The organism is Actinocrispum sp. NPDC049592, from assembly GCF_040675465.1.
Classification (GTDB): Bacteria; Actinomycetota; Actinomycetes; order Mycobacteriales; family Pseudonocardiaceae; genus Kibdelosporangium.
Map to the genome: position 1 here is coordinate 343,748 of NZ_JBFAPA010000009.1, position 57,671 is coordinate 401,418.

At 68.0% G+C, this 57,671-nt stretch carries 47 protein-coding genes and 1 riboswitch (2 of these 48 running past the window's edge); of the genes, 15 read left to right on the plus strand and 32 right to left on the minus strand.

Annotated features, from left to right (window positions below):
• From AB0J95_RS24550 to AB0J95_RS24560, 3 genes are all read left to right on the plus strand, one after another.
• A protein-coding gene (locus AB0J95_RS24550) for an FAD-binding protein (protein ID WP_364761980.1) crosses the window boundary here: on the plus strand, positions 1-965 show its 3' portion. The gene continues 529 nt to the left of window position 1, outside the view; only the last 965 of its 1,494 coding nucleotides appear in the window; the start codon falls outside the window, past its left edge; it ends in the stop codon at positions 963-965.
• A gap of 101 nt (positions 966-1,066) precedes the next feature.
• Entirely contained in the window at positions 1,067-1,558 is a 492-nt protein-coding gene (locus AB0J95_RS24555) for an SRPBCC family protein (protein ID WP_364761983.1), read from the plus strand.
• Complete coding sequence (locus AB0J95_RS24560; protein ID WP_364761986.1) at positions 1,555-2,361, plus strand: alpha/beta hydrolase; 807 nt, start codon at positions 1,555-1,557, stop codon at positions 2,359-2,361. The genes AB0J95_RS24555 and AB0J95_RS24560 overlap by 4 nt, the downstream gene beginning before the upstream one ends.
• A gap of 45 nt (positions 2,362-2,406) precedes the next feature.
• On the opposite strand, the gene AB0J95_RS24565 is transcribed toward AB0J95_RS24560, so the two are convergent.
• The 4 genes from AB0J95_RS24565 to AB0J95_RS24580 all read right to left on the minus strand — a co-directional run bounded on the left by AB0J95_RS24565 (position 2,407) and on the right by AB0J95_RS24580 (position 7,530).
• Positions 2,407-4,092, minus strand: a complete 1,686-nt coding sequence (locus AB0J95_RS24565) for a hypothetical protein (RefSeq protein WP_364761989.1) — start codon at positions 4,090-4,092, stop codon at positions 2,407-2,409.
• 56 nt (positions 4,093-4,148) lie between these two features.
• On the minus strand, positions 4,149-5,594 hold the full coding sequence (ahcY, locus tag AB0J95_RS24570) for an adenosylhomocysteinase (protein ID WP_364761992.1): 1,446 nt from the start codon (positions 5,592-5,594) through the stop codon (positions 4,149-4,151).
• Between the two features lie 13 nt (positions 5,595-5,607).
• Positions 5,608-5,691, minus strand: a riboswitch (S-adenosyl-L-homocysteine riboswitch).
• A gap of 31 nt (positions 5,692-5,722) precedes the next feature.
• Positions 5,723-7,168: a multicopper oxidase domain-containing protein gene (locus AB0J95_RS24575; RefSeq protein ID WP_364761995.1), complete on the minus strand. Its 1,446-nt coding sequence runs from the start codon at positions 7,166-7,168 to the stop codon at positions 5,723-5,725.
• A complete protein-coding gene (locus tag AB0J95_RS24580) occupies positions 7,165-7,530 on the minus strand; it encodes a hypothetical protein (RefSeq protein ID WP_364761998.1) in 366 nt (121 codons plus the stop codon). Before AB0J95_RS24580 ends, AB0J95_RS24575 begins: the two co-directional genes overlap by 4 nt.
• A gap of 179 nt (positions 7,531-7,709) precedes the next feature.
• On the opposite strand from AB0J95_RS24580, the gene AB0J95_RS24585 reads away from it, so the two are divergent.
• Positions 7,710-8,807, plus strand: a complete 1,098-nt coding sequence (locus AB0J95_RS24585; protein WP_364762001.1) for a sensor histidine kinase — start codon at positions 7,710-7,712, stop codon at positions 8,805-8,807.
• Positions 8,804-9,460 carry a response regulator transcription factor gene (locus AB0J95_RS24590; protein WP_364762004.1) on the plus strand — a complete coding sequence of 219 codons (657 nt, stop codon included), beginning with the start codon at positions 8,804-8,806 and terminating at the stop codon, positions 9,458-9,460. The genes AB0J95_RS24585 and AB0J95_RS24590 overlap by 4 nt, the downstream gene beginning before the upstream one ends.
• Here the strand turns inward: AB0J95_RS24590 and AB0J95_RS24595 are convergent.
• From AB0J95_RS24595 to AB0J95_RS24615, 5 genes are all read right to left on the minus strand, one after another.
• A complete protein-coding gene (locus tag AB0J95_RS24595) occupies positions 9,455-10,012 on the minus strand; it encodes a hypothetical protein (RefSeq protein ID WP_364762007.1) in 558 nt (185 codons plus the stop codon). The genes AB0J95_RS24590 and AB0J95_RS24595 overlap by 6 nt on opposite strands.
• Positions 10,009-11,142 carry a hypothetical protein gene (locus tag AB0J95_RS24600; protein WP_364762010.1) on the minus strand — a complete coding sequence of 378 codons (1,134 nt, stop codon included), beginning with the start codon at positions 11,140-11,142 and terminating at the stop codon, positions 10,009-10,011. Before AB0J95_RS24600 ends, AB0J95_RS24595 begins: the two co-directional genes overlap by 4 nt.
• 89 nt (positions 11,143-11,231) lie before the next feature.
• On the minus strand, positions 11,232-12,449 hold the full coding sequence (locus tag AB0J95_RS24605) for an 8-amino-7-oxononanoate synthase (protein ID WP_364762013.1): 1,218 nt from the start codon (positions 12,447-12,449) through the stop codon (positions 11,232-11,234).
• Positions 12,450-12,544: 95 nt separating this feature from the next.
• Positions 12,545-13,729: a methionine adenosyltransferase gene (gene metK / locus AB0J95_RS24610; RefSeq protein WP_364762016.1), complete on the minus strand. Its 1,185-nt coding sequence runs from the start codon at positions 13,727-13,729 to the stop codon at positions 12,545-12,547.
• Between the two features lie 26 nt (positions 13,730-13,755).
• Positions 13,756-14,298 carry a thiamine pyrophosphate-dependent enzyme gene (locus tag AB0J95_RS24615; protein WP_364762019.1) on the minus strand — a complete coding sequence of 181 codons (543 nt, stop codon included), beginning with the start codon at positions 14,296-14,298 and terminating at the stop codon, positions 13,756-13,758.
• Between the two features lie 103 nt (positions 14,299-14,401).
• Here AB0J95_RS24615 and recQ point away from each other — a divergent pair, with 103 nt between their 5' ends.
• The 5 genes from recQ to AB0J95_RS24640 all read left to right on the plus strand — a co-directional run bounded on the left by recQ (position 14,402) and on the right by AB0J95_RS24640 (position 22,001).
• Complete coding sequence (recQ, locus tag AB0J95_RS24620; protein ID WP_364762022.1) at positions 14,402-16,222, plus strand: DNA helicase RecQ; 1,821 nt, start codon at positions 14,402-14,404, stop codon at positions 16,220-16,222.
• 54 nt (positions 16,223-16,276) lie between these two features.
• On the plus strand, positions 16,277-16,537 hold the full coding sequence (locus AB0J95_RS24625; protein WP_364762024.1) for a DUF3040 domain-containing protein: 261 nt from the start codon (positions 16,277-16,279) through the stop codon (positions 16,535-16,537).
• A gap of 15 nt (positions 16,538-16,552) precedes the next feature.
• The gene (locus tag AB0J95_RS24630) at positions 16,553-16,945 is read left to right on the plus strand and encodes a hypothetical protein (RefSeq protein ID WP_364762027.1); all 393 of its coding nucleotides are present in this window, start codon (positions 16,553-16,555) and stop codon (positions 16,943-16,945) included.
• Positions 16,946-16,954: 9 nt separating this feature from the next.
• Positions 16,955-19,837 (plus strand): BTAD domain-containing putative transcriptional regulator, encoded by a 2,883-nt coding sequence (locus AB0J95_RS24635; protein WP_364762030.1) that lies wholly within the window; start codon positions 16,955-16,957, stop codon positions 19,835-19,837.
• Positions 19,838-19,973: 136 nt separating this feature from the next.
• Positions 19,974-22,001, plus strand: coding sequence for a PQQ-dependent sugar dehydrogenase (locus AB0J95_RS24640; protein WP_364762033.1), 2,028 nt, complete (start codon positions 19,974-19,976; stop codon positions 21,999-22,001).
• A gap of 240 nt (positions 22,002-22,241) precedes the next feature.
• Here AB0J95_RS24640 and AB0J95_RS24645 read toward each other — a convergent pair whose 3' ends face one another.
• Both AB0J95_RS24645 and AB0J95_RS24650 read right to left on the minus strand, forming a co-directional pair.
• On the minus strand, positions 22,242-24,545 hold the full coding sequence (locus AB0J95_RS24645; RefSeq protein ID WP_364762036.1) for an alpha-L-fucosidase: 2,304 nt from the start codon (positions 24,543-24,545) through the stop codon (positions 22,242-22,244).
• Positions 24,546-24,690: 145 nt separating this feature from the next.
• On the minus strand, positions 24,691-25,278 hold the full coding sequence (locus AB0J95_RS24650; protein ID WP_364762039.1) for a TetR/AcrR family transcriptional regulator: 588 nt from the start codon (positions 25,276-25,278) through the stop codon (positions 24,691-24,693).
• A gap of 97 nt (positions 25,279-25,375) precedes the next feature.
• Between AB0J95_RS24650 and AB0J95_RS24655 the strand changes: the two genes are divergently transcribed.
• Positions 25,376-26,263 carry a diiron oxygenase gene (locus AB0J95_RS24655; RefSeq protein WP_364762042.1) on the plus strand — a complete coding sequence of 296 codons (888 nt, stop codon included), beginning with the start codon at positions 25,376-25,378 and terminating at the stop codon, positions 26,261-26,263.
• Entirely contained in the window at positions 26,260-27,990 is a 1,731-nt protein-coding gene (locus AB0J95_RS24660) for a DUF4873 domain-containing protein (RefSeq protein WP_364762045.1), read from the plus strand. Before AB0J95_RS24655 ends, AB0J95_RS24660 begins: the two co-directional genes overlap by 4 nt.
• Here the strand turns inward: AB0J95_RS24660 and add are convergent.
• The 13 genes from add to AB0J95_RS24725 all read right to left on the minus strand — a co-directional run bounded on the left by add (position 27,953) and on the right by AB0J95_RS24725 (position 43,285).
• Positions 27,953-28,912, minus strand: coding sequence for an adenosine deaminase (gene add / locus AB0J95_RS24665; RefSeq protein WP_364762048.1), 960 nt, complete (start codon positions 28,910-28,912; stop codon positions 27,953-27,955). The two genes, AB0J95_RS24660 and add, sit on opposite strands and share 38 nt — an antisense overlap.
• 74 nt (positions 28,913-28,986) lie before the next feature.
• A complete protein-coding gene (locus AB0J95_RS24670) occupies positions 28,987-29,667 on the minus strand; it encodes a YcnI family protein (protein WP_364762051.1) in 681 nt (226 codons plus the stop codon).
• Between the two features lie 16 nt (positions 29,668-29,683).
• Entirely contained in the window at positions 29,684-34,624 is a 4,941-nt protein-coding gene (locus AB0J95_RS24675; RefSeq protein WP_364762053.1) for a hypothetical protein, read from the minus strand.
• Positions 34,625-34,638: 14 nt separating this feature from the next.
• Positions 34,639-35,169 carry a hypothetical protein gene (locus AB0J95_RS24680; RefSeq protein WP_364762056.1) on the minus strand — a complete coding sequence of 177 codons (531 nt, stop codon included), beginning with the start codon at positions 35,167-35,169 and terminating at the stop codon, positions 34,639-34,641.
• 266 nt (positions 35,170-35,435) lie between these two features.
• Positions 35,436-36,194, minus strand: coding sequence for a class I SAM-dependent methyltransferase (locus AB0J95_RS24685; RefSeq protein ID WP_364762059.1), 759 nt, complete (start codon positions 36,192-36,194; stop codon positions 35,436-35,438).
• A gap of 1 nt (position 36,195) precedes the next feature.
• Complete coding sequence (locus AB0J95_RS24690; protein ID WP_364762062.1) at positions 36,196-36,930, minus strand: class I SAM-dependent methyltransferase; 735 nt, start codon at positions 36,928-36,930, stop codon at positions 36,196-36,198.
• Positions 36,927-38,159, minus strand: coding sequence for a nucleotide disphospho-sugar-binding domain-containing protein (locus AB0J95_RS24695; RefSeq protein ID WP_364762065.1), 1,233 nt, complete (start codon positions 38,157-38,159; stop codon positions 36,927-36,929). Before AB0J95_RS24695 ends, AB0J95_RS24690 begins: the two co-directional genes overlap by 4 nt.
• A 2-nt stretch (positions 38,160-38,161) precedes the next feature.
• Positions 38,162-39,238: an LLM class flavin-dependent oxidoreductase gene (locus AB0J95_RS24700; RefSeq protein WP_364762159.1), complete on the minus strand. Its 1,077-nt coding sequence runs from the start codon at positions 39,236-39,238 to the stop codon at positions 38,162-38,164.
• A gap of 5 nt (positions 39,239-39,243) precedes the next feature.
• On the minus strand, positions 39,244-40,383 hold the full coding sequence (locus AB0J95_RS24705) for a DegT/DnrJ/EryC1/StrS family aminotransferase (protein WP_364762067.1): 1,140 nt from the start codon (positions 40,381-40,383) through the stop codon (positions 39,244-39,246).
• Positions 40,380-41,600, minus strand: a complete 1,221-nt coding sequence (locus tag AB0J95_RS24710) for a nucleotide disphospho-sugar-binding domain-containing protein (protein WP_364762070.1) — start codon at positions 41,598-41,600, stop codon at positions 40,380-40,382. Before AB0J95_RS24710 ends, AB0J95_RS24705 begins: the two co-directional genes overlap by 4 nt.
• Before the next feature lie 18 nt (positions 41,601-41,618).
• Complete coding sequence (locus AB0J95_RS24715) at positions 41,619-41,981, minus strand: hypothetical protein (RefSeq protein ID WP_364762073.1); 363 nt, start codon at positions 41,979-41,981, stop codon at positions 41,619-41,621.
• Entirely contained in the window at positions 41,981-42,334 is a 354-nt protein-coding gene (locus AB0J95_RS24720; RefSeq protein ID WP_364762076.1) for a hypothetical protein, read from the minus strand. The genes AB0J95_RS24715 and AB0J95_RS24720 overlap by 1 nt, the downstream gene beginning before the upstream one ends.
• A gap of 267 nt (positions 42,335-42,601) precedes the next feature.
• Positions 42,602-43,285, minus strand: coding sequence for a nitroreductase (locus AB0J95_RS24725; protein ID WP_364762078.1), 684 nt, complete (start codon positions 43,283-43,285; stop codon positions 42,602-42,604).
• A gap of 29 nt (positions 43,286-43,314) precedes the next feature.
• Between AB0J95_RS24725 and AB0J95_RS24730 the strand changes: the two genes are divergently transcribed.
• Together AB0J95_RS24730 and AB0J95_RS24735 are read left to right on the plus strand one after the other, a co-directional pair.
• Entirely contained in the window at positions 43,315-44,772 is a 1,458-nt protein-coding gene (locus AB0J95_RS24730; protein WP_364762081.1) for a type I 3-dehydroquinate dehydratase, read from the plus strand.
• Positions 44,769-45,947 (plus strand): acyl-CoA dehydrogenase family protein, encoded by a 1,179-nt coding sequence (locus tag AB0J95_RS24735; RefSeq protein WP_364762084.1) that lies wholly within the window; start codon positions 44,769-44,771, stop codon positions 45,945-45,947. Before AB0J95_RS24730 ends, AB0J95_RS24735 begins: the two co-directional genes overlap by 4 nt.
• Before the next feature lie 272 nt (positions 45,948-46,219).
• On the opposite strand, the gene AB0J95_RS24740 is transcribed toward AB0J95_RS24735, so the two are convergent.
• Complete coding sequence (locus AB0J95_RS24740) at positions 46,220-47,887, minus strand: copper resistance protein CopC (RefSeq protein ID WP_364762087.1); 1,668 nt, start codon at positions 47,885-47,887, stop codon at positions 46,220-46,222.
• A 6-nt stretch (positions 47,888-47,893) separates the two neighbouring features.
• Positions 47,894-48,952, minus strand: a complete 1,059-nt coding sequence (locus AB0J95_RS24745) for a LuxR C-terminal-related transcriptional regulator (protein WP_364762090.1) — start codon at positions 48,950-48,952, stop codon at positions 47,894-47,896.
• Between the two features lie 424 nt (positions 48,953-49,376).
• Between AB0J95_RS24745 and AB0J95_RS24750 the strand changes: the two genes are divergently transcribed.
• The gene (locus AB0J95_RS24750) at positions 49,377-50,390 is read left to right on the plus strand and encodes a phosphatidylinositol-specific phospholipase C domain-containing protein (protein WP_364762093.1); all 1,014 of its coding nucleotides are present in this window, start codon (positions 49,377-49,379) and stop codon (positions 50,388-50,390) included.
• Positions 50,391-51,373: 983 nt separating this feature from the next.
• On the opposite strand, the gene AB0J95_RS24755 is transcribed toward AB0J95_RS24750, so the two are convergent.
• The 6 genes in view from AB0J95_RS24755 to AB0J95_RS24780 are tightly spaced (at most 25 nt apart) and all read right to left on the minus strand, a layout consistent with a single transcriptional unit that may run on beyond the window.
• Positions 51,374-52,795, minus strand: a complete 1,422-nt coding sequence (locus tag AB0J95_RS24755; RefSeq protein ID WP_364762096.1) for a GH1 family beta-glucosidase — start codon at positions 52,793-52,795, stop codon at positions 51,374-51,376.
• Positions 52,796-52,820: 25 nt separating this feature from the next.
• Positions 52,821-53,852: an ABC transporter ATP-binding protein gene (locus tag AB0J95_RS24760; protein WP_364762099.1), complete on the minus strand. Its 1,032-nt coding sequence runs from the start codon at positions 53,850-53,852 to the stop codon at positions 52,821-52,823.
• Positions 53,849-54,838, minus strand: a complete 990-nt coding sequence (locus AB0J95_RS24765; protein ID WP_364762101.1) for an ABC transporter permease — start codon at positions 54,836-54,838, stop codon at positions 53,849-53,851. Before AB0J95_RS24765 ends, AB0J95_RS24760 begins: the two co-directional genes overlap by 4 nt.
• Positions 54,839-54,841: 3 nt before the next feature.
• Positions 54,842-55,822 (minus strand): ABC transporter permease, encoded by a 981-nt coding sequence (locus AB0J95_RS24770; RefSeq protein WP_364762103.1) that lies wholly within the window; start codon positions 55,820-55,822, stop codon positions 54,842-54,844.
• Positions 55,819-56,922, minus strand: coding sequence for an ABC transporter ATP-binding protein (locus tag AB0J95_RS24775; protein ID WP_364762105.1), 1,104 nt, complete (start codon positions 56,920-56,922; stop codon positions 55,819-55,821). The genes AB0J95_RS24770 and AB0J95_RS24775 overlap by 4 nt, the downstream gene beginning before the upstream one ends.
• Positions 56,919-57,671, minus strand: partial view of an ABC transporter substrate-binding protein gene (locus AB0J95_RS24780; protein ID WP_364762107.1) — the 3' end only. It continues 927 nt past the right edge of the window; the window shows 753 of its 1,680 coding nt (coding positions 928-1,680); its start codon lies beyond the right edge, outside the window — the gene reads right to left on this strand; the stop codon is at positions 56,919-56,921. The genes AB0J95_RS24775 and AB0J95_RS24780 overlap by 4 nt, the downstream gene beginning before the upstream one ends.

Genomic DNA, 57,671 nt, shown 5'->3' on the forward strand with positions numbered 1-57,671 from the left:
TGTCGGTCGGCGGTGTCGCCAGCGTCGGCGGTTTCGGTGGCACGGTGCACAAGTTCGGGCTGTTCTCCGACACCATCGACGAGATCGAGGTGGTCACCGGGGACGGCCGGGTGCTGACCGCGTCCGGCACCAACCGCCCGGACCTGTTCAACGCCGTGCTCAACGGCTGCGGCCAGGTCGCGGTGATCACCAAGGCCAAGGTGCGGCTGATGCCCGCGCCCGCCACGATCCGCGTGTACACGTTGAACTACAACAGTTTGGCGGTGTGGCAGGCGGATCAGGAGTTCCTGATGCGCGACGGCCGGTTCGTCCACCAGAGCGGGGGTTTCACGCCCAAGCCGGACGGATCCGGGTACTGGTACCAGATCGAGGCCGGGTTCCACTACTCCGCCCCGACCGTGCCCAACGACGCCGCGCTGCTGTCCGGGCTGCACGACGAGCGGGCCACGCTGGCCCAGTTCGACTCGCCGTTCCGGGACTTCGTCAACCGGGTGGACCCGTACGAGCAGGCCTGGAAGGAACAGGGCCTGTGGTCGACGCCGCACCCGTGGCTCAACATGGTCGTACCGGCGTCGAAGATCCAAAGCTTCGTCTCGTCGGTCTTGGCAGAGCTGCCTTTCGACGGGCTCGGCGGCGGCTTCTCCATCATGGCGCCGTTCCCGACCGCGCGGGTCAAGCACCCGCTGTTCGCGCGGCCGAACGAACCGGTCGCCTACCTGGTCGACCTGCTGCGCATGCCGCTGCCGGGCGACACCACCGTGCCCGCCCAGCTCGCGCAGAACCGCCGGTTCTACGACCGGCTGGTCGCGGCGGGCGGCAAGCGTTACGTGATCGGCGCGATCCCGGGGATGACGCCGGCCGACTGGAAGCGCCACTTCGGTCCCGCGTGGGACTTCCTGGTGGCCGCCAAGCGGCGCTACGACCCGGATCGCATCCTCAGTCCCGGTTGGGGTTTCTTCGCCTGACCCGTCTGGTCCTGCTCGCCGTGGGACAAAGGGTGGGGGTTGGGGCCCCTCGGGAGGCCCCTTCCCTCACTCCAATCTGACCGAACTAGGAGGGCTCCGCAGTGAGCGGCTACGACATCATCGACGAGGCTTACATCGACTCCTCACCGGACCTGGTCTGGAACGCGCTCATCGCGGAGCTGAGCGGCGCGGCGGGTTTCTGGGTGCCGTTCAACACCTTCGAGGCCACCGGGTCGCCGGATGAGCTGGGCAGCAAGGTGAACTGGACGGTGCACCCGAAGGGCAAGGACAAGGGCGGCCCCAAGCTGCGGTTCACCTCCCGCACGGTCGCGGTCGACCCCGGCCGCCGGCTGACCGCCGAGTACTTCGAGGGCGTGTTCCGCGGCACCGCGGACTTCACTGTGACGCCGGTGAACGGCGGTCTCGCGACCCGCATTGCCTTGCACTTCAAGACCCAGCCGCAGGGCCTGGCCAAGGTCCTGGGCAAGGTGGCCGACATCGGCCAGAAGCACTCCGAGGCCACCCAGCTCGCGTTCAGCAACCTCGGCACTCTGGTCGGCGGCCGCCACACCACCAACGGAGTCCACAAATGAGCGCCCCCACAGCTCCCCGGTCCCTGACGGTCAAGACGGACGACGGCGCCTCGCTGGCGGTGACCGTCCACGGATCCGGTGGCACGACCGTGGTTCTCTCCCACGGCTGGGCCGCTGCCCGCGCTGTGTGGGATGACGTCGTGTCCACTGTGGTCGCTGCTGGCCACACAGTCGTGACGTACGACCAGCGCGGTCACGGACAGTCCACAATGGGTTCTTCACCGATCGCCATCGATCGCCTGTCCCAGGATCTGGAGTCTGTTCTGGCTTCCGTGGACGCGACTTCAGCGGTGGTCGTCGGTCACTCCGGCGGCGGGTTCGCCGCGATGTCCCTCGTGGTGCGGGACTCTTCCCGGGTCCGTGGTCTGGTGCTGCTCTCGACGGCGGCCAACGACCAGGACACCCCGGACAGCGAAGTGAAGCTGATGGGCAACCCGGTGTTCTCGTGGGCGATCCGCCGGGGGCCGTTGGGACGCAAGATGATCAGCAGCACTGTGGGCCCGCGGATCTCCAAGAACGCCCTCGAGGCCCACCGTTCGCTGTTCGCCGGGACGTCCAGGCACGTTCGCGCGGCGTGCTTCCGGAGCTCGCAGGGCATGGACCTGCGGTCCGCCTTGGCTTCCGTCACGCTGCCCGCGATCGTGTTGCACGGGACCGTCGACAAGGTCATCGACGCCTCCCTGGGCAAGGTCGTGGCGGGCACGTTGCCGAACGCCGAGTACGAGGAGATCTCCGGCGCCGGGCACATGCTCCCCCTGGAAGCCCCCGACGAGGTCTCGGCCGCCATCCTCAAGCTGGCCTGAGCCCTTTCAAAGCCTCTCATCCACGTTGGTCATGGATGAGAGGCTTTACCTTATTTTCCTGACCAGCCCGGTGTACCCGGCGAGCGCCAGAGTCGCCAATGCCCACACAGCCGCCTGCAGCAACCAGATCACGGCCGTGAACCACTGCCCCGCCGTGCTTGAGGTGTCGAGATCGCACTTGGTTCTGATGCCGGTGCTGGCCAACGGAAGACCGCGGTCGATACCCAAGCCGATGAGTTCCACAGTCGAGCACTGCCCGGTCGCTGTCGGCCGCTCGGCGGCGAACCGGTTGGGCCCGGTGGATGTGTGCCCGGCCCACAACCCCAACACACCCGCGAACATCAACACCAGCAGCAAGGTCAACGCCGTCCTCCGGGTCCGATACCCATATCCGGCAAGCAAACCCCATGCCGCATGCGTGAACTTGCTCAGCGGGCCACCGAGTTCGCCGCGAGCACGATGGTCCCGCTGTTGGTCCATCAGGATCGTGCGCGCGTCACCGTCATGGCCCGCCGCGGTGCGTGTCGCAGCAAGCTGCTGGAATGGCTGGGGTAGATAGCTCTCGGTGTTGAAGCGCAACCACTGCAGCCACCGTTTCCAGTCCACACCACTGATGTCGGTGTACGTGAAGCCGTCAACGAAGAACTGCTTGCCCGGTTCGATCAGGTCCGGCGGGCAGATCACATAGGCGCAGCGGGCGCTGTCCAGGTTGAGCACCAGCGAATCGGTGCTGTCTATTCGCAACCCATGGAAGTCGAACGCCCCAGTCACCTGAGCGCCTTTGAAGACCACAGTGCCCCTGTCTCCACCGCCCGTGGCTGTGCATCCGCGATGGAAGACGACCTGGTCGCCCACCCGGAGCCGCTCCGCTCGCACGGCTGGGACACCGGCACCGACCATTTCCGCCCCCGTGAAGGACAGCGAGCCACCGATCTGGGCGCCCGCCAGATCCAGCGCACCAGGCCAGTTCCCGCCGGTCAGCACCACGCCGCCGAGGATGTTCAGCGAGCCGTCCACGCGCAGTTGTCCCGCGCGGAGGGCCGGTCCTGAGGTGTTGGTGATCCGGGCATCGTCGATCAGCACAAATCCTTTGATGTGGGCGATGGTCAGGTTCACCGCCCCGGCCCGTCCTGCCCCCGTCGCGGAGAACCCCTTGCGCATCCGCAGTGCCCCCTCCACAGTGAGCCGCTCAGCGTTCAACGCGGGCCCCACTGTGTTGCTCAATGTCGCATCGCTGAAGGACAGCGAACCGCCGATGCGCGCGCCCATCAGGTTCACCGCGCCTCGCTCGCCGTCGCCGTGCACGGTGAACTTGTAGCGAAGATGAAGCGCGCCATCCACTTGCAGCCCGCTCGCATAAAGGCCCGGCAGGTGCGTGCCGGTCAGGTCGATCCGTGGGAAATGGGCGTTGTGAAACAGGGCGACGTCATCGAAGACGCTGTGCCGCAGGTACAGCCCTACCGGAGCGTGGATGTGGGCGACATCAAGCTTGCCGGTGATCCGGGCGTGTGAGATGCGGATCCCGTGCGGGTCGATCTCCCCGTGCCTGCCCAGCAGCAGCTCGCGGATCACCTCACCGCGGATGTGGTACCTCGGGTCGTCGGTGTCCTTCAGGTCGTCCGGGCCAAGGGTGCCGCAGGTGAGCCAGACGCCGAGGCGGGCGGCGTCGATCAGTTTCCGCTCGGTGTCGGTGAGATCCGTGAGCATGCCGGGGTGGTCCACATCTGACATGTGGACATCCAGGCACAGCTTGTTACTCGCCGTGCCTGGATTCGCCCGAATGGAGGTCAGTAGCGGTAGTGGTCCGGCTTGTAGGGGCCTTCGACGTCCACGCCGATGTACTCGGCCTGCTCCTTGGTGAGCTTGGTCAGGCGGGCGCCGACGGCCTCGAGGTGCAGGCGCGCGACCTTCTCGTCGAGGTGCTTCGGCAGGGTGTAGACGTCCCGGGCGTAGGAGCCCGGCTTGGTGAACAGCTCGAGCTGCGCGATCGTCTGGTTGGCGAAGGAGTTCGACATCACGAAGGACGGGTGACCGGTGGCGTTGCCCAGGTTCAGCAGGCGGCCCTCGGACAGCACGATGATCGAGTGCCCGTCGGGGAAGACGAACTCGTCGACCTGCGGCTTGATGGTGATCCGGCGGATGCCCGGGGTGGCGACCAGGCCGGCCATGTCGATCTCGTTGTCGAAGTGGCCGACGTTGCCGACGATGGCGTTGTGCTTCATCTGGGCCATGTGGTCGGCGGTGATGATGCCGAAGTTGCCGGTGGTGGTGATGAACAGGTCGGCCTTGTGCACGACGTCCTCGAGCAACACGACCTCGAGGCCCTCCATCGCCGCCTGCAACGCGCAGATCGGGTCGACCTCGGTCACCACGACGCGAGCGCCCTGACCGCGCAAGGACTCCGCGGCGCCCTTACCGACATCGCCGTAGCCGCAGACGACCGCGAGCTTGCCGCCGAGCATCACGTCGGTGGCACGGTTGATGCCGTCGGCGAGCGAGTGGCGGATACCGTACTTGTTGTCGAACTTGGACTTCGTGACGCTGTCGTTCACGTTGATGGCCGGGAACAACAGCTCCCCGTCCTTGGCGAGCTTGTAGAGCCGCTTGACGCCGTTGGTGGTCTCCTCGGAGACACCGCGGATCCCGGCCGCCAGGCGGGTGAACCGCTGCGGGTCGGCGGCGAGGCTCGCGGTCAGCGTGCGGAGGATGATCTGGTACTCCTCCGGGTCGGTGTCCGCCGGCGCGGGCACGGCGCCCGCCGCTTCGAACTCAACACCCTTGTGCACCAGCAGAGTCGCGTCGCCGCCGTCGTCGACGATCAGGTTCGGCTCGAACTGGAACAGCTGGTCCGTGCACCACCAGTACTCCTCAAGCGTCTCACCCTTCCAGGCGAACACCGAGGTCCCGGACGGCGCATCAACAGTCCCATGTGGACCGACGACGACCGCGGCCGCCGCGTGGTCCTGCGTGGAGAAGATGTTGCAGGACACCCAGCGCACCTCGGCGCCCAGCTCGACCAGGGTCTCGATCAGCACGGCGGTCTGGATCGTCATGTGCAGCGAGCCCGCGATCCGCGCGCCCCGCAACGGCTTCGCGTCGGCGTACTCGCGGCGGATGGCCATCAGGCCCGGCATCTCGTGCTCGGCGAGCTGGATCTCCTTGCGGCCGAACGCGGCCAGCGAAAGGTCCGCCACGGCGAACGACAACCCGTTGACGGTCTGCGAACGAGACAAAGGGCACCTCCCTTGTCAGGAGGCGCCCTTGTCCGAATATCGGATGGAGCCGAGCGTGGCGGACCCCCAAAGATCCGTTGCAGCGCCTCTCGGCCCATATCCAGGGTGGCAGCACTTCGACGAGATTGTCAACCGACGTCGAAGTTGGCCATCATCGCCATGTCCTCGTGCTCCAGGTTGTGGCAGTGCATCATGTAGCGGCCCTTGAACCCGTCGAACCGCGCCAGCACCTCGACCGTTTCGTACGGCCGCACATCCACGGTGTCCTTCCAGCCCGCGTCCGACGGCAGCGGCTTGCCCGCCCCGCGCTTGACCACCTGGAAGTGCGCCAGGTGCAGGTGCACAGGGTGGTGGAAGTCACTCGAGAACCGCCACCGCTCGACCGTCCCCAGCTTCGGCTGCGCGAGGCTGTCGGTCACCGAGAACGGCGACCCGTTGATCGTCCACATCGTCATCCCGTCCCCGGACGAGGACCGGAAGTCGAAGGTCCGGGTGGTGACCGCACCGTCCAAAGCAGACACGTCGGCCAGCCGCTCCGGCAGCGCAGAACGCTTCCCGGGCCGGACCACCTTGAACCGCATGACCTGCCCGGTCCCGCCGGAGTCCAAGGTGTTCAGCAAGGTCACCTCGGTCCCCACCGGGAACACGCCGAAGTCGACGACCACATCGAACCGCTCCCCTGGCGACACCGGAAGCTCCTTGTGCCGGACCGGACGGCCGAGCAGCCCGGAATCGCTCCCGATCTGCACCAACTCCCCCTGCGACAAGGACAACGAGTACCGCCGGGCGTTGGACGCGTTCAACACCCGGAACCGGTACAGCGAAGCGTCCACTTCGAACACCGGCCAAGGCGCCCCGTTCACCAGGATCACGTCACCCAGCACGCCGTTGGCAAAAGCTTCCGTCACCCCAGGACCGTGATGCGCGGCCGGGTACACAAAGGACCCATCGGCGCCGAACGCCCGATCGCAGATCATCAACGGAACATCGTGGTCCCCGCTCGGCAACCCCAGATTCTCCTCCTCCGGCGACGAGACAATGGCCATCCCAGCAAGGCCGCGCCACACCTGAGGAGCGGTGTAGTCCATCCGATGGTCGTGATACCACAGCGTCGCCGCGCGCTGCTGCAACGGATACACGTACTCCTTGGTACCACCGGGAACCACGAGGTCCGTCGGATACCCATCGGACGAAGACGGCGTCACGCCACCGTGCAAGTGCGTGGAAGTGGGAACGTCCAAGGAGTTCCGCAGCTGCACAATGGCCTGACGGCCGGACTGCAACCGGAACAGCGGACCCGGAAAGAGACCGTCATACCCCCAGATCTGAGTCTTCACCCCAGGAAGGATCTCCACATCGGACACTCGCTGCACCACCGAGTAGTAGTCGGCGTCAGCGGTGACCCGTGCCGGCCGCGCAACGGTGGGCAGCGGCAACGGCACGGCGAAAGGCGGCGGCAGGCGCGCGCTGGTCAACAGTCCACTGGCCGAAGGGCGGTTCACCACAACGAAACCGGTGGCCCCCACGACCGCCGCCCCGGCCAGCAGCCCCAGAAACCCCCGGCGCGTGGTCACGACCGCTCCTTGCCGTACCCGAAGGCCGCAGTGAGCAGCCGGAGTCCCATGGTGAACATGCCCACCCCCAGGGGTATGTGCAGCCACAGGACCCGGCTCCCGCCGAACGCCATCTGCGCGATGGTGACCACGATCGCGATTACGCCAAAGAGGATCAACCGGCCGGACGCCTTGTCCGCCACCACCAGCACGACCGACGCGAGCACCCACAGCACCGCCGAGAACAGCACCACGGCCGCGTTCACCTGGTGCATGGAAAGCATGCCGAGATCACCCGTGACGAACAGGCCGGCGAAGACCGCCTGGGCGAACACGGATAGCGCGAACACCACCCCCGCGAGCCGTAACGCCCACAGCGCCACGGGTCCCACCACTCGAGTTCTTGTCATAGTTGCCACAGCGGCGATCCTGGCGCCCGGACACCGGCACGCGCGTCGCACGCGGGAAGACAAAACGCCATACTCCCCGGGTAGTACCCGGCCGGGTGAGCTACATCCGCGGCGGTACTGTGCGCCCGGCATGATCGGGCTACGCTGCGCTGGTGGGGAAGTTTCGCCAGGTCGCCGTGGACTTCGGGCCCGGTCTCGCGGTCGTGGTCCTGCTGGTGGCCAACACGGTGCTGGCGCCGCACGACGCTCCGCCGCTGTTCGTCTACGTTCTGTTGATCGCGGCGTCGATGTCGCTCGCGCTGCGCCGGTTCTTCCCGGTCGCCGTGCTGATCTTCACCGAGGTCAGCACGTTCACGGTGTATGTGATCGACCGTCCGGACGTGGCAGTGGCGTTGCCGGTGCTATGCGCGTTGTACGCGATGATCCGGCTGGGCCCGCGGATGGTCGGCATCGCCAGCGCGGTGGTCTACCTGGCCGGCCTGATCGCCGTGAACGTGGTGGTGATCCCCGGACACCCCAGCCGTGAGGACCTGCAGGCCCGGTTCCTGCTGCTGGGCTGGTTCGTCGCGGCCGTCGTGCTGGCCGAGGCGGCGCGGCTGCGCGAACGCCGGGCGGCCGAGCTGGCCCGCAGCCACGAGGAGACGCTGCGCCGCCGGGCCGGTGAGGAACGCCTGCGGATCGCGCGGGACCTGCACGACTCGTTGACGCACAGCATCTCGGTGATCAAGGTCCAGGCCGGGGTCGCCATCCACCTGGCCCGCAAGCGCGGCGAGGAGGTGCCCGACTCGCTGGTCGCGATCCAGGACGCCAGCCGGGATGCCATGCGGGAACTCCGCGAGACCCTGGAGGCGCTGCGCGGCGAGCCGGAGACCAGCGGCCTGGACCGGCTCGACGACCTGGTGGAACGCGCCCGGTCCACCGGTCTGCCGGTCGAGGTGCACGTCAGCGGCCACAAACGCCGCCTGCCACAGGACATCGACCGGGCCGCGTACCGGATCGTCCAGGAGGCCTTGACGAACGTGACCCGGCACGCGGGCGCCGCCACCGCCGCGGTCCACCTCACGTACGGACGGACCGGGCTGATCGTGCGCGTCGACGACGACGGCCAGGCAACCCCTGATCTGACGCCGATTCCCGGGGTCGGCCTGATCGGGATGCGGGAGCGCATCACGGCTTTGGGCGGCACGTTGTCCGCTTGTCCCCGTCCCACCGGAGGTTTCCGGGTGCACGCGGAGCTTCCGGTCGCATGATCCGCGTACTGCTGGTCGACGACCAGGTGCTGATCCGGGCCGGTATCCGGGCCCTGCTGGCCGCCGAGGACGACATCGAGGTGGTCGCCGAGGGCGCGAACGGGCAGGAAGCCGTTGACCTGGCGGCGAAACACCGGCCGGACGTGGTGCTGCTGGACGTGCAGATGCCGGTCATGGACGGGATCGAGGCCACCCGCCGGATCTCGGCCGCGCCCGGGCTGACCGGCGTGCACGTGGTGATCCTGACCAACTACGGCCTGGATGAGTACGTGTTCAACGCCTTGCGGGCCGGGGCGAGCGGGTTCCTGGTCAAGGACACCGAACCCGACGACATGCTGGCCGCCGTCCGGGTCGCCGCCCGCGGGGACGCGCTGCTTTCCCCCGCGGTCACGCGGAGACTGATCAGCGAGTTCGTGAAACGCACTCCCCCGGCCAGTGTCCGCGGCCTGGAGGAGCTGACCAACCGGGAGCGCGAGGTGATGGCGTTGGTGGCCAAGGGGTTGACCAACGACGAGATCGCCGGCGAGATGGTGATCAGCCCGATGACCGCGAAAACCCATGTCAGCCGCGCGATGACCAAGCTGGGTGCGCGGGACCGGGCCCAGCTGGTGGTGTTCGCCTACGAGTCCGGCCTGGTCAAGGCCGGATCATGAGACCCAGATGCGCAGCGGCCCCACGGTCTGGAAGCCGTGCCGCACCGGCTCGGTGACGTCCTGCTCGTAGCCGACCACCGGCAGGCCCGGCCAGATCTCCGAGATCGCGGCCGGCACCCAGGGCCACACCGATCCCTCCACATTGGACACACCGATGGCGTCCCCGCTGTGGTTGATCACCGCCCGGGAATCGCCGCACGCGAGTACCCGGACGAACGGGTCGTCCGGGTACTCGCCGGGATCGATGACCTGCCAGGGCAGATCGGTGGTCACCGCCGCGGCATCGTGGTAGATCCACTGCGCGTCGAAGAGAACGGAGAAGCCGTCCCCGCTCAGGTCGAGCGTGGCGAAGCTGTCCTTGACCGACGCGCCCGGCGAGCGATCGATCTTGTCCAGCACGTCGGCCTGCGGGGACAAGGTGACCGCGTCCGGGTAGTACATGGGTGTCCGTTGTGGACTCACCCAGGCGTCGTCGAGGAACTCCCCGTCGATCCCCCGCGCACGGCAGACCGTGTCGCACCAGACCGCATTGTTGTACGCGGCAAGCTTCATGAGATGGTCGAGCCAGACACAGCCGGTTTCTCCCCCGTGCCGAGATAGAAGATCCCCTTGATCGTCTCAAACCCGTCGCTGCGGTTGCGCCGCAGGGTTGATCCCTCGATGCTCATCGACCCGGACCGGTCGTTGCTGACGAAGAACACCGCGCCGCCGCCTTCGTTGGCGTGGTTGTCCTCAACAATCGAACCGGCGATGCGGACGGTGAACTTGTCGCCGTCGGTGTAGATCGCCCCGCCGCTGCCGCCACCGGGAGTGCCCGGCCGGGCCGGGTTCGCGCCCCGGCCGATGGCGTTGTTGCGCCGCAGCACACTGTTCAGCACGATGAAGGTCACGTGCAGGCCGCTCAAAGCGCCGCCGTTGGCACAGGAACCGTCCTCGAACGTGCTGCTCACAACGTAGACCGGCGCACTACGAGCCTGGTTCACCCGCAGGCCGGCGCCGCCGAGGTCGGGACCGTTGGCCGCGCACCGGTTCTTGGCGAACCGCGCGTTGACCACCTTGACCTTGCCACCGCGGACATACACGGCGCCGCCACCGTCGTCGGTCGCGGAGTTGCCGTCCGTGAACGAGATGTTCTGCAGCACGAGCTGCGGACCGCTCTGGTTGGGCACATCCATCACCAGGATCTGCCGTTTGCCGCCACCACTCAGTGTCACCCGGCCACCACCGTCGAGCACGATCTTGGGGCCCGCCTTGACCTTCGCGGTGTCGGTCATCGTGATCGTCGTCGCCGCGGGGCCACAGTTGAACGTGATCACCCCACCTGCCGCGACCGCCGAGACAACCGCCTGTGACGTGCAGCTGTCCGGAGTTCCGGTGCCGATCACACGGCTGGGCCTGGACGTGTCCTCCGCCTTGGCCTCAGCGGGAACCGCGGCCTTCCCGGCCGGGTTGCCGAACTGCGCGGGCGGAGCGGCCGGTGGCGGCGGTGCCGCAGGTGGCGAGGCCGACGCGGACGCGGATGCAGCCGCCGAGGAGAGCGTGGAAGCCGATGGCGGCGGCAAAACAGGCGTCGACAGGCCTGCGGACAGCTCCAACCGCTCCGGAACGCTGATACCGGGCGTAGTCGTGCCACAACCGGCTAGCAGCGCTAGCGATAACAGAATGGTCAACGGACGACGCACGGCCGACACCCTAGCCCCAAACGGCGGCCCCCGGGCAAGTTCCCCCAGGAGCCGCCGAGAACACGGTTACGGCTGCGGCTGTTGGTGAATCACACGTCAATGAACTTCAGCTTGCGCGCGGCGTCCAGGAACGCGGCGATCGCGGTGTCGAGGTCCTGGCGGGAGTGCGCGGCGGTGATCGCGATGCGCAGCCGGGACAGGCTCGGCGGGACCGCGGGGGTGATCACCGGGATGCCGATCACGCCGGCCCGGCGCAGCTCGGTCGAGTAGTCGAAGGCGTTCTCCGAGGAGCCCACGATCAACGGCACGACGGCGGTCTCGCTGTCGCCGGTGTCCATCCCGGCCTCCTTGAGGATGTCCCGGAACCGGGTCGACTCCTGCTGCGCGTACTGCACCCGCCACGGCTCCTTGTCCAGGATCCGCAACGACTCCAGGCCGGCGCCGAGCTGGGCCGGGGCCAGCGCCGCGGAGAACAGGAACGGGCGGGCGGCGCGCTTCATGTAGTACATGAAGTCCTCGGGACCGACCAGCCAGCCGCCGTTGGCCGGAATGGCCTTCGACAGCGTGCCGACCTTGATGTCCGCCTTGAACTCGTAGTTGAAGTGCTCCTCGATGCCGCGGCCGGTTGCGCCGATGACGCCCAGCGCGTGCGCCTCGTCCACCATCAGCAGCGCGTTGTGCTTGTCGCACACCTCACGCAGCTCCGGCAGCGGGGCGATGTCACCGTCCATTGAGTACACACTGTCGACGATGACCAGGATCGTGCCGGTCTTGGTGACCTCGGCGAGCCTGCGGTCGAGGTGGCCTGCGTCGTTGTGCCGGAACCGGGTCACGGTCGCGCCGGACAGCTGGGCGCCGTCCACCAGGCTGGCGTGGGCCAGCTTGTCCAGCACGATGGTGTCGCCGGGGCCGGCGACCGCGCCGATCGTGCCGATGTTGCCCGCGTAGCCGGAGGAGAACACCAGGCCCTTGTCCCGGCCGAGGAACTTGGCGACCTCGTCCTCGAGCTCCTCGTGCAGCGGCGTGGTCCCGGCCAGCGCACGCACACCCGGCAGGCCGGTGCCGTACTTCTCGACCGCGGCCTGGGCAGCGCCGACGACCCGCGGGTCGCCGTTGAGTCCAATGTAGCCATAGCCGGACATCATCAGCAGCTTCTCGCCCTCAAGGTCCACGTACGGCGTGTTCCCATACGGGGTGTACGGCATGAAGCTGTTGCGCCTGATGGGTTCCCACTCGAGAGCCTTGACCCGCTTGCTGAGCGCATCGATCTTCGGCTGAACGTACTTCCAGGCTTCAGACTCACTCACGGTCCTTCTCCTCCACCCAAGTCAGGCTGGCTCTAATGGCAAACAGGTCACTGCCTCATCGTCGCGCCCGCACCGCAAGCGGGGCGCAAGAAGCGTCAGGACACCAGCGACCGCAACGCGTCCGCACGGTCTGTGCGCTCCCAGGGCAGGTCGAGGTCGGTCCGGCCGAAGTGACCGTAGGCGGCGGTCGGCGCGTAGATCGGCCGCAGCAGGTCGAGGTCCCGGATCAGCGCGGCCGGCCGCAGGTCGAACACCTCGGCGATGGCCTGCTGGATCTTCGTCGGGTCAACGGTCTCGGTGCCGAAGGTCTCCACGAACAGGCCCACCGGGGCCGCTTTGCCGATGGCGTAGGCGACCTGGACCTCCATCCGGGTGGCGAGCCCTGCGGCGACGGCGTTCTTGGCCACCCACCGCATCGCGTACGCGGCCGAACGGTCCACTTTGGACGGATCCTTGCCGGAGAACGCGCCACCGCCGTGCCGCGCCATCCCGCCGTACGTGTCCACGATGATCTTCCGCCCGGTCAGCCCCGCATCCCCCATCGGGCCACCGATGACGAACCGCCCGGTCGGGTTGACGAACGTCCGGACATCGGCAGTGTCCAGCTCCAGCGCCGAAATCTCGGGCGTGATCACCTGCTGCAGAATGTCCACAGTGAGCAGACGCTCCAGGTCGATCTTGTCCGCGTGCTGGGTGGACAGCACGACCGTGTCCAGCCGAACCGGCCGGTCACCGACGTACTCGATGGTCACCTGGGTCTTGCCGTCCGGCCGCAGATAAGGCAGCACGCCGTCCTTGCGAACCCGGGTCAGCCGCCGGGAAAGCCGGTGCGCCAACGCGATCGGCAACGGCATCAGCTCGGGCGTGTCCGAGCAGGCGTACCCGAACATCAGGCCCTGGTCGCCCGCGCCCTGCTTGTCCAGGTCGTCCTCGGCGCCCACAGCGGAGTCCACGCCCTGCGCGATGTCCGGTGACTGCGAACCGATGGCGACGTTCACCCCGCACGAGTCGCCGTCGAACCCCTTGGCCGACGAGTCGTACCCGATGTCCAGGATCCTCTGCCGCACGATGGTCGGGATGTCGGCGTAGGCCTCGGTGGTCACCTCGCCCGCCACGTGCACCTGACCCGTCGTGATCAGGGTCTCCACGGCGACCCGGCTGGCCGGGTCCGCGGCGAGCAGCGCGTCCAGGATGGAGTCGCTGATCGCGTCGCAGATCTTGTCGGGATGCCCTTCGGTCACCGACTCCGAGGTGAACAGGCGACGGGACGCGTCACTCATCGGACTCTCCTGACTGTATCAATTCTTCAGTGCTGGACTTGCCGCAGAATCCCGGCGGGGCTGACCCGTTGTCCCTTGGGCCGCACCTGGACCAGCGCGGCGCCACGATGCTTTCCTGCCGCGGTCAGCACGTCCACCAGGGTCGGGCGGTCGGCATAGGACACCCGGGCCAGGAACGAGATGCCGCACTGCAGCGACAACGGGTCGGGCTGGTTGTCGTACAACAAGATCTTGAGCTCGGCGTTGCGCTGCATGGCGGTGATCAGCTCGTTGCCGCCGGCCATCATCGTGTGACCGTCGCGGATGACCACCCACACCGACAGGTCCGGCCGCCGCGTGGCGAGGCTCGCCGCCGCGGCGGGCTGCTGGCCGTGGACGACATGCACGCCATCGATGTCCACCGACAGCGAAGTCCTGACCGCGCAACCGATCCCGGTGTACACCACGATCTGGCCGAGGCCGAGCCCCGGAAGCAACGCCTGAACGGTGTCCAGCGCGACGTAGTCGCCGCATCCGGAGCACCAGTGCGTGTCTGTCCGGGTACCGAGCAGGCCGTCGATTGCGGTCAACGCGAGCCTCCCTAGGCCGGGAACACCGCATCCGAAGCAAGCGTCCCGATTCGAGACGCTAGGGCGCGCTACGCAAGACACGCGCAAGACATAGACTCCCCGGGTGACCCAGGCAGAGATCGACAAGTCACTGGACGTGCTGCGCCGGGTGTTCGGCTACGAGTCGTTCCGCGGGGTCCAGGGCGACATCATCGACCAGGTCGTCACCGGCGGCGACGCGCTCGTGCTGATGCCCACCGGCGGCGGGAAGTCGCTCTGCTACCAGATCCCGGCGCTGGTCCGGGACGGGGTCGGGGTGATCATCTCGCCGCTGATCGCGTTGATGCAGGACCAGGTGGACGCGCTGAACACGCTCGGGGTGCGCGCCGGGTTCCTCAACTCGACCCAGGACTTCGAGGACCGCAGGCTGGTCGAGGCCTGCTACCAGGCCGGTGAGCTGGACCTGCTCTACCTCGCGCCGGAGCGGCTGCGCGTGCCGGCGACCCTGGACCTGCTCGACCGCGGCCGGATCTCGCTGTTCGCGATCGACGAGGCGCACTGTGTGTCGCAGTGGGGCCACGACTTCCGCCCGGACTACCTCGCCCTGTCCGAGCTGCACGAACGCTGGCCGAACGTGCCGCGGATCGCGTTGACCGCCACCGCCACCGAGGCGACCCGCCGCGAGATCGCGACCCGGCTCAACCTGACCGAGGCCCGGCACTTCGTCGCCAGCTTCGACCGGCCGAACATCCAGTACCGGATCGTGCCCAAGAACAACCCCACCAAACAGCTGCTGGACCTGCTGCAGACCGAGCACAAGGGCGACGCGGGCATCGTCTACTGCCTGTCGCGCAACTCGGTGGAGAAGACCGCGGAGTTCCTCAACGCCAACGGCATCGCGGCCGTCCCGTACCACGCGGGCCTGGACAACCGGACCCGCGCGGAGAACCAGTCGCGGTTCCTGCGTGAGGACGGCCTGGTCGTGGTCGCGACGATCGCGTTCGGCATGGGTATCGACAAGCCGGACGTGCGGTTCGTCGCGCACCTGGACCTGCCGAAGTCGGTCGAGGGCTACTACCAGGAGACCGGCCGCGCGGGCCGCGACGGGCTGCCGTCGACCGCGTGGCTGGCGTACGGGCTGCAGGACGTGGTCCAGCAGCGCAAGCTGATCGAGAGCAGCGAGGGCGACGACGCCCACCGGCGGCGGCTGAACAGCCACCTGGACGCGATGCTGGCGTTGTGCGAGACGGTCAGCTGCCGTCGCGTCCAGCTGCTGAACTACTTCGGCGAGAAGGCCGACCCGTGCGGCAACTGCGACACCTGCCTGTCGCCGCCGGAGTCGTGGGACGGGACCATCGCGGCGCAGAAGTTCCTCTCCGCGGTGTACCGGCTGCAGCGGGAACGGCGGCAGAAGTTCGGCGCCGGGCAGGTCATCGACATCCTGCTCGGCCGCAAGACCGCCAAGGTGCTCCAGCACGACCACGACACGCTGAAGGTGTTCGGCATCGGCGAGGACCTCACGGAGAGTGCCTGGCGCGGGGTCGTCCGGCAGCTGCTGGCCCAGGGACTGGTCGCGGTCGAGGGCGACTACGGCGTGCTCGTGCTCACCGAGGCCAGCTCCGCGGTGCTCCGCCAGGAACGCCAGGTCCCGATGCGCCGCGAGGCCGAGCCGGTCAGGAACAAGTCGAAAAAGGCGGCTCCAGCAGCGGCCGCGCAACTGCCGGCCGAGGCGGCGCCGGTCTTCGAGCAGCTGCGGGCCTGGCGGGCCGCGGCGGCGAAGGAACAGGGCGTGCCCGCCTACGTCATCTTCCACGACGCCACCCTGCGCGAGATCGCCACGGTTCGTCCGGCGACACTCGCCGAACTCGGCAAGATCAACGGTGTGGGTGAGAACAAACTCGCGAAATACGGACAGCAGGTGCTCGACACCCTCGAACAGGTGTGATCATGCGTTAAACGGGGGATCCAGGCTCCAGCAGCACCACGCAGGGGAGCCCCGATGTTCACACCGTACGAGCGCAAACAGCTTCGCCTGATCGAGGAATGGTTCGAGCAGGACGACCCGGTACTGGCGCGCACTCTGCGGACCGGACCGATCCGCAAGCCCTCACCGGTGCCCCAGGTCCTCGCCACGTCCGTCGCCGTGGCGCTGGCCGTGCTGGGCATCGTCACCTCGACGTTCGTGCTGATCTTCGCCGCCGCGGTGGCCGCGATCGTGGCCGGCTGCCTGGTCACGAGCAGACGCGACAAGACCCGCTGAGCAGTACGATGAGCCATGGCCGCGACGGCCGGGGTTCCTGTTCTCAACATGCTGCTGTATGTCGTGATCGCGTTGATCCCCACGGCAGTGTGTGGGGCCTTCCTGTGGCTGCCCCGCCTGTTCCGGCGGTTCCAGCGCAGGCCCAAACCCGCACCGGCCGGTCCCCCGATCGAGAAACTCGCCGCTGACCTGCGCAGAGTCCGCCGGATCCTGGTCACCTACGAGTCCGGCACACCCGTCGTCCGGCGGCTGGGCACCCTCCAGGCGTACGACCACCTGCTGGTCCAGGCGTGCCGCGCGGTGCGGGTGCCGCAGCGGATCGACCAGCTGTCCCCCGGCATCGACCTGGAGCTGGAGCGGCTGCGCGTGGAGGAGAGTTTGCGGGACGCGGGGGTGGCGATCACGTAATCTCGGCCCGTGCGGTTCGGGATCCTGGGTGAGGTGGAGGCCCGGCGCGCCGACGGTTCGCTCGTCGCACTGGGTGGCCCCAAGGTCCGTGTGTTGCTGACGTTGCTGCTCGCCGACGCGCCCCGAGTCGTGTCCACCGACCGGTTGATCGACGGGTTGTACGGTTCCTCCCCGCCTGAGGGCGGTGCCAACGCGCTGCAGGCTCAGGTGTCGCGGTTGCGGCGGAGCCTGGGTGGCCTGGTCGAGCGCACTGCGTTCGGCTACCGGCTCGACGTGTCCCCTGCGGATATCGACGCGCATGTCTTCGAGTCGCTGCTGTCCGAGGGGCGTCCCGGTGAGGCGCTGGCGTTGTGGCGGGGGTCGCCGCCCGTTGAGCTGGGTGAGGCGTACCTGTCACGGCTGGAGGAGCTGCGGCTGCGCGCGCTGGAGGCGGACATCGAGGGCTCGCTGGGCCCGGCGAGCGTGCCCCGGCTGCAGGAGCTGGTCGCCGCGCATCCGCTGCGGGAACGATTCCGCGGCCAGCTGATGCGGGCTTTGGCGGCCGGTGGGCGTCAGGCGGAGGCGTTGACCGCTTTCGAGCAGGCGCGTCAGACGCTCGCCGAGGAGCTGGGCGCGGACCCGTCGGCGGAGTTGTCCGGGACGCACGTCGCGATCCTGAAGAGCGAGGCCATCACGCTGACCCCGCCTCCTGCTCAGCTGACCAGCTTTGTCGGGCGGGATGATGATCTTGCGCAGGTCACCGCGTTGCTGGAGCGGCACCGGTTGGTGACGTTGACGGGTCCCGGTGGTACCGGCAAGACACGTTTGGCCGTCGAGGTTTCGCGGGACTTCGAGGTGTGTTTCGTCGAGCTGGCCAAGAGTTCGGACGTGGCTCAGGGCGTGCTCACCGCGTTGGGGTTGCGCGAGTCGCGGACCGTGACCGCGCCGCCCGCCGAACGCATCGCGGCGGCACTGGACTCGCGGCCGTTGCTGCTGGTGTTCGACAACTGCGAGCACGTCATCGAGGACGCCGCCCAGCTCGCCGGATACCTGCTGGCCCAACGGCCCGAGCTGCGCATCCTCGCAACCAGCCGGGAACCCCTTGCCATCACCGGGGAAGCGCTGTACCCGGTGCCGCGGTTGACTCCTTCGCTCGCGGTGCGGCTGTTCAACGACCGGGCCACGGCGGTGCGCGGGTCGTTCGCGGAGGACGTGGCGCACATCTGCGAGGCGCTGGACGGGTTGCCGCTGGCCATCGAGCTGGCCGCGGCGCGGGTGCGGTCGTTGAGCGTCAAGGACATCGCAGCACGGCTGGACGACCGGTTCACGTTGCTGTCCAAGGGCAGCCGGACCGCCGAGGAACGGCACCGGACGCTGCGCGGGGTGGTCGAGTGGAGCTGGGACCTGCTCTCGGCTTCGGAACGGACCCTCGCCGCCCGGCTGACCGTGTTCGCCGGCGGCGCCACCCTCGCGGACGCCGAGGCGGTTTCCGGGCTGCCCGGCGAGGTGTTGGAGAGCCTGGTCGACAAGTCGTTGGTGGAGATCGTCGGCGACCGGTACCGGATGCTGGAGACGATTCGGGCTTTCTGCGCCGAACGGCTCGACTCGCCGGAAATCCGGCTCCGCCACGCGCGGCATTTTCTGGAATTCGCCGCGCACGCGACGTCGTTTTTGCTGGGCTCGGAGCAGCTCGAATGGCTCGACCGGCTCGAGGCCGAACACGACAACCTGCACGCCGCGCTTCGGTTCGCTGTGGACAGTGACCCCGACCTGGCGTTGCGGCTGGTGGGCGCGCTGTCTCCGTACTGGTGGATGCGTGGGCGGCGGTTCGAGGGTGCGCGGCTTTGCCTTGAGCTGGCGGAGAAGCTCGGTCCCGCGCTGCCCGAGGGCCGCGGCGAGGAGTACGTGCTCTGCGTGGTGAACGCGTTGGGCGCCAAGGGGGAAGAGCCGCTGCGGGCACACCTCTCGATGATTCACGCCTGGGGCCGCGCTCGTCAGGCTCCGCCGAAGAACCCGTTCACCACGGTCGTCGTCGCACCCGCGGTCGGCCCGCCGTCCACTGAGGACGCGGCGAAGCTGATCGGTTCGGACCAGTGGAGCACGGCGCTGGAGCCACTGGGCCGGTCGTTCTACGAGAGCTTCGCCGGGGACGTGAACGCCGCCTACCACAGCCTGAACGAGGCGCTGGACCGGTTCCGCGCCTTGGGCGAGCGCTGGGGCAGCATGCAGTGCCTGATGGAGCTGTCGGTGATCGTCAGCTGGCGCGGCGACCACGCGCGGGCGATTTCCTTGCTGGACGAGGCGATCCGGCTGGTCGGCGACCTCGGCTCGACCGACGAGCTCGGTGAGCTGATCATCCGGCGAGCGGACTGCCTGATGAGGTCCGGTGATCCGGCCGCCGCCGCACAGGAGTACCACCGCGTCGAGACGCTGGCCGTACGGCTTGCCACGCCTGGTTTACTGGTCGGTGCGCACCTCGGGCAGGCGACGCTCGCGCGCCGCCGCGGCGATCTCGGGGAAGCGCGCCGTTTGTGCCTGCTGGCGCGGGACGAATGCGGGTCCGGCTGGTTCGGACCGGACTGGACCCGCTCGCGGATCCTCGTCGCGCTGGGCTGGGTGGCTTGTGCCGAAAAGAAAGCCGATGAGGCCGCCGAGTGGTTCGGTCAGGCGCTGGCCGACGCGGGCCGGTGGGACAACAGCGCGCTGCGGGCCGCCGTGACCGAGGGACTCGCCGCGGTGGCGTTGCTTGAGGATGATCCCGCGCGGGCCGCTCGGCTGCTGGGCACCGCGACCCGGCTGCGCGGTATGGCCGTCGCGGGGGATACGGATGTGGGAGCGGTTTCATCGGCCGCAACCGTTCGCATCGGCCCTGACCAGTTCAGTCACAACTACCAGGCCGGCCTGGCCGGTTAGTGCACCAACTTTACGATGCCCCGGCAAGCGGGATGGGTGTTGACACGGTAGGCTTTCACATGCCTGAATTTGGGTCTTAAACAAAGTCGTAACACACAAGCCGCCGCTACCTCCCCACCCTGCACAGGAGGCCTCTGTGGCACACCGCCCATTGTGGCGCGCGATTCTGCCGTGCGCCATGCTGTTGTCGGCCGTCGTGGTCAGCACGCCGGCCGCTCATGCCGCCACGGACTACCAAGCCGAGGACGCGACCATCTCCCAGGGCGTGGTCGAGTCCAATCACGCCGGCTTCACCGGCCGCGGTTTTGTCAACTACGACAACCTCGTCGGCAGCTACGTCGAGTGGACCATCACCAACGCCGCCGCCACGTCCGCGGATCTGAGCCTGCGGTGGGCCAACGGCACCACGCAGAACCGGGCGATGGACATCACCGTGAACGGCACGCTGGTCGCGGATGATCGGGCGTTCCCGGGCAACAACGACTGGACCTCGTGGCAGACGACCACGCTGCGCACCACGATCCCGGCCGGCACCGTTAAGATCCGCGCTACCGCCGTCACCGGGGATGGCGGGCCGAACGTGGACCGGCTGACACTGTCGCCTGTGGACAGTGTGCCGCCACAGCCACCCACCAACCTCCGGTCCACCGGAAAGACGTTCAACACCACCTCCCTGGCGTGGGACGCGGCCGTCGACAACGTCGGCGTCACCGGCTATGACGTGTACCAGCACGGCCAGCTGATGAAGAGCGTCGGCAACGTGCTCGCCACCACCGTCGACGGCCTGACCCCGAACACCGACTACGAGTGGGCGGTCTTCGCCAAGGACGCCGCCGGAAACGTCTCCCAGGCCTCGAATGTCGTCGTGGTGCGCACGGATCCCGCGCCGCCGGACAACCAAGCGCCGACCACGCCGGGCAACCTGGCTTCACCGCGCAAGACCGCGACAACCGCCGATCTCACGTGGACGGCGTCGACCGACAACGTGAAGGTCACCTCGTACGACATCTTCCGCGACAACGTCCAAAGTGGATCCGCTGACGGCAATGCGACGTCCACTGTGGTCGCCGGGTTGACGACCGGCCAGACCTACCGGTTCAAGATCCGCGCGCGGGACGCCGCCGGGAACGTTTCCGGGTTCTCGAACGAGATCAGCGTGACACCGTCGGGCGGCCAGGCCGGTGTGCCGAACCCCGGCGCGGTGACCACTTTGGCCAGTGGCGTGGATGTGGCGTGGGGCGAGGTGTTCCTGCCGGACGGCTCGGCTTTGTTCAGCGAGCGCAACACGTTCAACATCTACCGGTTGACCGCGTCCGGCCAGAAGACGTTGGCGGGCAAGATCAACCAGGCGGTCGGGACGAACGGTGAGGGCGGTCTGCTCGGCCTGGAGGTCGCGCCCACTTTCGCCACGGACCACTGGTTGTACGTGTACCACACCGCCAACGAGGGCAACCGCGTCATCCGGATCAAGTACGAGAACGGCGCGCTTACCCAGAGCACGTACCAGATCCTGGTGCAGGGCATCGCCAAGAGCCAGTTCCACAACGGCGGCCGGCTGCGCTTCGGCCCGGACGGCAAGCTGTACGCCAGTGTCGGTGACGCGCAGACCTCCAGCCGCGCGCAGGACAACAACTCCCTCAACGGCAAGATCCTGCGGATCAACCCCGACGGCACCATCCCCGCGGACAACCCGTTCGGCAACGCCGTGTGGAGCAAGGGCCACCGCAACCCCCAGGGTCTGGACTTCGATTCGCAGGGACGCTTGTGGGAAGCCGAGTTCGGCAATACGATCATGGACGAGGTCAACCTCATCCAGCGCGGCGGGAACTACGGCTGGCCCAACTGCGAGGGCACCAGCGGCAGCTGCGGCGGCTTCATCGCGCCGAAGCGCACCTGGCCGACCAGCTCCGGCTGCCCCAGCGGCCTGACCATCATCAACGACTACGTGTTCGTCGCCACCACCGTGGGCCAGAGCGTCTACCGGATGCGCATCGACCAGAACAGCAACCTCGTCGAGTCCCAGCGCTACTTCCAGGGCACCTTCGATCGCCTGCGCACCGTCGAAGTCGACCCCCAGGGCGACATCTGGCTGACCACCACAACAGACAAAGACGGTGTCCCCAACAACGACAGGATCCTCCGCGTCGACATCCAATACAACTAACGGACCTTCAACCTCCCAATCGCTCGGGTGGCCGGGACAACTGGCGGCGCTCCGGCCACCCGAGCACCCACCCAGGTGAGCGGGAACGAACTGGGTCGGTGAAACCCCGCCCACCAAAGGCTTCTCCCTCGCGGCCCAACCCGCGAGGGAGAAGCCTTCCCGGCCCGCTGTTCTGCGCCCCCATTGGCAGCCCTCGTGGGCGGCCATGTCAGGGACACAGCCACCCACGAGCACCAGAACCTACTGCGCGATCTTCAGAACCCACGCATACTGCCCAGAATTCCGAGCAGCCTCAGGAACATCGATCACCAACTTCCCACCCTGCTGAGCCCACTTCAGCGCAGGACCGTTGTACCCCAACAGAGTCACCCGATCCCCAGCCCGAACAGGCACCGGAGCATCCACAACAACCTGACTCCCCAACCGTTCCAGCGAAGTAATGTAGAACGCCGAGTTGGGCTTGATGGAGAACCGCAGGTTCCCCTGCTGAGCCATCCGCGACCAATAAGTAGTCCCGTAAATGGCCTCACCGTTCACCCGCAGCCAAGCCCCGGTCTCCCGCAAGCGGGTCTGCATGATCTCCGGAATGGAGCCATCGGCACGCGGACCGATGTCCAACAGGAAGTTGCCGTTCTTACTATTGGTGTCCACCAACGTGTCCACGACCTCATCGGCAGTCATGTACATGCTGTCCGGCGTAGCCTTGTTGTACCCGTAGGAACGCGGGTCCAGCCCACGACTGGCCTCCCACTTCTTCACCACGGTATCCGGATACGTTGTGTACTCCGGCGTCGTGAAGTCGTGCGTGGGGATACCGCACCGGTCGTCAACCGTCACGTCCTTGGGCGACGGCCGGTTCTTGGCCTTGTTGAAGTAATCCGCGAACACCGACCGGCTGTCATTCGCCCCACCGATGTCACACCAGATCACGTCGGGGTCGTACTGGTTCACGATCTCGCGCATCTGCGGCGCCTGGAGGTCGTGCACGTAGTCACGCCCGGACTGGTAACCCGTGTAAGGCTCCGGCGCGCCGGTGTACGGATTGCGGGGTGGGTGCCCCATCCACGGGCTGTCGGGGTTGTACCACTCCGGCATCGAGAAGTAGAGCCCGTTGCGCAGTTCGGGGGTGTACTTCCGCGAGGCATCGAACAGGTCCTTCACCAAGTCCCGGTGCGGCCCGAGATCCACCGCGTCCCGACCGGACACTTTGGAGTCAAACAAGGCGAAACCCTCATGGTGCTTGGAGGTCAGCACGTAGTACTTCGCACCCGCACCCGCGATCATCTGAACCCAAGCGCGCGGGTCGTACTTAGCAGCGGTGAACTGCGGGATGAAGTCGTCGTACTTGAAATCCTTGCCGTAGGTGTCCGCGTGGTACTTGTAGACGGCGTTGTTCGGGTCCTCCATCCACCGCCAGTACCACTCGGCGTACTGCTCACCGGGCGGCGACCAGGCGGGCACCGAGTACACGCCCCAGTGGATGAAGATGCCGAACTTGGCGTCATCGAACCAATACGGCGACTCGTGCGTCCCCAGAGAAGCGTCGGTCGCCTGGTAGTCGGCAACGCCAAGGGTGAACCGCACATCCTGGGAAGCCCGCAGACGCTTCCCCTGCGCCACAACCTTCCCGTTCACGATCGTGTCGACGGGAGCACCGGCACGAACGATCCCGATCCGGACGCGGGCCTCCTCGCCCGGCCCCAGCCGCGCAACCGAGGCAGGCTGAACAGTCCGCGCCCCAAAGACATCGGCGTACACGTTCACCGAGTCCTGCGGGGTGATCCACTCGTCGCCGAGGTTGCGCACCGTGGCCTCGACCGCCTGCACCCCGGAGGACAACAACTTCGGTGTCGACCGGGCCGCCTGAACCACCAAGGCCTTGCCCTTGGCGGCCGGCTGCGCGCTCAAAGCGAACACGTGCAGGCTCGTCTGCCCCTCCTGCGCGGGTTTCGTCGTCGGCAAGGTCACCGCGACGACCTCACGGGACGCGTCCGCCCACACCTGAGCGGCCGAGATGGACACCGGGTGCTGGTCGGTACCGCCGCCGGGGGTGTACCGGAACGGCGCGGAAATGGCGCCGGACGAGCTGTACCAGTCCGGGCCAGCCAGCGAAGCAGTGGTGGTCCCGCCGTCGGCATAGTGGACGGTCGCGGTCCCGGAGGCCATGCCGTAGCTGCCGGACACCAGGAAGTTCAGCGAGTGGTACTTGCCCTTGGGCACGTCGAGCTTCTGCCCCATGGCGACGATGTTGTTCTTGGCCCCCGCGGCGGCGACTGGGAACGTGTACGGCACTCCGTCGACGACGATCCGCCCGCTGGGCAGGCCCTCGGCCGGGTAGGTGTACCCGGAGCCATCGAAGTTGCCGTCGTGCGCGGACGAGGAGTCGATGCCGTCGTTGTCGTAGTACTGGGTGATGGGGACGACGACCGGGTCGGGAATGGTGGCCGTGATCAACGGCTCGTCCGCCATGGCCGCGGGGACGGTGCCGGTGAGCAGGGTCAGCAGGGCTAGTGGGGTGATCCAGCGTCTCGGTCTGGTTTGCATGCACGCTCCAGTGAGTGCAGGTATCGCACGTCATCCGATGTTTCCTGCTCAACGCAGACAGCAGGACACCCCGGAGTGGCCATGCGCGGCGGATTACGCGTGAGTCATCCGATGACTTGATGCTGCGGGGCCGGACCTACGCCCGTCAAGACCCAACCGTCGTAGAAACGCCGATGTCGAGCAGATCGCCGACGTACCGGCGCAGCAGGGCGGGCGAGTCGACCCGGACCGTCCCCGGGGTCGTGATCAGCGACAACACCAGCCGCCCGCACCACTCGACCACCACCCGGGCGTCCACGTTCGGAAACTCGCCGTTCGCGATGGCTTGTTTGATGTACGGCCGAACAAAGGCCACGCCCTGCTCGAGGATCGGCGCCGAGTAGACCGTCAGCCACGGCAGGATCAGCCCGGGCGCCTCACGGAGTCCCTTCTGCAGCAACGCGTGCTCGCGGGCGAAGCCGACGATGAACACGATCGTGTCGATGAACCGGTCGCGCAGCGGGCCCGGGCCGCCCAGGATCGGCTCGGCCTGGGCGTGCATCCGGGCGATGTCGCGGTGCAGCAGGGCCTGGACGATGGCGTCCTGGTCGCCGACGTACTTGTAGACGGTCGGCCGGGACACCCCGGCGCGTTCGGCGATCCGCGCGTGCAGCCGGGCGCCGATCCCGGCGTCGAGCAGGCATTCCTCGGCCGCTTCGAGGATCCGCTCGAGCATCTCCCGGTCGCCGGCCATGAGCGAGTTTACAACGAGGGTGAAAACGTCAACGTTCGATGTTGACCGGGCCCCTCACCTGGGTTTACGTTTCATGGACTTCCGTAAAGGAGGCGCCATGCGAGACACCGACCAGGAGCTTGCCGCCGCCCGGCTGCTCAACGGCTCGGTCCGCCGGTCCTACGACCAGGCGGTGGACATCGACTGGGACGCGCCGCTCGCAGAGGACCTCTACTTCTTACCGCCGCACATGTCCACGTTGTACGGAACGCCGCTCTGGCAGGAGATGCCCGACGCGCAGCGCCGGGAGCTGTCCCGCCAGGAGCTGGCGAACCTGCTCAGCGTCGGCCACTGGTTCGAGAACATCCTCAACCAGGCGCTGCTGCGGATGATCTTCGACGCCGACCCGGCCGCCCGGCACACGCACTACGCGCTGACCGAGATCGGCGACGAGTGCCGGCACATGCTGATGTTCGGCCGGCTGATCGAGAAGATCGGCGCGCGCCGGTTCCGCCAGCCGCCGGTCCAACGGCTGTTCACCCGCATGGCACCGCTGCGGATGCGCGGCCTCCAACTGTGGGCGTGGGCATTGGTCGGCGAGGAGATCTTCGACGTCTGGCAACGGCAGATCATGGACGACCCGGGCCTGCAACCGGTGGTACGCCGGATGATGCGCATCCACGTCGTCGAGGAGGCGCGGCACATCCAGTGGGCGCGCGAGGGCCTGGCGCGCCGGATGCGGCACGCGCCCAGGCTGGAACGCGAGATCGTCGGGCGCACCATCGGGATCGGCGGGCCGTTCATGCGCGACCAGCTGGTGAACCCGAACGTCTACCGGCGCGCGGGTCTGGACCCGGGCGAGGCACGGCGGCAGGCGCTGGCGAACCCGCATCACCGGCGCACCAAGCAACAAGGCTTCGACCGGCTGCGGAAGTTCCTGGAGGACCAGGACGTCTTCCGCGGCAAGGCGCGGGAACGGTGGCGGGCAGCGGGGTTCATCGCATGAACCACGACGTCGTCATCGTGGGAGCCGGGTTGTCCGGGCTGTGCATGGCGATCGGGTTGAAACGAACGGGCGTCCAGGACTTCGTTGTCCTGGAGAAGGCCGGCCGGGCCGGCGGCACCTGGCGGGACAACACCTATCCCGGCGCGGGCTGCGACATCATGGCCCTGCTGTACTCGTTCTCGTTCGCGCCGAGTCGCATGTGGACCCGGACCTACGCCGGCCAGCGCGAGATCCTGGACTACATCGACCGCGTGATCGCCGACTTCGAACTGGCGCCGTACATCCGGCTGAACACCGAGGCGGTCAGGTACACCTTCGACCAGGCCACCGACCGTTGGCGGATCGACACCGCCGATGGTTACGTGCTGACCGCGCGGATCGTCGTGACGGCGCAAGGTCCGCTGCATCACCCGCACATCCCTGACCTCAGTGGACTGTCCACATTCGCCGGGCCCGTGTTCCACACCGCCCGCTGGGACCACTCCGTCGACCTGACCGGCAAGCGCGTGGCCGTGATCGGAACCGGGGCCAGCTCCGTTCAGCTCGTCCCGCAGATCGCCAAGATCGCCGCGCACGTCTCGGTGTTCCAGCGGACACCGCACTGGATCATCCCCAAGCACGACCGGCCGATCTCGGCGAACCAGCGCACCCTGTTGCGGCTCTTGCCTTTCCTGCAACGAGCCCGCCGGTACGCGCTCTACTGGTTCTACGAGAGTACGATCCCAGGCTTCGTCAACCCCAAGTACCAGAAGTCCCTGCAGGCACTGGCTTCCGGTCACCTCGCCCGCAAGGTGCGCGATCCGGAGCTGCGCAGGAAGCTCACGCCGTCCTATGTGGTGGGCTGTAAGCGGATCCTCGTGTCCAACGACTACTACCCCACGCTCGAATGCCTGGACGTCGACCTCGTCACCGACCCGATCCAGGAGGTCGCCCCGGACGCGGTGGTGACCGGGGACGGCGCCCGGCACAAGGTGGATGTCATTATCCTCGCCACCGGGTTCAAGATCTACGAGTCCACAATGGACGTCACCGGCCGGGCCACGCTGGCTGAAGCCTGGAAAGACGGCGCTGAGGCGTACCTCGGCATGATGGTCGCCGGGTTCCCGAACTTCTTCTGGCTGCTGGGCCCCAACTCCGGCGGCGGCAACCAGTCGCTGATCTTCACCATCGAGGCCCAGGTCCGCTACATCCTGGGCTGCCTCAAGCTGATGGGCCGCACGGACTCACGGGCGATCGAGGTCAGGCCGCACATCCAGGCGAGGTTCAACAAGTGGGCGCAACAGCGGCTTCGGCGCAGCGTGTGGAACACCGGCTGTCACAGCTGGTACCTGGACGCGAACGGCGTCAACCGCGCACTGTGGCCCGGTTCCAGCCTGCTCTACTGGCGCAGGACCAGGCGCCCCAAGGTCGATGACTTCATCCTCACGCCGTTCGAGGGTGACCTGGACGAGACGCACCGCAGCGCGGCGGTGGTGACCGCGAACGGCGCCGAGATCCCGGTCGAGGTCCATCTGACCGGTCATCTGCAGCCCATCGACGGCAGTTACCAGTGGTACGGCCGGATCCAGCGGAACCCGGAAATCACCGCGCTGCACGAATCGGGCCTGCGGGAGGTGACGGTTCGCCTGCCTGGCGGCAAAGCCAGCAACGCCAGGTTGACCGAGATCGATCCGTGGGGCAACGTCCGGGTCACCGGGACTGGACGGCCGCCGTTTCCCACGCACTGATCTCGGCGAGCGTCCGGGTCCTCAGGTCCTCCGGCGCGGCCGACGCCGTGATCGAACCCCGGGCGATCTCCGCGAGCCGACGCACGTCCAACCCCATGTGGGCGCGTGCGATCTCGTACTGGTCGGTGACATCCGCGCCGAACACCAACGGATCGTCCGAAGCCAGCGCGACCCTGATCCCCGCGTCCAGCAACTCGCCCAACGGAAGATCCTCGTACTCGGCCGCGCCCAACGGCGGATACGAAGCCGGGCACACCTCCACCGCGACATTCCGCGAGGCCAGCAACTCCAAGGTCGCCGGGTCGCGCATGGCCGTGAGCGCATGCCCGAGCCGGTTGGCGCCCAGCAGTTCCACGCACTCCCGCACGTGCCACGCGCCCAGATAGAACCCACCATGCGGCACGACCAACAAGTCCTTGGCCGTCTCCGCCGCCGCTACGAAATCCGCGACCTGCCCGCGTCGCTCGTCATTGGACAGTCCAAACCCGACGGCTCCAAACCGCACCGCCAACTCCGCCAGCTCCAACGCATGCCGCCCCGATCGCGCCCAGCTCGAAGCCACGATCAACCCACAAGGCTCCCCCCGCATCGCGTCCAACGCCGCCTCGACCACCGCCTCAAACCCACCCAACAGCGGCGCATAAGACGTCGGATCGACCTGAATCTCCGTCCACACACACCCATCCCCGCGAGCGTCCACAATGGCCTCACGAACGACCCGCCGCAGATCCTCCGGCGTCCGGATCGCTGCCCGCGCGGCGTCATACCTCGACTGAAACGCCTCCCACGGATGCGGCCCAGGAGGCAGCGGCGGCGGCACAGTCAACCCATACCTCGAAGCCAGCTCAGCCAACGTCGACGGCCGCATCGCACCCGTCAGATGCAGATGCAGGTTCGCCTTCGGCAACATCCTGAGATCCACGAACCCAATCTAGCGAAAACGGGACAGCCACACCGCCGTGACGCAGCAGCGGTGTGACCGTCCCGGCTGGAGTGTTACCTCCTTCTACGGAGTGCGAGCACGACAGAACCGATGGCCAGGATCAGCGCGATCCCGGCGACCCCGACCGCCCACCAGGCCTGCATGGTCGGCGCATCGACCACCGGTTGTGGTGAGGAAAAGGCGGCGGGGCCGCGCAAGGTCAGGACGGGGGCTGGATGTTCGGCCTCCCCGCCCCCTGTGGCGGGGAGGTCGATCCACCGGGCGACCTCGCCGTCGCTGTAGGTCTGCACGACGCGGAACGTGAGCTTGTCCGTTGTCGCAGGCAACGGGCCCGCCGCGATCCGGAACTCGTCGTACTCGCCCGGTTTGATTCCCGACCCGGGACCGGCCGTCCACTCGATCTCGCTGACCGTCTGCGACGGCCCGGAGTGCGAGTGGTCGGCGTGCTGGGCCACCTGCTGGACCGGAACCGTGGTGAGCTGGTAGGTCCAGCCGGGGTGCGGCCGGACCGACACGTTCTCCACCAGCTGGTCCGCCGGGAACGCGACCCGCAGCTTGACGGTGCTCGCGGTGGCGCTTTCCGTCGGAACCCGGAACGCGATCTCCGCGAAGGCACCCTGCACTGCCTCGTCGGAGTGCACCGTGACGTGCGCCGCGGCGGGCGGAGCCGTCACCGCGAGCACCGCGACACCGGCCACCGCCACGAGGACGGTGCGGCGCAGCAACCGGGGCATGTCGTCTCACCCTCCCTTACTGGATCGGGGCCAGCGCCGTCGTTCCGGCCGGGAGCACCCGCAGGATGCCCCACAGACCGGCTTCAGTGAAGGGCTGACGCATGTCGCCGTACAGGTAGTCGCCGCGATAACGGCTGTTGCTGCCGACGAGCTCGGCGTCGAGGGTCTCGCCGGACGCCACCGACTTGGCGGCGAGCAGCTGGGACCGCTTGTCCGTCGTGCCGTTCCACATGTTCGGCTCCTGCGGGAACACGTGCCCGCTGACGGAGAACGTGTGGAACTGGTCGGTGGCCCCGATTCCGACCCGGAAGATCACCGGGTCGCCGGTGAACGTCCGGAACACCGGGGTCGCCGGATCACCGAAGCGGGCCGAGCTGAACGCGGACCCGAAGTCGGCCGACGGGTTGGACGGCAGCCCGAGCCGCGTGGTCAGCGGCGCGCTCGAGTAGTTGATCTGGCTGTACCCGAGGTTGGCCACCGGCGGGTTGAGGTCGGTGAACTGGCTGTTCACCCCCGCACCCGCGACCACGTCCTGGTACGGGAAGATGCTGCGCGAGTACTGCTGGTCGGTGGTGCCCATCATCAGCGCGAACTCCCGGAAGTTCCCGGTGGACGAGCGGATGATGGCCTGCGTGGACGTCCTGTTCGGACCGAGTGGCGCGTTGTCCGCGCTGTTGGCCCACGTGGAGCCGTTGGGTTCGACGATCACCAGCCCGTAGGCACCGTGGCGCATGGACGCCGTGCTGCCGAGGTTCTGGAAGACCGCTGTTCCCAACGCCTTGTCCGCGGTGAACCGGTACACGAACGTCTGTCCGATCGCGACAGTGGTGTCCGGGTTGAGCCCGACCGCCGTGCCCGCCTGGATCTGCGGGTTGTACGGGAGCTTCCCGAGGTCGAACCCGGCTCTGCTGCCGCCGTACTTCGACCCGTTCGTGATCTGGTTGCGGACCGTGATGTGCATGCAGTCACCCTGGTTGGCGCGCAGCACAAGGGGTTCCACCTTCTTCGTGCCCGCCTTGATGGCGGCCACATCGGACGTGAGCGCGTAGACGATGCCGTCCTGGTCCGCGTTCGGAGCGGTCGGCAGCGCCTTGTTGAACACGGTCACGTCGTAGTCACGCGCGGGCGCGCCTTGCACGCACGGACTGGCCGAGTTGGACACCACACCGGCCTGTGTGGACGGTGGCGGGTTGCCCGTGTTCGGCCGCAGCAACGGGAAGCCCGCTCCGGACGGCGGCGCTGTCCGGCCTGGCAACGGCTTCAGGTCGCTCTGCAGGTGGTCGTGCACCCGGAAGATGCCCCACGCCCCGGACTCGAGCGCGAAGTTCCTGGTGCTGTAGTAGAGGTAGTCGCCCGCGAAGTGGCCCGGTCCGCCCGCGCCACCGTCGAGCACGTAGTCGAACCGTTCGGAGATGCCCGTCGTCCCCGTGGTGACCAGCTCACCGTCCGCGTTGAACCGCTCCCGCGCGAACCGGTGTCCCTGGATCCGCAACGACTCCACGCGATCGTTGACGCCGATGGTGCGGATGACGACCGGATCGCCCACGTACGCCCGGAACAGCGGCGTGCCGGGGTCACCGTACTTGGTCGACGAGAACACATACGGGTCAACGGATGTCACCGTCGCAGCGACGGTGTTGGCTCCGGTTCCGTCGTTCACCTTCGTGGTCGCGTTGCGGCAGACCGTGCCGTCGAACTCCTGACGCTGGTCCGCCGTCGAACTTCGTTCGCCGAGCGGGGCCGCCCTGAGGTTGATCAGGCCTTCCTCGCACTCCTGGCCGGCCTGCCGGTCGAGCCGCCCCAGAGCCGGGTTGTCCAGCTCGGGCCGGCCTTGCCGCCCGTTGCCCAGGAACACCATGTACTCACGGAAGGACGCCCGCACCCCGGCGCCGACGGTGTCGGTGGTGTGGATGTCGACGATCGTTCCACTTTGGACCTGGTTGCCGGTCTTCGGGTCGTGGTAGGTCGAACCCTTGGGCTCGATGATGTGCGCGGCGAACAGGCCGTGCGCCCAGGACTGGATGCCCTGGACGTGGTCGTGCCAGAACACCGTGCCACTGTCCACATCGGAGTACCAGCGGTACTGGACGAACTCGACCGACACCGGCTCACCACTGCTGTGCGCCTGGCCGAGCGTGCTGTCCAGCGTCAGCGTGTTACCCGAGATGGCGGTGATCTTGCGGATCTCGATGTTCGCCCGGCCCGCGCCGACCGCGACCGAGATCCCCGGCCGCAGCCCGGCGGCACTGGACACGGTGATCCGGTTGCCGCTCACCGACGACAGCGTGCTCGGCGTGATCTGGTTGTGGTAGACGGATGTCTCGAAGTTGAACCCGGTGATCACGCCGTCCGAGCCCTGCGGGTCGAACTGCACGAAGTGCGTGTGCATGTTGACCTTCTGCTGGATCTCCGGATTCAGCTCGCTCGAGAACGTGATCGCCACACAGTCCCCGACGTTCGACCGGATCACCAGCGGCTCGGCCGCCTTCGCGCCGGACAGCACGGCGTTCTTGTCCTGGTTGAGCACATAGATCTCACCGTTCTCGTCGCGCTCCCGGATGGTCTCCTGGATGGGCACGCTGATCGCGGTGATGTTGTAGGTGCGTACCGGTGCGGACGCCGGGCAGAGCCCGTCCGGTCTGGTGGCGGACGCGGTGTTGCCCAGGTACGGCGCTCCCGAGTGCCCGTTCGGCGAGAACGGCGGCCGGGCGCCGAGATGCGGATCCAGCAACGGATACGCCGGTCTGCCGTTGAGCGGGTTGAACATGATCGGGTTGCGCTGGCCCGGGGTCGGCGACTGGTAGTTCACCCACACTTGGGTGTCGTCGGCCTCGTTGAGGTACAAGGGCGCCGCGAGCGTCCCGGCCTTGGTCCAGTCCAGTACGGTCGCGTCGGTCTTGTTGGCCGGCTTGCCCTGCGGCGGGATCTCGCTCTCGACGAGGTCCTCGACCGCGGTCTGCGTGGCCGGGTTGGTCAGTCCGGCCTTGGGCACGATCCGCTTGCCCTCGATGTCCAGGCCGAGCAGACCCTGGGACGTGACAGCGGCCGGCGGAGCGGTACGACCCGGTATGACCGCCAGGTCACCCTGTTTGGTGTCGTACACCCGCCAGACGCCCCACATCCCGGCGATGTAGTGGTGCGCGATGTGACAGTGGTAGAGGAAGTCCCCGGCCGCCTGCTGGCAACCGCCCGCACCACACTCGTGTTGCAGGTTGTAGGTCTCCGACGGGCCGATGGTCTGCGAGTCGAGGTTGATCGACGGCTGGTTGTTCGGCGGGAACTTCTCCAGCCCACCGGCGAAGTTGCTGTTCTCCGCGTTGGGGTTCTGCGGCCACCGGTCACCGCCGCCGTGCAGGTGGTGGACGTGCAGCTGTTCCCAGCCCGCGTGCACGAGCCGGGTCTTGGTGGGTTCGCCCAGGTAGGACCGCGGCATCGGGGTCGCCGGGTCGCCGAAGATGTACGAGCTGTAGTTCAGCGACTCGCTCGCGGGCAGGGTCGAGTCGTCCGCGCCCTGGGTCTGCACCAAGAGTTCCTGACGGCGGAAGAACGGCTCACTGCGGTAGTTCAGCGCCCGGCTGCCCGGCCGGTAGCTCTCGGTGTCGGTCCCGCAGTTGTCGATCCCGCCCTCGTCCCGCATCGGCAGCGGCGCGCCGTTGCCGTCCGGGTCGTCGAAGCAGTTGGTGTCGCCGCCGTTCTCCCTGGCCGGCCGCCGCAGCGCGAACTGCTCGTCGCCGATCTCGTGGTACATGATCACGAACTCGCGGAACGACACCCCGCTGCCCGGCCGGATGATGGCCGAGAAGCTGTTGAACCTGGAGTCGTTCGTGCGGTCCGCGCCGGTGTCCGGGTCCAGCCAGGTCGCCCCGGCGGGTTCGGCCACGAGCGTGCCGAACAGGCCGTGCGCGGTGAGCTGCACCGAGTCGCCGCCGCTGTGGAACACCTTGGCCCCCTCGCCCATCAGCGGGTCGAGGTAGAACTGGTACTGGTGTGAACCACCCGGCGGCACCATCACACCGGCCGGGTTGGTGCCGACGGCCTGGCCGCCCGCACCGGCCGCGGCGTCATACGCCACACCGGCCATGTCCATCGACACCGAAGGCACGCCACCGGGTTGCGTCGACACCGGGACGGTGCCGAACCCGGGGCCGCCATGCGGCGCGTCGGTGAGCTTGTTGGTCAGGTTGACCACGACGCACTCACCGAGCCGTCCCCGCAGCACCAACGGCTGGATCGGGTCCTGCCGCAGGCCGTTGGACACCTTGGCACCGCTGCCATCCGAGCCTTCGGCGGCGTTGGCCTTCAGCGCCGCCTCCTGCGCCCGGATCTCGCCGACCTTGTCCGCCAAGGCGTACATGAAGCCGAACGGGTCGTGGTCGCCGAACCGGTTGACCGTGATGTCGATGTTGATCGCCTGCACGTTGTAGGTCCGCTTGGGCGCGGTGGCACAGCTGCCACCGGCTTCCTCGTCCGCCTGCGCCGGTGCGGCCGCTGCGACCGTCGGCAAGGCGTTGACCTGCAACGAGATTGCCGCTGCTACGACCGCTAGCGTCGCTAGCCGGTATCGCAGGCCGCGGCTCGGCTCGCCGGCCGGCGGCAGGGCGAAGGCGAGCACGACCAGGCCGGTCACGAAGGCGAGCGGCTGCACCGTGAGCAGCGGCTGGTCCGTGGGGAACAGCAACGCGACCGGTGCCAGAGCGGGCAGGAACCACAGGGACACCAGTGCCGCGGTGACCACAGTGGACTGAATCCCGAGCAGCGCCCGGGACTTCGCGGCCAGCCACACGGCCACCGCGGCGGCCGGGACGGTGAAGATGGCATCCCGCATGACGGGGACCAGGTCCGCGGGCGCGCTCGCATGCCGCCACAGGGTGGCCGCGACCGCCAGCAGAATGGCGAGCACGACACCGCGTTCCATTCCCCATGAGACGCTCGACCGGTCATTTTCAGACCAGTGCATGTCGTCCGCTCCTTTCAGTTGTGGTTCGAATGCGGAGGTGCCACGCCGATCGCGAGGCGAGCCGTCGCACCTTCGTGAGTCCATTCGATCCACACCGGGGAATGGGGCGGAAGGTCGAAATACAGCACACCGCTGACCGCACTGCCCGGAGCGAGCCTGGGCAGCTCACCGAACGTGTCGGAATGCGCGGACAGCGGCTCTCCGGCCGGCTCGGTTCGCAACAGGAATTCCTTGCCCGGCCGGATCGGGCGCGTTTCACCGGTGGAGTTGACCACCGTCACGGTCACCGCGAGGCGTTGCTGCCCCTCGGCCGGCATGCCCGGCATCATCGCCGGTGGCATCTGGTAACCCGGTGCCGTGCTTGACATGTCGTGATCCATCATGACCCAGTCCGCCGCGCCGACCGACGCGGTCAGACCGCCAAGGCTCGCCGAGACATCCGTGGCGGCCGGTGGCTGTTCGGCGGCGAAGAGCTCGCGCACACCAAAGAAAGCGACCGCTGCGGCCGCCGTGAGGACAAGGGAGATACCGGCTATTCGCAACATGCAGGGTGGTCTTTCCAGGTATCATTTCCAGGCAGTGAAATGTTTTCATGGTGCTCATGGAGCAGGAATGAGTGGAATCGCCTAGGTGAGTCATCCCACCTAGGTGCTCCCGGTGGACTCCCCGCATGACGACGGCCGAACAGGGGCGGCGCATCGCGTTGCTGGTCGCCGCAGACGATCACAGCGATCCGGCCAGATCGAGGAGACCTTGCCCGCCCACCAGTACTTGGCCGCTTCGGTTGCGCCGCGCATGGGTTGCCGCACCTCTAAGTCCGTCTCGCCCACACGAGTTTGCTCCACTCGCGGGCCGGTCCGGGCTGGCCGCCGGCGATGGGCGCGGAACCGATCAGCTCGAAACCGGCGACCTCGAGGATCAGTTCCAGTTCCCGGGGCAGGAAGAAGCGCAGCGAATGGGTTTCGGTGTCCTGGTCGACGAGGCGGTCACCGTCGATCAGCCAGAGGTGCACGCCCATCTCGTAGACCTGTTCGTCGGGGTGCACGCGGCCGGTGGTGGCGCGCAACAGGGATTGGGTGCCGTCGGTCATGGCCGTGAAGCCGCCGCGGGGGCCGTTGCTCAGCACGGCTCCCCCGTCGAGAACGTCCAGTACCAGCAACCCTCCTGGGCGTAGATGCCGCCGGGCGGTGCCCAGCGCGCCGAGCAGTTCCCCGGTGGTGCCCAGGTAGCCGAACACCGAGAACATCATGATCACGGCCTCGAACGTGCTGCCCAGGCGGACCTCCAGGAGGTCGGCCTGGACCACTGAGGCGCCCGCGTAGGGCTGGAGGCGGCGCCGCGCCTGGGCGACCATGCCCGGGGAACGGTCCACACCGACCACCACGTACCCGGCCTCGGCCAGCTTCTCCAGATGCCGTCCGGTGCCGCACCCCATGTCCATGACCGAGGACACCCGGCCGTGCTCGGTGAACACGGCCACCAGCTGGTCCACTTCGGACTGGTAGTCCTTGCCCGCGTGCCAGCGGTCGTACCACTGGGCGTGCAGCGAACCGAAGATCTCCGCCCGCATGTCAGATCCTCCGTGCCCACACCAGCCGGGACGCGGCCAGCGGCGCGCTGCCGACCAGCTCCAGTCCGGCTACCTGCAGCACCAGCGCCAGCTCGCGCTGGGCGAAGTAGCGAATGGTGTAGGTCTGCTCGACCGGGCCGCCACCGGGCAGTTCCCACGTCCGCAGGCACAGCTCGATCACTTGCGCGGCAACGTTCACCACCGTGGTGTGCGCGATCAGGACCTCCCGGTCGCCGGAGGTGAACGACAGCACCCCGTTGACCGGTGGAGATGCAAGCACCTGAGCCGCGTCGAGCACGTCGAACACCACCAGCCCGCCATGGCCCACCTGACGGCGCAGAGCATCCAAAGTAGACCGCACCCGGTGGTTGGTGACCTGGTGCCCGAGCATCGCGAACATCATGATCACCGCGTCGAACGTGCGGTCCATGGTCAGCTCGAACAGGTCCGCCTCGACCACAGCGGCCCGGGACGGGAACCCGGCCAGCCGCACCCTCGCCCGCGAGGCCAGCTCGGGCGACCGTTCGACGCCGACCACGTCATACCCGGCCGCGGCCAGCAGTTCCAGGTGCCGCCCGGTGCCACAGCCGAGGTTCAGCACCGAGGACACCGACCCCTCTTTGAGGAACACGTCCCGCAGCTGGTCGGCCTCGGCCCGGTAGTCCTTGCCCCGGTGGAACCGCTCGTCCACCGGGCCGGACAGGGCGGCGAGCAACGGTTCGAAGACGGAGTTCATGCGACGGCCTCCAGAGAAGCGACGACGTCGGCCGGGCTCGGCTGCCGCTCGATCTGCCGGCGCAGCCGGTGCGCGGCCTGCCGGTGCCGGCCCGCGGACAGCAGCTTGCCGGCCGCGGAGCGGATCACCTCCTCCCGCAACGGGTCCCGCGACAGCTCCTGGTAACGCAGGTGCAGCCCGGCCCCGATGGCGGCCAGCCGGTCGGAGGTCAGCGCCTGGTCGGGTTTGTTGGTGATGGCCAGTTGCGGGACACCGCAAGCGGCCGCGGTGAGAGCAGTACCGTCCCCGGCTTGATGCACGATCAAGTCGCAGTAGGGCAACAAATATTGTAACGGCACGGAGACCGCTGGGCGCGCGTTCGACGGCAGCTCTCCTAGCAGTGCCAGCTGTGCAGACGTAGTCGCGATGACAAGGTCGACATCGCTGCGCCCCAAGGCCGCGATCGTGTCCCGCAACGGGTCCAGCGCGGCCATCCCGAGCGCCATCATGGTCCGGTCGACGCCATGTCCCCACGTGACACACACGCGCCGGCGCGTCCGCCCCAGCCACTCGGCCAACCAGTCAGGTACCACGCCCGGCCCGTTGTAAGGCACGTACCGCATCTCCTGCCACGGCCCGGGAACCGCGATCCGCAGGCTCGGCGGCGACGGATCGACCGTCATCGTCGGCATCGGCCGCACGTCCACCCCGAACCGCCGGAACAGCGCCGCATACTCAGGCAACGGCAACGACACACCGGGCGCGTAGCGGTTTTCCATGGGCCGCAGGCCATACCCGGTGAGGTGCCGGACGCTCGGGACCCCGATCACCGCCGCCGTCACCGCCCCGGCGAACCCGGCAACGTCGTACACCACGACATCCGGCCGCCACACCCGCGCGAACGCCACCATATCGTCCACGGTGGCGCGAGCGACCCGAGCCGCGTTGCGTCCCAAGTACTCCAACAGGTCACGTTGGTCGTCGCTGAGCAGGTGCACGGCGAGCGGCCAGTCCGGCGGGAACCGTTCGTGCGCGTAGAACCGTTGCGTCAGGCCCTGGAACGTGACCGCGGGCGGGGCGACATCCGACCCCACGACGACCGCGGGCAGCCCCACCGCCCGCATCGCGTTGGCCAGCACGGGTGCGGCGGCGATCCGGACCTCATGCCCGGCGGCCCGGCACGCCCAGGCCAGCGGCACCATCGGGTACAGGTGCTGCCGGGCGTTGTTCGGCGTGAACAACACTCGCACGGCTACACCAGCTCGTGGTCGCGCTCGCGGGCCCGCACGCGCGGCAGGACCTCCTGGCAGAAGTACGGCAGGGTCTCCAGATCCGGGCGGCCGTGGAACAGGAACTGCGTCACGCCGATCCGCCGGTAGGTGAACAGCGCGTCCACGATGTCATCCGGCGACCCGATCAGCGCGAGCGACAACGGCCCCATGTACGGGATCAGCCCGGTCCACAGGAACGGTTCCGGCCAGTCCGACTCCTTGTACCCCAACGCGTACGTCGAGGCGAACCCCACAGACTCCTTGCTCTGCTCACGGAACCGGTCCTGCACATCGCGCCCGGCCTGACCGGCGCGCTCCATCATCGCGTGCCCCCACTCGATGGCCTCGGCCCGCGTCGGCCGCACGATCATCGAGAACAGCAGCCCGGTCGCCTTTCCGGTGTCCAGCACCCGTTGCAGCCCTGGCCGGATCCGGTCCGGCGTGTCCCCCAGGCGCAGCAGGCAGTCGCCGTGCTTGATCGCCATGTCCGAGGCCAGGTCCGAGCTGCCGCCGAAGTACAGTTCCGGACGGGTCCGGCCGTTCTCGCCCAGGAACGGTGTGTTCACTCGCGCGCCTTCCACCTGCAGCAGCGAACCGTGGAAGTCGACCGGTCCCTCGGCCCGCCACAAGGCGTGGCAGATCGACCAGAACTCGTCGCTGCGCTGGAACCGTTCGTCGTGGCTCAGGAAGTCGCCGTAGAACCGCATCTCGGTGGAGTTGTGCCCGGCCACGACGTTGATCGTGATCCGCCCACCGGTCACGGCCGCCACCGTATTCACTTGTGTGACAAGCAAAGTCGGCGAGATCGTGCCCGGCCGGATGGCGACCATGTACTTGACCCGCCTGGTCGCGCCGCCGAAGTACGTGGCCATCGCGATGGGGTCGGCCCGCTGGTAGCCGGTCGGCAGCAGCAGGGAGTCGATCCCGCCCTCGTCGGCCAGCTTGCACAGCTCCAGCTGCCCGTCGATGTCCTCGACGGGATTGACGTGATCGCGGTCGTGCGAACCGCGCAGCGGGTCGCGGACATTGCTTCCGGGGATACTCCAGTGGAAGCGCATCGGGGTCACGGCAGCGCCCTCCTTCTGGCCAGCCCGACGGCGAGCGTCCGCCGGGTGCCGATCCGGTCGATCGCGTCGACCACCCGGAGGACGTCGTTCTCCTTGAGGCCACCCCAGAACGGCAGGCACACGATCCGCGTGCCCAGCTCGTCCGCGACCGGGGTGGGCCCGGCGGTCGCCAGGCCACGCGGCCGGTACCGGCCGGTGAAGTACGCCCGCGCGTGGATGCCGTACCGCATCAGCTCGGCGCACAGCGCCGGCGCGTTCACCGGTCCGTCCGGCGTCAGCCGCACGGCCATCGATGCAACATTGGGCCACGCGCCGGGCCGGAACGGCACCGGCTGAATCCACTCAAGGTGCCGCAACCCCTCCAAGTACCAGTCCCGAACCCGGATCCGGCGGCGGATCTCGTTGTCCGCCTCGCCGAGCACGACCGCGCCCACGGCCGCGTGCAGCTCGCTCATCCGCGCGTTCGTCCCGGCGGTCCAGGCGCCTTCCACGCCCACGCCGAAGTTCCGCAGGCGCCGCACGGCATCCGCGACCTCCCGCACCGTGCTCATCACCGCGCCGCCCTCGACCGAATGGGTCAGCTTCATCGAGTGCAGGCTCAACGTGGACACATCGCCGTACGACAACAACGGCCGGTCCCGGTAGGTGATCCCCCAGCAAGTGGCCGCGTCGAAGATCAGTGGAACACCGGCATTGCGCGCGACCGTCCACAGTGCATCGATGTCAGCCGGGCAGCCGAACGTGTGCACGGCGAGGATCCCGGTGGTCCGTTCGGTGATCGCGGCCTGTGCGGCCTCCGGGCACAGCGTCAGAAAGGACGGATCCACGTCGACCGTGACCGGCGTGCACCGAGCGTGCCAGACCCCTTGGGAGACAGCCGGAAACGCGGCTGCGGGAACGATCACCTCACCGTCCAGCCGCAAAGCGTTGCAGGCGAGCTGGATCGCGGTCGTCCCGCTGCCGCACACCGCCAGCTCGGGAATCCCCAGCCGCGCGGACAGCAACGCCTCGAAGGCCCGCACCCGCGAGCCATCGTTGGTCAACACGCCGCTGCGCAGCACTTCGTCGAGCGCGGCCCGCAACTTCTCCAAGGCCGGCAGGACCGGCCGGACGAGCACGATGGGGTCGGGGCTCACGCGGCACGCTCCAGTTCTTCCAAGGCGGGCACGACCTGGGCGGGGGTCGGCTGGCGTTCGATCTCGGCGCGCAGCGCGGCCGCCGCCTCCCGGTAGGCCTCGTCGGCCAGCAGCTTCTCGGCCGCGGCCCGGACCAGTTCCCAGCGCCGGTTGTTGTGCCGCAGCTCCTGGTACCGGAAGTGGACGCCCGCGCCGTTCGCCGCGATCCGGCTCGCGGGCACCTCGGCGTCCGGTTTGCGCGTTATGGCCAGTTGTGGGATGCCCTGGGAGGCAGCGGTCAACGTCGTCCCGTCGCCGCCCTGGTGCACGATCAGGTCGCAGTGTGGCAGAACCAGGTGCAGCGGCGTGCTTTCGCTGGTCCGCACCGAAGAAGGCAACTCCCCTAGCTGGGTGATCTGCTCGGCGCTGGCCACGACAACGATGTCCACATCCAGACTGGCCAACGTGTCGATCGCCTGTCGATAGGGACCCGCGGCCGCCCCACCAAGGGCACGAGCCATCGTGTGTCCCCATGTGACACAAACCCGTGGCCGGTCCCGGACGCCGGTCAACCACCTAGGCACGTCCCCAGAACCGTTGTACGGCAGGTAACGCATGCCCTGCCACGGCGGATCCGCATCAGCCAGGCGCATACTCGGCGGCGTCGGGTCGACGGTCATGGCGGCCTTGGTGGTCACCGCGACGCCGAACTGTTCGAACAGCCGCGAGTACGCGGGCAGCGGGCGCCCGTCCCGCAACTCCAGCCGGGGCACCGAAGCCGAACCGAACAGCAACCGAACCCCTGGCACGCCAAGCACCGCAGCCGCAACCGCGCCCGCGTACCCAACGGCCTCGTACACGACGATGTCCGGCCGCCACCACTGCGCGAACGCCACCAGGTCACCGGCCATCGCCTGCGCGCCCGCGATCATCGCGTTGCCCAGCCGTTCCAGGTGCTCGCGCTGGCGGTCGTTGAGCAGGTGCATGTTCACCGGCCACTCGTGCGGCCACGGCTCCTGGGAGTAGATCGACGCGACGAACTCCGCCCGGTTGCGTTGGGCGTGCACGGCTTCGCCGCCCGCGAGCACCGCGGGCAGTCCGGTGTGGACGATGTCGTTCGCGATCTTGGCCGCGCTGGCGACCCGGACCTCGTGCCCGGCCGCGCGGCAGGCCCAGGCCAGTGGCACGACGGGGAACAGGTGCGGCCGGGCCGCGGAGGAGGTGAACAGCACACGCATGACTGCTCCGCAAGGAGTTCACGGGAGGTAGAAGTGGTCCCGCTGGAAGAAGTTGGCCCGGCCGTCGCCGTTGGTGTACACGGAGTACGCGTCCACCACGAGCAGCCGTTTGTTCAGGTAGGCGGCGAGCAGCACGGTCGAGGACGCAAGCCGGTAGTGCGCCGAGAAACCAGCCGCCTCACTGGGCCGGGCACGCAAACCGAAAGCCGCACCCACGGTGATGCCCCAGTCGTCGGGGTCTCCCGCGCGAGCGCTTGAGATCTGCACGGTGAGCACCCCACGCCGTTGTGCCACACGCACACCGAGGATCCCGGTGGTCTGTTCGTCGTAGTTGACCCAGTCACCCAGTACCGGGCGCAGGTCGAAGTCGGTGGCGTTCATCAGCGGTGGAAGAACTCGCGGCTGAAGAAGTCCGCTCGCCCGCTGCCATCCTTCACGGTGTTGAACGTGTCGAGCACCAGGATGCCCTGCTTGGCATACGCGGCAAGCAGAGTCGTCATGAAACCGAAGTCGTAGAGGGCGCTGAAGGCCATCGCCTGGGTCGCGGACGCCGAGCTGCCGTACACCGTGGCGCGCACCTCGCCCCAGTCGTACGGCTGGCCGTCCGCGTCACCGAATGCTCGTACTACGACGAAGTCGTCGGACTGGGCAAGCTCCATCCGCACCACGCCGGCCGCTTCCTTGTCCGTCGCGTGCCAGGTCCCGAGCAGCAGCCCAGGTTCGAGTGTCACCATGGGTTTCCTCCGTGCAGGGCAAGCGAAGTGTAAGAGCGGCCGGAAAAAACCGGACATGGGACCTTCCCCCTAGGGCTGGGCGGATCCCCTAGGTACTGCAAAGACGTTCTTGTCTCATTGCGTGAACAAGCGCACACTTTGCGACACTACGAAGGACCCAACTGAACATCGCGAGTACGTGACAGGGTGAGCACGTGCCGCGCGTTACCACTCCCCGTTACCCTGCGACTGGAGGAGCGTACTTTGACGCGCGCATACCCTGCCGGGCTAGCCTTCGTGCCAGCGGACGAAGTCGGCCAGGCCGGCCCGGCCCGGGCGGAAACCGTTGACTGGCGCGGACTCGTCCGGATATCCGACCGCAAGACCACAGACGACGATCCGGCCGGGGGCAAGGCCGAGTACCGTCCTGATCACATCGGGGTAGCCCGCCACGCTGAACTGCGGGCAGCTGCCGAGTCCACATGCGACCAAGCCGAGCATGACGTTCTGCAGGAACAGTCCCATCTCCAGGAACAGTCCCGGCGGTGCGGCCGGCGGCAGATGGAAGATCATCTCCACCGGGGCGCCGTAGAACGCCAGGTTGTCCCGGAGGTGACCGCGCCGAGCCGCCTGATCGGCGCGTGCGATTCCCTTGGCCCGCAACACGCCGATGCCCGCCTCGCGGGCGCGCGCCTCGATCACCGGGTCGGCCTGCGCGGGCCGGTTGACGTAGTCGGGGTGCTGGGCGACGCCACGGTCGAACTCGGCGCACAACGCGTCCGCAAGCGCTTTGCGCGCCGCGCCGGACAACACGGACACCTGCCACGGCTGCCCGTTGCGCGTCGATGGCGCGTCGCACGCGGCCGCCAGGACCTCGTCGAGCACCCGCCTGGGCACTCGTCTGTCCACAAAGGAGCGCTTGCAGTGCCGCCTGCCCATCACCCCGGCCAGCGTGGCCCAAGTGTCGTCCATGCCTGGAGTCTGTGGGGGTGATGGCCGCCATGTCCAGAGCAACCAGGATGACTTGTGCGGTCATGGCCTCGCTGCAGGCGTCGCCATGGCGGGTGATGGACGAGCTGCGGGTGCTCGGCCGCGCCGGCGGCGGTGCGCAGGTGCGCGCCGACATCATCGGTGATGTCGACCCCTCGGTGCTGCGTGACCACATTCCCGGTGACCTGATCTACAGCCTGCGCTCCACGTCCGCCGGCGGGCTGTTCGCCGGCGGCATGGACCAGCGACGGCGGCGGCTGTTCCAGGCCGCCCGGCGCTACGACCTGATCGAGCTGGAGGGCGGCCGGGACACCACCCCCGAGATCCTGGCCGGGATCCCGCCGCACCGGCGGCTGATCTCCTGGCACGGCAACGGTCTGAGCCTGGCCGGCCTGATGGCCCGGTTCACCCGGCTGACCGCGGTGCCCGCCCGCCACTACCTGATGGTCCCGCACGCCTACACGCCCCAGCAGGCGTTGGCGCCCTTGCGGTTGCTGCGGTTGGTCAACCGCGACAACGTGACCGCGTTCAGCACCGGCGAGACCGGCGCATGTGGACGGATCCTCGGGCCCTGGCTGGGTGCGCCGATGGTGTTCGGCCAGATCGGCGGGAAGGCAGAGGAAGTCCCCACCGTCGAACGACTTCTGCGGGACTACCCGTTCCCGTCGTTGCCCGAGGTGCGCCGGCTGTACGGGATCGTGGGCCAGTCGGTGAACGCGTCCCTGTCTCCGCGCATGCACAACGACGCCTACCAGGCGCTCGGTCTGCCCGCACTGTTCCTGCCGATCGCGACCAAGGACTTCCTGCCCGCCTGGGAGGCCCTCACCGCCGGGTTCGAAGGGCTCGGGATGCCGATGGAAGGGGCCACGGTCGTGGCTCCCTACAAGGAATCCGCGCTCCGGCTCGCGGCGGTCACCACCGGGCCCGCCGGTCGCGCGGGCGCGGCGAACGTGCTCGTGCGCACCGAAGCCGGCTGGCGGGCGCACACCACCGATCCCATCGGCGTGGTCGGCGCGCTCGGCCGCGCCGGAGTCCGGCTGACCGGCCGCAAGACGGCGATCGTCGGGTGCGGCGGAGCCGGCCGCGGCGCGGCGGCCGGCTTGCTGCGCTTCGGTGTCACGCCCACGCTGGTCAACCGCGGCGCCGACCGGGGCGTGCGGGCGGCCCGCCTGCTCGGCCTGGACTACGTGCCGCTCAGCCGGTTCGTGCCGGCCGACTACTCGCTGATCGTGCACGCCACACCGGTCCGCGACGACCTGCTGTTCCCGGTCGCGCAGCTGGCCCGTGACGCGATCATCGTCGACCTGACCTACGGACGGCGGCCGACCGCGCTGGTCAGCGCCGCCCGGCGGCGGCACCTGCGCGTCATCGACGGCTGGGAGGTGCTGCGCATCGAGGTGGCGCGGCAGTTCCGGCTGATGACCGGGCACGCCATGCCACAGTCTCTCTCGCTGGAGAACGCGAAATGACAACGGACATCGACCGTGAGCCGCTGCTGCGCGAGCTCACGCCCCTGCTGGAGCAGTTCCGGCGGCGGGCCGACAAGTACGACCGGACCGCGACGTTCCCCGGGGAGAACTTCGACGACCTGTTCGCGGCCGGGCTGCACGCCCCGACCGTCCCGGTGTCGCACGGCGGCCTCGGGCTCGGCCCGGCCCAGGGCGACACCTACCCGTTGTGGCTCATGACAAAGCGCATGGCCGGAGCGGACCTGTCGTTCGCCCGGTGCTGGGAGGGGCACGTCAACTCCCTCGTGCTGATCGACGCGCTGGGCACCGAGGCACAGAAGGAACACTGGTTCGGCCGGGTACTGCGGCACGGCGACCGCTGGGTGGCCTGGAGCGGCGAACCGCAGGCGGCCAAGCCCGGCGAGAAACGCAAGTTCGGCACCACCGTCCGGCACCACGACGACGGCTGGATCGTCAGCGGTACCAAGGCTTTCGCCACCAGTGCCACCGGCGCCGACTGGGCGATCCTGCTGGTCAACATCGACGGGCCGGGCGGCGCCCGGCACGGTTCGCAGTCCGGCGTGCTGATGCTGGCCTGCGAGCTGGCCGACCGGACGATCTCGGTCGACCCGTCCTGGTGGGACCCGATCGGGATGCGCTCCACGGTCAGCCACGTGGTGCGGTTCGACGACACGTTCATCCCGGACAGCCACCGGATCGGTCAGCCGGGCGACTACCTGCGGCACGGCTGGCAGTCGGCGTTCATCCCGCACTACGCGGCCAGTTTCCTCGGCGCGGCGGAGGCCGCGTACAGCTACGCGGTCGACTACGTGCTGCGCCAGGGAAAGGCCACCGACCCGTATGTGCAGCACCGCGTCGGCGAGATGGTGGTCGCGATCGAGACCGGGGATCTGTTGCTGCGCAACGTGGCCGACCTCTGGGACCGGGGCAGGCGCGCCGAGGCGCAGCTGGCCGGGTCGCGGGCGCGGCACATGATGGAGCACATCGCCGTGCAGACCGTGGATCACTGCATCCGGGCCTGCGGCGCGCGCAGCCTGGTGCGCCCCAGCCCGGTCGAACGCATCTTCCGCGACCTGGCCTGCTACATCCGCCACGACAACGACGACCACATCCTGGCCACCATCGGCCGCGCGGCCCTCGACCAGCCCCATGATCTCTCTTTCTACAAGCCCTAGGGGCTTCTCGTCATTTTGGCCGGGTGACCGGCGATGTCATGTTTAGTTCGGGATCACAAGTTTCACCGGCGGCGGGCGGGGTCTTCGGGGCCGGACCGGGGTCTTCTCCGGGTCAGCGTGCTGGCCCGGCTCACCCCAGGGGCCCCGGGCAGAGGGATACCCGGGGGCGTTGTCCCGTCGTGCACCCCGGCGGACCCGCCGCGCCCAGGATGGATGGACGACGCTGGGGAGAGCGGGTTCCGGGCGCCGGCGCCCGGAACCCGCCGCACGGCTCAGCGAACCGGCACGTCAGCGTCCACAGTGGACGCGTCAAGGTCGCTCGTGCGGACCCGGACGGTGAGCCGCCAGACTCCCGGTGACGGCAGCGCGAACCGGTCGGCGACGTACTGACCGGCCGCGGTCTTGTTCAGTGGCACCGGCAACGCGGCGATCCCGGCGCTGGGCAGGCTCAGCTGCGCGGTCACCTCGGGCACGTCCCGGTTGATGCCCCGCTCGTCGCGGACGTTCACCACGACCTGGTTGTCGCCAGGGCGGGCCGGGGAAACCCAGACCTGCACATCGCCATTCCCGGGTATGTCCAGGGCGGACAGAAATGGCCCGGTGGAAACCGCCGCCGCCTGGGCCTGTTTCGGGTCCAGTTCGCCGGGCGGGGTGGCCACCAGGGCCGCGGTCAATCCGAGAACCACGACCGCTATCCCGGCCTCCGCAAGGACCGACCGGCGTAACCGCATTATCGTGCCGGATTTTCCGCCGTGTTCGGCCAGTCGCCGTTGTACCGCTGCCCGGGACATCGCGGCGAGCCACAACACCAGCCCGAATGCGCCGGCTTTGAAAACCACGAGGGTCACATATCGCGAACCGGAAAGCAGCCCGGACAGCCCGACTTCCCGAAGTGCCATCAGCGCGCCGGTTCCGGCCAGTACGGCCACCGAAATCATTGCCACACGCGAGAACCTGCTGAGCACTTCGGACGTTTCACCCGTCCGGTTCTTGCGCCCGGGGATCAGGACACATGCGACCAGGAACACCAAACCGCCCAGCCACAACGACATCGCGAGCAGGTGCAGGACGTCCATGACCAGCGCGAAGGGAACGAGGTCGCCCGCGACCGCGTGACCGCTCGCGCTCCACGTCGCCGCCAGCGCGACGCCGGTGGTGGCGAGCGGAACCACCTTGGTTTCCTTGCGGGTCAGCAGGAATGCGGCCACCGCGAGCACGATGATCCTGATCAGCACCAGGACGCCGAAACTCGTGGTCACCGTGTCCAGCAGCTGGCCCGGGTCGGCCACCGAGGCTATCGACGCGCCGCTGGCGTTGGCGCCCTGCAGCAAGATCACCGCGACCGAGGTGGAAGCCGCGGTCCACCACGCGGTTCGGACGATCCCGCGCAGTCTCCGGTCGGTGGCGCCGCCCGGCCAGCAGGCGAGCGCGAAGAACACGCCGCCGATCAGCAGCGCCACCGAACCGAACCCGAGCCAGCGGACCAGCCAGAACGCCACCGCGACAACGGGGTCCGAACCGGACTCGGCGCCGGCCCCGGCCAGTGGCGCGGCCTGCGCGTTGCCGACGCTGAACACGAAGGCGCCGTGCACGGGGTGCGAGTCGGCCGAGACCACCCGCCAGGTCACCGAATAGACGCCGTCGGTCAGGTCGTCCGGTAGCGGGAGACGGACTTTCGTGCCGTCCCCGGCCGGTTCCGCCTGCGCCGAACCGACCCGCTTGCCCCGCCCGTCGAGCAGCACCGTGCCGTCCCGGACGGGGCTCACCTTCTCGCTGAACCGCAGCACGACCTCGGCGGGCGCGGCGGCCAGGTGTTCCCCGTTCGACGGTGTGGTGCCGAGCAACTCGGCGTGGGCCAAGGCGTTGGGGGCCGCCGCGACCAGCAGCGCGGCCGCGGTCAGCCCCCCGAATACCAGTCTGTGCAACAGCCGGGTGCGCACACGTGCTCACTCCTCCAGCAGGCCGAGCTCGTGGGCGACCACCAGGGCGGCGGCCTTGCGGTGCACCCTGAGCTTGCGGAACAGGTTGCCTTGCAGGTTCTCCACGGTCCGCACGGAGATGCCAAGCAGCCGCGCCGTCTGCTTGGTGGTGTGCCCCTGTGCGATCGCGGCGAGGATCTCCTGCTCGCGCGGGGTGAGCGCGAGCTGCCAGCGGCGCCACTCGCCGCCCGGCGGCCCGAGCACCGACCGCGAGTAGGCCGCGCTGATCAGTACGTATCCCGCGTTCGCCGCCTCGACCGCGGGCGCGAGCAGATCGTCCACAAGGGACGCAGGCAGGACCGTGACGCCGGTGGCGACGGCCTGGGCCATCAGGTGCTGCTTGGGCTCCTCCGAGGTGATCACCACCAGCCTGCCCGCCTGGGTGCGCCAGCCCGCGGGCGGCGGGTCGATCAGCACGGTCACCGGCTGGATGGTGTCCGAATTGTCGTGATGACCATTCTCGGAGTTGTCCCGCGGATGCGGCACTTTTTCCCGGTCGACGATGACAATATGCTGCCGTTCCAAAGCCTTGCGGGCGCGCTCGGCGAGCGGGCCGTCGAATTTACGAAGATCGACCCGTAATCCGGGTCTTCGTTCGGGCGTTACGCCGTCCGGTCGTTGCGGTTGGGCTTGGGAGAGTAATCCGAGGCGGACCGCGCTGGCCGCCGCGTGCGCCTGGTTGTGCACGCCGAGCTTGTTGAAGATCCGCTGCTTGTGGTTCTCCACGGTGTGCGGGCTTATCCCGAGTTCCAAACCTATTTGCCTCGGTGGATAGCCGGCACAAACGAGGTAGAGCACTTCGAGTTCCCGCTGGGTCAGCGCGTCCCCGCCACCGCGCTTGGCCCGCGCGGTCTCGATCGCCGAACTGGGCGCGCGGATGGCCGCGAGCAGCGGTTCCAGCCCGCCCGAGTAGGGCACCAGCGCGCTGACACCCGCCTCATAAGCGCGAATCACGTGCGCTGTGGTGAGCGACTGGTGCAGCCCGATCATGCGCATCAGGCGGCCCGGCGGCAGGAGTAATGACACCAGGCGTTCGTTGCTCCACCTTGGTGCGTCTGCCTCGAACAATGCGACAGTTGGCCTACGTAGATCGCACAGCTGAATCAGCTCCGGCCCGGAGGCCGCGGTGCCCAGCATAGTGATATCGGGCTCGCGAGCCAGGTGAGCCGCGAGCATTTCGCGGAACAACCGGTTGTGATGCTGCAGGACAACACTGAGAACGGTTTCCACCATCGGCCGACCCCCGGTCCGTTCCCCCTTAAACCCATCATCGCACACTGACACGGTTAAGAGACAGTCCGGACAAAAATCCGGGACCGCTCCCACAATTGTGCACAAACAATCCGGACAAGCGTCCGTCAGGGTCTTGACAGAGCGTGGCCTTTCGCCTTGGTTGAAGCTGCAAATCATCCTCGATTCGTCGCACGGAGAACAGGCGAGGAGAAACTCCATGAAGCGATGGGCGGCAACGCTCACCCTGGCGGCCGCGACCCTGCTGGCCTCCGCCGTGACCCCGGCGGTGGCTGCGGACGCCACCATCGCCGGTATCACCGGCGCCGGCGTGCACAACGCCTACGACCAGGCCACCTTCCCCTGGCTGGTGGACGCCCTGGACTCGGGCGCGTCGATGCTGGAGCTGGACGTGTGGCAGAACTTCCTGGGCAACGGCCGCTACCAGGTGAGCCACGAACCCTGGGGCCCGGCCAACAACTGTTCGTCGGCCACGACCTACCCGGCGCTGCGGACCGGTTCACGAAACCAGAGCTTCCAGACGTGCCTGAACAACATCAGGCTGTGGCACGACCAGAACCCGAACCACCGTCCGGTGATCATCAAGCTGGAGGCCAAGAACGGCTACGACGGCCGGGGCGGCTACACCCCCGCCCGCCTCGACCAGATGATCGCCGGCGCATTGGGCGCCACGAACATCCTGAAGCCCGCTGACATCAAGGGAACCTACCCCACCCTCGACGCGGCGGTCCGGGCGAACAACTGGCCCGCCCGCGCCGACCTCAACGGCAAGTTCATGTTCCTGCTCATAACAGGTGCCTTCGAAGCCGGGAACCCCTTCGACCACTACCACACCCACCTGGAATACGCGGACTACCTCACAAGCCTGGGCAGCACCAACCTCAGCTCCGCGATGATGTTCCCCACCCCCAACGGCGCCACCTCAACGGACCCAAGGACGGGCGACATGGGCGGCACCCGCGCCCAGTGGTATGTGACCTTCGACGGAGACGCGAACAGCTGGTACAACGGCGACACAAGCTTCTTCACAGCAAACCACTACCTCCTGGTCTTCGCCGACGCCCAAAACGTCGCCCCCACAATCGACGGCCACAACCCAACGGTCCAACAAGGACAGGACAAGATCCGCCAGGTAGCAACAAAAGGCGCCACAATAGCCTCCAGCGACTGGACAAACCCCCAAATCCTCACCTACACAACCCCTCGCGGTTAACCAAAAACCCAACCCCACACCCATCACAACCAAACCCACCACAACCGCCGTCCCAGCCGCACATCCCCTTCGCGGCTGGGACGGCTGTACACCCGAGCTGTCCACCCCAGACACGCAACTCGTCCCATGTAGACAAGCCAACGCGCCTCAACGCGTGCCCGCACAACAGAGAGCGCCTTCGTGTCCTCTCCCTCCCGTATGGCCTGGGCGAAGCCGACCACATCTGTCAAGTGGGGCCGCCAAAACCAACGCCGGTCCGCCAACCCAAACCAACCCCGCTGGAAGCCATACGGACCGGCACTCCGCTGGAACCCAAGGCGGCCCCACTTGACTGATGTGGTCCCCTTGGGCAGGCCATACGGGAGGGAGAGGACACGCACCCAACCCACACACCCGGCGCAGCCGGGTGCAACCCGGCTCCCCCTCTTGGCGGCCTGCCGTCCGGCGAGGACATCTTTTCTTTAGAAGCCCACCTAGCAGCGAGCGCTTCTTCCACCCACCTGGCCTCCGGCCCCCGAATCCACCCTACAACCACCCACCGACAAAACCGCCCCCAACCCGAAGCCTACCCACAGGAAGCGAGCCGCTCCCAAAGACAGAACGCACCCCCGCAGCAAACCCGCCACCAGCCAGACTCTGCTCACAGCAGCAAACCCCTCACCCAGGCGAAAATCTGCCCCACAGCAGTGAACCCGCCACCGGTCACGCCCTGCCCCCAACAGCGAGCCCCCGCCCGCCCACAGCGGCAAGCCCGCCCAAGGCGCAAACCACCCACAGCCCGGCCGGGGCCGAGCCTGCCCCCACCCAGCCAGAGCCCGAGCCTGCCGACAGCCGAAACCTGCCGAGTCTCGAACCCAGACCAGAACCCGGCCCACAAGCGCGAACGCCAACAAGAATCCCCGCAGAAGCGCCCAAAGACAGAAAAATGGGGGTCTGGCACGGGCCCCCGCCTCGTGCCAGGCCCCCATTCCATCAGGGCGACATCAATGCCCGCGAACCCGCTGGATGGTGTCCCGATACCAGAGGGCGCTCTGCTTGAGGGTCCGTTGCTGGGTCTCGTAGTCAACGCGAACGATCCCGAACCGCTTCTCGTACCCGTAGGACCACTCGAAGTTGTCCATCAGGGACCAGGCGAAGTAACCCCGCACATCCGCGCCGGCTTGGCGGGCCTTGGCGACGGCGCCGATGTGCTGCTGGAAGTACGCTACGCGGTCGAAGTCCTCGACGAAGCCGGTGTCATCGGCCACGTCGTCGAACGCCGCTCCGTTCTCGGTGATCACCATCGGCAGGCCCGGGTAGTCCTGGGACAACCGCACCAGCAGCCTGGTGAACGAGTCCGGCACGATCTCCCACCCCATCGCGGTCACGGGGTTTCCTTGGGGGATCGAGCGTTCGATCGGGTTGCCGTCGGAGTCGCGGTCGTTCCCGTTCTCGTCGAGGCCCGAGAAGACGTGTCCACTGTAGAAGTTCACGCCGAGCACGTCGATCGGGGCCGAGATCACGCCGAGGTCGCCGGGCCGGACGGGGATCCGGATGCCCCGCGCGGCGAGGTCCTCCACGACGTCGGCGGGGTAACGCCCGTGCACCAACGGGTCCAGGTAGATCCGGGTGCCCAGGCCGTCCGCGCGCCTGGCCGCGGCACGGTCCACATCGGAGTCCGTCTCCGGGTCGGATGTGCCCATGTTCAACGTGATGCCGAGTTCGATCGGGCGTGGCGCCGCCGCCCGCATCCGCTGCGTCGCGAGGCCGTGGCCCAGCAACAGGTGGTGCACAGCGGAGATCGCCGCGGGCAGGTCCTGGCGGCCCGGTGCCTGGTTGCCGATGTAGTACCCGAGCATGGCCGAGCACCAGGGCTCGTTCAGCGTGGTCCAGGTCTGCACGCGGTCCTTTAACGCGTCGAACACGAGCATCGCGTAGTCCGCGAACCGGTAGGCCGTGTCCCGCACCGGCCACCCGCCCTCGTCCTCCAGCTCCTGCGGCAGGTCCCAGTGGTACAGGGTCACCCAGGGGTCGATGCCCTTGCCCAGCAGTTCGTCCACCAGCCGGTCGTAGAACGCCATTCCCGCGGTGTTCACCGGGCCACGGCCGCCCGGCTGCACCCGGGGCCACGCGACCGAGAACCGGTAGGTGTCCACCCCCAGCGACCGGATCACGTCCACGTCCTGCGGCATCCGGTGGTAGTGGTCGCAGGCCACATCGCCGTTCTCCATGTTGTGCACCATGCCGGGGGTACGGCAGTAGGTGTCCCAGATGGAGGCTGTCCGGCCGTCCTCGTCGTACGCGCCTTCGATCTGGTAGGCCGAAGTCGCCACACCCCACCGAAAGGACGCCGGCAGGCTGTCGATCGGATCGGCACTCTCACTGGTCTCGGTACCGGTTCCGACAGCAGGTGCGGTGATTTCCATATGTCTCCTCTTGAGAGTCAGAACCTCAGTGGATGGGATGCAGCCAGCACGCCACCGTGCGGTTGACGATGGGGTGGTGGCCGACGTCACCGGTGGCGTCCGGCCGGTCGAGGTCCTTCGGAACTCCCAGCACCGGCAGGTCGGTCGCACACGGTTCGAATGCCCTCGGGCATCGAGGATGGAACGCGCAGCCTGGCGGCATCGCCCGCAGATCCGGCGGCGACCCCGGTATGCCGGTCAGTTCGCGACGCGGCCCACGCAACGCGGGGAACGAGTGCAGCAGGCCATCGCTGTAGGGGTGCAGCGAGTCGCGGTAGAGGTCCGCGGCCGGGGCCTCCTCGACGATCCGGCCGCCGTACATGATCGCGATCCGGTCGGAGAACTCGACCAGCAGCGAGAGGTCGTGCGTGATGAACAGCACCGAGAAGCCCAGGTTCTCGCGCAGCTCGATCAGCTGGCCGAGGATCTGGCGCTGGATCACCACGTCCAGCGCCGTGGTCGGCTCATCCATGATCACGATCCGCGGGTCGAGCGCGAGCGCCATCCCGATCATCACGCGCTGGCGCATGCCGCCGGACAGCTGGTGGGGGTACGCGTCCAGCCGGTCGGCCGAGATCCCGACCAGCGACAGCATCTCCTTGGCACGGTCCAAACGGGACCGCGGGCTGCTGCCGGGGTCGTGCGCCTTGATCACGTCGGTCATCTGGGTGGAGATCTTGTGCACCGGGTTGAGCGAGTTCATCGCGCCCTGGAACACGATGGCCGTCTCGGCCCAGCGGAACCTGCGCAGCTGCGCGTCGGTCATCCGCAGGATGTCCGAGGTCTCACCGTTGTCCCCGTGGTAGATCACCTCACCACCGGCGATCACCCCGGGCGGTGGCAGCAGCCGCGTCAGTCCATATGCGAGGGTCGACTTGCCCGAGCCGCTTTCCCCGGCCAGGCCGAGAACCTCGCCGCGGTGCAGCGTGATGTTCACGTCCTGCACGGCGTGGACAGCGTTGTCACCCAGGCCGTAGTCGACGTCGAGGTTGCGCACCTCCAGCACGGCGTCACTCATAGCGAGTCGTCCTTCCGCCCAAAGCCGAGCACCGGCGTGAAACCGACCCGCATCCGGACCTTGTGACCGTCCACAGTGCGCACGGTGGTCTTGCCACTGCCGCGCAGGCGCGGGCTGACGAACTCGTCGATGCCGAAGTTCAGCAGCGACAAAGCCGTGCCCAGCAAGGCGATCGCCAGACCGGCCGGCACGAACCACCACCAAGCGCCCTGTGCCAGCGCCTGCTGGCCCTGCGCCCAGAACAGGATCGTGCCCCAGTTCCAGCTGTCGCCGCTGGTGTTGACGCCGATGAACGCCAGGGTGATCTCCGAGGTGACCGCGAAGATGACCGTGCCGATGAAGTTCGACGCGATCACCGCGGTCAGGTTCGGCATGATCTCGAACAGGATGATCCGCCAGGTCGACTCACCGGTCGCACGGGCCGCTTCGACATAGTCCCTGCGGCGCAACGACAATGTCTGCGCCCGGAGCACCCGTGCGCCCCATGCCCAGGAAGTCAGGCCGATCACCAGGGCGATCGTGATGTCCCCGGTCTGCGGCAGGATCGACGTGATGATGATGATCAACGGCAGCGCCGGGATCACCAGGAACACATTGGACAGTGCCGACAGGCTTTCCGCGCCGGTACCCGACAGGTATCCCGAGGTGACGCCGATCAGCAGGGACAGGATCGAGGCGACCACACCGGCGAGCAGGCCGACCAGGATCACGCTGCGCGTGCCGGACAGCAGCTGACTCAGGATGTCCTGGCCCAGGTGCGTGGTGCCCAGCCAGTGCGCCGCCGAGGGTGGCCCGACCAGCTCGTTGGACCGGGCGGACGGGTTGTACGGCGAGATCCACGGCCCGATGACGGCCAGCACCACGAAGATGCCCATCATCGTCAGGCCGATGGCGGCCTTGGGGTTGGCCACGAACCGCAGGCGGCGGCGTTTCGGCACCGACTGGACGGTCACCGGCGTCGCGGCGACGGCCGCTGGGGTTGCCATGCCTCAGCCCTCCCTTCGCGTGCGCGGGTCGAGCAGCATGTACGCCAGGTCGGCGACGAAGTTGGCCAGCAGCACCGACAGTGTGATGATCAGGAAGATGCCCTGCATCAGCGGGTAGTCCTTGGTGCCGACCGCCTGGAAGAGCTGGTAGCCCAGGCCCGGGTAGGAGAACACGATCTCCACCAGCAGCGTGCCGCCCACGATGAAGCCGAGCGACAGGGCGAACCCGGACACGTTGGGCAGCAGGGCGTTGCGCGCCGCGTACCCGACCATGACGCGTCTTTCCGGCAGTCCCTTGGCATGCGCCACGGTCACGTAGTCCTCGGAGGCCACGGTGACCATCATGTTGCGCATGCTGAGGATCCAGCCGGCCATCGAGGAGATCAGGATGGTGATCGCGGGCAGGATGCTGTGCTGGATCGCGCTGCCGATGAACTCCCAGGTCCAGCTGGGCACCACGCCGGTGTCGAACCCGCCGCTGGCCGGGAAGAAGCTGTCCGGCCCGGTGAGCAGGGCGATCGCGATCAGGCCTAGCCAGAAGTACGGGATGGACGACAGGAACGTCGTCACCGGGATGACCGCGTCCACCCAGGAGCCGCGCCGCCAGCCGGCCAGCGTGCCCAGCGTGGTGCCGATCAGGAACCCGATCACCGTGGTGATGCCGACCAGCAGCAGTGTCCACGGCAGGCTCTGGCCGATCACCTCGGACACTTCGCTGGGGAAGAAGGTGAACGAGACGCCGAGGTTGCCGTGGAACAGCTGGCCCCAGTACTTGAAGTACTGCGAGATCAGCGACTCGTTCTTGTCCAGTCCGAACAGCACGTACAGCGCGTTGACGGCGTCACTGGTCATCTGGCCGCGCATGCGCGTGATCAGCGCCTGCACCGGGTCGCCCGGGATCAGCCGGGGGATGAAGAAGTTGATCGTGATCGCGGCCCAGGCGGTGAACAGGTAGAAGACGACGCGCTTGACGAGGTAGCTCACAAGACCTCCTCGTCCGGAACGGCCACCGAGGACTCCACAGTGGACGGTTCAACGGATTTGCCGTCATACAGCCAGCACGCGGCGAAGTGCCCGTCGCCGTCGCCGATCTCGAACCGCGGCGGGAGATCGGTGCGGCACCGGTCCATCACGTGCGGGCAGCGCGGGTGGAACCGGCAGCCCTTGGGCGGGTTGATCAGGCTGGGCGGTTCACCGGTGCCCCGGTCCTTGTCGCTCGCCCTGCCCCCCGCGATCTGGTCGGGGTCCGGCGCCGAGTCGATCAGCAGCTGCGTGTACGGGTGCGCCGGGCGCTGGGTCACCGTCTCGCTGTCGCCGCCCTCGACCACCCGGCCGGCGTACATCACCATGGTCTCGTCGGCGAAGTAGCGCGCCGAGGCGATGTCGTGGGTGATGTACAGGATCGCCAGGTGCAGGCGTTCCTTGAGGTCCTTCAACAGGTTCAGCACGCCGAGCCGGATGGAGACGTCCAACATGGACACCGGCTCGTCGGCCAGCAGCGCCTCCGGGTCGGCACCGAGCGCCCTGGCGATGGCCACGCGCTGGCGCTGACCACCGGACAGCTCGTGCGGGAACTTGTCGACATAGCGCTCCGGCGGCGTCAGCTGCACGCGAGTCAGCAGATCCGCCAACGCCTTCTCGAGGTCCTCGCTCGTCTTCCCGGCCCGGCCGTGGATCTTCAGCGCCCGGGTCAGGTGGTAGCGCACGGTGTGCACCGGGTTGAGCGACGCGAACGGGTCCTGGAAGATCATCTGGACCCGGCGCGAGTACTCCCGGAACCGCCGGCCGCCCTTGACCGCGGTCGACTTGCCGTGCAACCGGATGTCGCCACCGGTGCGCGGGTAGAGCTGCGCCAGCAGACGGGCCACAGTGGACTTCCCCGAGCCGGATTCCCCGACCAGCGCGGTGACCCGGCCCCGCCGCAGCGTGAGGCTGACGTCGTCGACGGCCTGCACGCTGCGCGCGACCCTGGACAGCAGCTCCCGGCCGCGCTTGCGGACCGGGAAGTGCTTGGTCAGGCCATCGGCCTCCAAGACCACCTCGGTGGTCTCGGAGGCCGCCTGGCGTGTACTGCTCGCCGTCATGAGGTGGCGGGCTTCAAATGGCTGATGATGTCCAACGCGTTCTCCAGCGTCGGCTGGGCGGGAGCGTACTGGTTGGAGTCGTCCGGCCAGCCGATCCAGTTCTTCGTGGAGTACTCGCCACCCGCGTTGGCCGCCGAGGTGATGATGACCGGCATCTGCTCGACCATGATCTTCTGCAGCGTGTTCATCGCGGCGGTACGAGTGGTCTCGTCGGCGGCGTTGGCGTAGTCGTTGAGCGCCTTGGTCGCGTCCGCGCTCTCGAACCGGCCGTAGTTGCCGTTGATGCCACCGGTGCCGACCGGCTTGTACAGCGCACCGTCCATGATGGACTGGTAGATGTCGTACGGCGTGGCACCGTTGTTGGTCCAGTGCATCGCGCCCTGGAAGTCACCGGTGTCCAGCGCCTTGGTCCACGCGTCGGCGTTGGTGTTGTTGGTGGTCACCGCGATACCGATCTTGGACATGTTGTCCTTGATGATCTCGAGGTCGGTGACGTAGTCGGTCCAGCCGTTGGGCACGCCCAGCGTGATCGCGACCGGCTTGCCGCCGGGGTCGGCCAGCTTGTCGCCGTTGAACTTGAACCCGTTGTCGGTCAGCAGCTTCTTGGCGCCGTCGACGTCGACCGTGACCTTCTTGTCCTTGTACTCCGGGGCGATGAACTTCTCGCCTGCCGGGGTCGGGATGCCCGTGATGTTGTCGACCTTCGGGTAGAAGTAGCCGGCCTCACCCTGGGTGAAGATGTCGTCCCG

Excerpts from the sequence above, each read along its gene's own strand:
- AB0J95_RS24720 (WP_364762076.1), bottom strand. The coding sequence starts at position 42,334 with ATGGTGACACTCGAACCTGGGCTGCTGCTCGGGACCTGGCACGCGACG.
- AB0J95_RS24765 (WP_364762101.1), bottom strand. The coding sequence starts at position 54,838 with ATGGCAACCCCAGCGGCCGTCGCCGCGACGCCGGTGACCGTCCAGTCG.
- AB0J95_RS24560 (WP_364761986.1), top strand. The coding sequence starts at position 1,555 with ATGAGCGCCCCCACAGCTCCCCGGTCCCTGACGGTCAAGACGGACGAC.
- AB0J95_RS24755 (WP_364762096.1), bottom strand. The coding sequence starts at position 52,795 with ATGGAAATCACCGCACCTGCTGTCGGAACCGGTACCGAGACCAGTGAG.
- AB0J95_RS24655 (WP_364762042.1), top strand. The coding sequence starts at position 25,376 with ATGCGAGACACCGACCAGGAGCTTGCCGCCGCCCGGCTGCTCAACGGC.
- AB0J95_RS24645 (WP_364762036.1), bottom strand. The coding sequence starts at position 24,545 with ATGCAAACCAGACCGAGACGCTGGATCACCCCACTAGCCCTGCTGACC.
- AB0J95_RS24775 (WP_364762105.1), bottom strand. The coding sequence starts at position 56,922 with ATGACGGCGAGCAGTACACGCCAGGCGGCCTCCGAGACCACCGAGGTG.
- AB0J95_RS24630 (WP_364762027.1), top strand. The coding sequence starts at position 16,553 with ATGGCCGCGACGGCCGGGGTTCCTGTTCTCAACATGCTGCTGTATGTC.
- AB0J95_RS24710 (WP_364762070.1), bottom strand. The coding sequence starts at position 41,600 with ATGCGTGTGCTGTTCACCTCCTCCGCGGCCCGGCCGCACCTGTTCCCC.
- AB0J95_RS24685 (WP_364762059.1), bottom strand. The coding sequence starts at position 36,194 with ATGCGGGCGGAGATCTTCGGTTCGCTGCACGCCCAGTGGTACGACCGC.
- metK (WP_364762016.1), bottom strand. The coding sequence starts at position 13,729 with ATGAGTGACGCGTCCCGTCGCCTGTTCACCTCGGAGTCGGTGACCGAA.
- AB0J95_RS24680 (WP_364762056.1), bottom strand. The coding sequence starts at position 35,169 with ATGTTGCGAATAGCCGGTATCTCCCTTGTCCTCACGGCGGCCGCAGCG.
- AB0J95_RS24760 (WP_364762099.1), bottom strand. The coding sequence starts at position 53,852 with ATGAGTGACGCCGTGCTGGAGGTGCGCAACCTCGACGTCGACTACGGC.
- AB0J95_RS24675 (WP_364762053.1), bottom strand. The coding sequence starts at position 34,624 with ATGCACTGGTCTGAAAATGACCGGTCGAGCGTCTCATGGGGAATGGAA.
- AB0J95_RS24725 (WP_364762078.1), bottom strand. The coding sequence starts at position 43,285 with ATGGACGACACTTGGGCCACGCTGGCCGGGGTGATGGGCAGGCGGCAC.
- AB0J95_RS24735 (WP_364762084.1), top strand. The coding sequence starts at position 44,769 with ATGACAACGGACATCGACCGTGAGCCGCTGCTGCGCGAGCTCACGCCC.
- AB0J95_RS24715 (WP_364762073.1), bottom strand. The coding sequence starts at position 41,981 with ATGAACGCCACCGACTTCGACCTGCGCCCGGTACTGGGTGACTGGGTC.
- AB0J95_RS24565 (WP_364761989.1), bottom strand. The coding sequence starts at position 4,092 with ATGTCAGATGTGGACCACCCCGGCATGCTCACGGATCTCACCGACACC.
- AB0J95_RS24625 (WP_364762024.1), top strand. The coding sequence starts at position 16,277 with ATGTTCACACCGTACGAGCGCAAACAGCTTCGCCTGATCGAGGAATGG.
- AB0J95_RS24690 (WP_364762062.1), bottom strand. The coding sequence starts at position 36,930 with ATGAACTCCGTCTTCGAACCGTTGCTCGCCGCCCTGTCCGGCCCGGTG.
- AB0J95_RS24660 (WP_364762045.1), top strand. The coding sequence starts at position 26,260 with ATGAACCACGACGTCGTCATCGTGGGAGCCGGGTTGTCCGGGCTGTGC.
- AB0J95_RS24590 (WP_364762004.1), top strand. The coding sequence starts at position 8,804 with ATGATCCGCGTACTGCTGGTCGACGACCAGGTGCTGATCCGGGCCGGT.
- AB0J95_RS24595 (WP_364762007.1), bottom strand. The coding sequence starts at position 10,012 with ATGAAGCTTGCCGCGTACAACAATGCGGTCTGGTGCGACACGGTCTGC.
- AB0J95_RS24670 (WP_364762051.1), bottom strand. The coding sequence starts at position 29,667 with ATGCCCCGGTTGCTGCGCCGCACCGTCCTCGTGGCGGTGGCCGGTGTC.
- AB0J95_RS24700 (WP_364762159.1), bottom strand. The coding sequence starts at position 39,238 with ATGCGCTTCCACTGGAGTATCCCCGGAAGCAATGTCCGCGACCCGCTG.
- AB0J95_RS24650 (WP_364762039.1), bottom strand. The coding sequence starts at position 25,278 with ATGGCCGGCGACCGGGAGATGCTCGAGCGGATCCTCGAAGCGGCCGAG.
- AB0J95_RS24750 (WP_364762093.1), top strand. The coding sequence starts at position 49,377 with ATGAAGCGATGGGCGGCAACGCTCACCCTGGCGGCCGCGACCCTGCTG.
- AB0J95_RS24730 (WP_364762081.1), top strand. The coding sequence starts at position 43,315 with ATGTCCAGAGCAACCAGGATGACTTGTGCGGTCATGGCCTCGCTGCAG.